This is a genomic window from Rhodomicrobium sp. R_RK_3 (assembly GCF_002198715.1).
In the GTDB taxonomy this organism is placed as follows: Bacteria; Pseudomonadota; Alphaproteobacteria; order Rhizobiales; family Rhodomicrobiaceae; genus R-RK-3.
Map to the genome: position 1 here is coordinate 227211 of NZ_MWLK01000008.1, position 56881 is coordinate 284091.

Annotated in this window: 48 protein-coding genes (2 of these 48 only partly in view); 19 read left to right on the forward strand and 29 right to left on the reverse strand. The window is 66.2% G+C overall.

Going from position 1 to position 56881, the window contains the following annotated elements; all coding sequences use genetic code 11:
• The 5 genes in view from casA to cas6e are tightly spaced (each overlapping or abutting the next) and all read left to right on the forward strand, a layout consistent with a single transcriptional unit that may run on beyond the window.
• Positions 1 to 1561 carry the 3' portion of a type I-E CRISPR-associated protein Cse1/CasA gene (casA, locus tag BLEFHOIH_RS04755; RefSeq protein ID WP_088343359.1) on the forward strand. 92 nt of this gene lie to the left of the window's left edge, so only the last 1561 of its 1653 coding nucleotides appear in the window; its start codon lies off the left edge, out of view; it ends in the stop codon at positions 1559 to 1561.
• Positions 1558 to 2136, forward strand: coding sequence for a type I-E CRISPR-associated protein Cse2/CasB (casB, locus tag BLEFHOIH_RS04760; protein ID WP_088343360.1), 579 nt, complete (start codon positions 1558 to 1560; stop codon positions 2134 to 2136). Before casA ends, casB begins: the two co-directional genes overlap by 4 nt.
• Positions 2133 to 3215, forward strand: coding sequence for a type I-E CRISPR-associated protein Cas7/Cse4/CasC (cas7e, locus tag BLEFHOIH_RS04765; RefSeq protein ID WP_088343361.1), 1083 nt, complete (start codon positions 2133 to 2135; stop codon positions 3213 to 3215). The genes casB and cas7e overlap by 4 nt, the downstream gene beginning before the upstream one ends.
• Positions 3212 to 3997 (forward strand): type I-E CRISPR-associated protein Cas5/CasD, encoded by a 786-nt coding sequence (gene cas5e / locus BLEFHOIH_RS04770; protein WP_088343362.1) that lies wholly within the window; start codon positions 3212 to 3214, stop codon positions 3995 to 3997. Before cas7e ends, cas5e begins: the two co-directional genes overlap by 4 nt.
• Positions 3994 to 4701 carry a type I-E CRISPR-associated protein Cas6/Cse3/CasE gene (gene cas6e / locus BLEFHOIH_RS04775; protein ID WP_088343363.1) on the forward strand — a complete coding sequence of 236 codons (708 nt, stop codon included), beginning with the start codon at positions 3994 to 3996 and terminating at the stop codon, positions 4699 to 4701. The genes cas5e and cas6e overlap by 4 nt, the downstream gene beginning before the upstream one ends.
• Positions 4702 to 5297: 596 nt before the next feature.
• On the opposite strand, the gene BLEFHOIH_RS04780 is transcribed toward cas6e, so the two are convergent.
• The 4 genes from BLEFHOIH_RS04780 to BLEFHOIH_RS04795 all read right to left on the reverse strand — a co-directional run bounded on the left by BLEFHOIH_RS04780 (position 5298) and on the right by BLEFHOIH_RS04795 (position 10189).
• Positions 5298 to 6020 carry an ABC transporter ATP-binding protein gene (locus BLEFHOIH_RS04780; protein WP_088343364.1) on the reverse strand — a complete coding sequence of 241 codons (723 nt, stop codon included), beginning with the start codon at positions 6018 to 6020 and terminating at the stop codon, positions 5298 to 5300.
• An 11-nt stretch (positions 6021 to 6031) separates the two neighbouring features.
• A complete protein-coding gene (locus tag BLEFHOIH_RS04785) occupies positions 6032 to 8014 on the reverse strand; it encodes a branched-chain amino acid ABC transporter ATP-binding protein/permease (RefSeq protein ID WP_088343365.1) in 1983 nt (660 codons plus the stop codon).
• A 7-nt stretch (positions 8015 to 8021) separates the two neighbouring features.
• Complete coding sequence (locus tag BLEFHOIH_RS04790) at positions 8022 to 8897, reverse strand: branched-chain amino acid ABC transporter permease (RefSeq protein WP_088343366.1); 876 nt, start codon at positions 8895 to 8897, stop codon at positions 8022 to 8024.
• Positions 8898 to 8983: 86 nt separating this feature from the next.
• Complete coding sequence (locus BLEFHOIH_RS04795) at positions 8984 to 10189, reverse strand: ABC transporter substrate-binding protein (RefSeq protein ID WP_088343367.1); 1206 nt, start codon at positions 10187 to 10189, stop codon at positions 8984 to 8986.
• A gap of 450 nt (positions 10190 to 10639) precedes the next feature.
• Here BLEFHOIH_RS04795 and BLEFHOIH_RS04800 point away from each other — a divergent pair, with 450 nt between their 5' ends.
• On the forward strand, positions 10640 to 11755 hold the full coding sequence (locus BLEFHOIH_RS04800) for a polysaccharide deacetylase family protein (protein WP_088343368.1): 1116 nt from the start codon (positions 10640 to 10642) through the stop codon (positions 11753 to 11755).
• A 71-nt stretch (positions 11756 to 11826) separates the two neighbouring features.
• Entirely contained in the window at positions 11827 to 12264 is a 438-nt protein-coding gene (locus tag BLEFHOIH_RS04805; RefSeq protein ID WP_170937004.1) for a GNAT family N-acetyltransferase, read from the forward strand.
• A gap of 294 nt (positions 12265 to 12558) precedes the next feature.
• On the opposite strand, the gene BLEFHOIH_RS04810 is transcribed toward BLEFHOIH_RS04805, so the two are convergent.
• The 9 genes from BLEFHOIH_RS04810 to BLEFHOIH_RS04850 all read right to left on the reverse strand — a co-directional run bounded on the left by BLEFHOIH_RS04810 (position 12559) and on the right by BLEFHOIH_RS04850 (position 23424).
• Complete coding sequence (locus tag BLEFHOIH_RS04810; RefSeq protein WP_125461582.1) at positions 12559 to 14391, reverse strand: hypothetical protein; 1833 nt, start codon at positions 14389 to 14391, stop codon at positions 12559 to 12561.
• A gap of 345 nt (positions 14392 to 14736) precedes the next feature.
• Positions 14737 to 15726, reverse strand: coding sequence for an ABC transporter ATP-binding protein (locus BLEFHOIH_RS04815; protein WP_088343371.1), 990 nt, complete (start codon positions 15724 to 15726; stop codon positions 14737 to 14739).
• Complete coding sequence (locus BLEFHOIH_RS04820; RefSeq protein ID WP_088343372.1) at positions 15723 to 17132, reverse strand: amidase; 1410 nt, start codon at positions 17130 to 17132, stop codon at positions 15723 to 15725. The genes BLEFHOIH_RS04815 and BLEFHOIH_RS04820 overlap by 4 nt, the downstream gene beginning before the upstream one ends.
• Position 17133: 1 nt before the next feature.
• The gene (locus tag BLEFHOIH_RS04825) at positions 17134 to 17337 is read right to left on the reverse strand and encodes a hypothetical protein (RefSeq protein ID WP_088343373.1); all 204 of its coding nucleotides are present in this window, start codon (positions 17335 to 17337) and stop codon (positions 17134 to 17136) included.
• Positions 17330 to 18394 (reverse strand): oligopeptide/dipeptide ABC transporter ATP-binding protein, encoded by a 1065-nt coding sequence (locus BLEFHOIH_RS04830; RefSeq protein WP_088343374.1) that lies wholly within the window; start codon positions 18392 to 18394, stop codon positions 17330 to 17332. The genes BLEFHOIH_RS04825 and BLEFHOIH_RS04830 overlap by 8 nt, the downstream gene beginning before the upstream one ends.
• Entirely contained in the window at positions 18381 to 19268 is an 888-nt protein-coding gene (locus tag BLEFHOIH_RS04835; protein WP_088343375.1) for an ABC transporter permease, read from the reverse strand. Before BLEFHOIH_RS04835 ends, BLEFHOIH_RS04830 begins: the two co-directional genes overlap by 14 nt.
• 3 nt (positions 19269 to 19271) lie before the next feature.
• Complete coding sequence (locus BLEFHOIH_RS04840) at positions 19272 to 20216, reverse strand: ABC transporter permease (protein WP_088343376.1); 945 nt, start codon at positions 20214 to 20216, stop codon at positions 19272 to 19274.
• A 646-nt stretch (positions 20217 to 20862) separates the two neighbouring features.
• Positions 20863 to 22470 carry an ABC transporter substrate-binding protein gene (locus BLEFHOIH_RS04845; RefSeq protein ID WP_245296870.1) on the reverse strand — a complete coding sequence of 536 codons (1608 nt, stop codon included), beginning with the start codon at positions 22468 to 22470 and terminating at the stop codon, positions 20863 to 20865.
• Between the two features lie 216 nt (positions 22471 to 22686).
• Positions 22687 to 23424: an aspartate/glutamate racemase family protein gene (locus tag BLEFHOIH_RS04850; protein ID WP_088343421.1), complete on the reverse strand. Its 738-nt coding sequence runs from the start codon at positions 23422 to 23424 to the stop codon at positions 22687 to 22689.
• 107 nt (positions 23425 to 23531) lie between these two features.
• Between BLEFHOIH_RS04850 and BLEFHOIH_RS04855 the strand changes: the two genes are divergently transcribed.
• Complete coding sequence (locus BLEFHOIH_RS04855; RefSeq protein WP_088343378.1) at positions 23532 to 24011, forward strand: ureidoglycolate lyase; 480 nt, start codon at positions 23532 to 23534, stop codon at positions 24009 to 24011.
• Between the two features lie 156 nt (positions 24012 to 24167).
• Here BLEFHOIH_RS04855 and hydA read toward each other — a convergent pair whose 3' ends face one another.
• From hydA to BLEFHOIH_RS04890, 7 genes are all read right to left on the reverse strand, one after another.
• On the reverse strand, positions 24168 to 25595 hold the full coding sequence (hydA, locus tag BLEFHOIH_RS04860; protein ID WP_088343379.1) for a dihydropyrimidinase: 1428 nt from the start codon (positions 25593 to 25595) through the stop codon (positions 24168 to 24170).
• Positions 25596 to 26117: 522 nt separating this feature from the next.
• On the reverse strand, positions 26118 to 27371 hold the full coding sequence (locus tag BLEFHOIH_RS04865; protein ID WP_088343380.1) for a M20/M25/M40 family metallo-hydrolase: 1254 nt from the start codon (positions 27369 to 27371) through the stop codon (positions 26118 to 26120).
• Entirely contained in the window at positions 27368 to 28624 is a 1257-nt protein-coding gene (locus tag BLEFHOIH_RS04870; RefSeq protein ID WP_088343381.1) for an allantoate amidohydrolase, read from the reverse strand. Before BLEFHOIH_RS04870 ends, BLEFHOIH_RS04865 begins: the two co-directional genes overlap by 4 nt.
• A gap of 224 nt (positions 28625 to 28848) precedes the next feature.
• The gene (locus BLEFHOIH_RS04875; protein ID WP_088343382.1) at positions 28849 to 29577 is read right to left on the reverse strand and encodes an amino acid ABC transporter ATP-binding protein; all 729 of its coding nucleotides are present in this window, start codon (positions 29575 to 29577) and stop codon (positions 28849 to 28851) included.
• Positions 29564 to 30214 carry an amino acid ABC transporter permease gene (locus BLEFHOIH_RS04880; protein ID WP_088343383.1) on the reverse strand — a complete coding sequence of 217 codons (651 nt, stop codon included), beginning with the start codon at positions 30212 to 30214 and terminating at the stop codon, positions 29564 to 29566. Before BLEFHOIH_RS04880 ends, BLEFHOIH_RS04875 begins: the two co-directional genes overlap by 14 nt.
• 3 nt (positions 30215 to 30217) lie before the next feature.
• Entirely contained in the window at positions 30218 to 30880 is a 663-nt protein-coding gene (locus tag BLEFHOIH_RS04885) for an amino acid ABC transporter permease (protein ID WP_088343384.1), read from the reverse strand.
• A gap of 358 nt (positions 30881 to 31238) precedes the next feature.
• Positions 31239 to 31991: a transporter substrate-binding domain-containing protein gene (locus BLEFHOIH_RS04890; protein WP_245296871.1), complete on the reverse strand. Its 753-nt coding sequence runs from the start codon at positions 31989 to 31991 to the stop codon at positions 31239 to 31241.
• A 200-nt stretch (positions 31992 to 32191) separates the two neighbouring features.
• Here BLEFHOIH_RS04890 and BLEFHOIH_RS04895 point away from each other — a divergent pair, with 200 nt between their 5' ends.
• Positions 32192 to 33091: a LysR substrate-binding domain-containing protein gene (locus tag BLEFHOIH_RS04895; protein ID WP_088343386.1), complete on the forward strand. Its 900-nt coding sequence runs from the start codon at positions 32192 to 32194 to the stop codon at positions 33089 to 33091.
• A 266-nt stretch (positions 33092 to 33357) separates the two neighbouring features.
• Here BLEFHOIH_RS04895 and BLEFHOIH_RS04900 read toward each other — a convergent pair whose 3' ends face one another.
• Together BLEFHOIH_RS04900 and BLEFHOIH_RS04905 are read right to left on the reverse strand one after the other, a co-directional pair.
• Complete coding sequence (locus tag BLEFHOIH_RS04900) at positions 33358 to 34422, reverse strand: tartrate dehydrogenase (RefSeq protein ID WP_088343387.1); 1065 nt, start codon at positions 34420 to 34422, stop codon at positions 33358 to 33360.
• 229 nt (positions 34423 to 34651) lie between these two features.
• Positions 34652 to 35278 carry an NYN domain-containing protein gene (locus tag BLEFHOIH_RS04905; protein WP_088343422.1) on the reverse strand — a complete coding sequence of 209 codons (627 nt, stop codon included), beginning with the start codon at positions 35276 to 35278 and terminating at the stop codon, positions 34652 to 34654.
• A gap of 770 nt (positions 35279 to 36048) precedes the next feature.
• Between BLEFHOIH_RS04905 and rpoZ the strand changes: the two genes are divergently transcribed.
• The 3 genes from rpoZ (at position 36049) to BLEFHOIH_RS04925 (ending at position 40010) form a co-directional block, all read left to right on the forward strand.
• Positions 36049 to 36459 carry a DNA-directed RNA polymerase subunit omega gene (rpoZ, locus tag BLEFHOIH_RS04915; protein WP_088343389.1) on the forward strand — a complete coding sequence of 137 codons (411 nt, stop codon included), beginning with the start codon at positions 36049 to 36051 and terminating at the stop codon, positions 36457 to 36459.
• Positions 36460 to 36514: 55 nt separating this feature from the next.
• Complete coding sequence (locus BLEFHOIH_RS04920) at positions 36515 to 38746, forward strand: bifunctional (p)ppGpp synthetase/guanosine-3',5'-bis(diphosphate) 3'-pyrophosphohydrolase (protein ID WP_088343390.1); 2232 nt, start codon at positions 36515 to 36517, stop codon at positions 38744 to 38746.
• Positions 38747 to 38918: 172 nt separating this feature from the next.
• Positions 38919 to 40010 (forward strand): hypothetical protein, encoded by a 1092-nt coding sequence (locus BLEFHOIH_RS04925; RefSeq protein WP_125461583.1) that lies wholly within the window; start codon positions 38919 to 38921, stop codon positions 40008 to 40010.
• Between the two features lie 24 nt (positions 40011 to 40034).
• Here the strand turns inward: BLEFHOIH_RS04925 and pyrE are convergent, their stop codons facing one another.
• Positions 40035 to 40619 carry an orotate phosphoribosyltransferase gene (pyrE, locus tag BLEFHOIH_RS04930; RefSeq protein WP_088343392.1) on the reverse strand — a complete coding sequence of 195 codons (585 nt, stop codon included), beginning with the start codon at positions 40617 to 40619 and terminating at the stop codon, positions 40035 to 40037.
• A 192-nt stretch (positions 40620 to 40811) separates the two neighbouring features.
• Between pyrE and BLEFHOIH_RS04935 the strand changes: the two genes are divergently transcribed.
• The gene (locus tag BLEFHOIH_RS04935; protein WP_088343393.1) at positions 40812 to 41816 is read left to right on the forward strand and encodes a hypothetical protein; all 1005 of its coding nucleotides are present in this window, start codon (positions 40812 to 40814) and stop codon (positions 41814 to 41816) included.
• A gap of 287 nt (positions 41817 to 42103) precedes the next feature.
• Here BLEFHOIH_RS04935 and BLEFHOIH_RS04940 read toward each other — a convergent pair whose 3' ends face one another.
• The 6 genes from BLEFHOIH_RS04940 to BLEFHOIH_RS04965 all read right to left on the reverse strand — a co-directional run bounded on the left by BLEFHOIH_RS04940 (position 42104) and on the right by BLEFHOIH_RS04965 (position 48329).
• Positions 42104 to 43318 carry an ABC transporter substrate-binding protein gene (locus BLEFHOIH_RS04940; RefSeq protein WP_088343394.1) on the reverse strand — a complete coding sequence of 405 codons (1215 nt, stop codon included), beginning with the start codon at positions 43316 to 43318 and terminating at the stop codon, positions 42104 to 42106.
• Between the two features lie 2 nt (positions 43319 to 43320).
• Positions 43321 to 44355, reverse strand: coding sequence for a branched-chain amino acid ABC transporter permease (locus BLEFHOIH_RS04945; protein ID WP_088343395.1), 1035 nt, complete (start codon positions 44353 to 44355; stop codon positions 43321 to 43323).
• A gap of 2 nt (positions 44356 to 44357) precedes the next feature.
• Positions 44358 to 45236, reverse strand: a complete 879-nt coding sequence (locus BLEFHOIH_RS04950) for a branched-chain amino acid ABC transporter permease (protein ID WP_088343396.1) — start codon at positions 45234 to 45236, stop codon at positions 44358 to 44360.
• A gap of 386 nt (positions 45237 to 45622) precedes the next feature.
• The gene (locus tag BLEFHOIH_RS04955; RefSeq protein ID WP_088343397.1) at positions 45623 to 46336 is read right to left on the reverse strand and encodes an ABC transporter ATP-binding protein; all 714 of its coding nucleotides are present in this window, start codon (positions 46334 to 46336) and stop codon (positions 45623 to 45625) included.
• Positions 46333 to 47124, reverse strand: coding sequence for an ABC transporter ATP-binding protein (locus BLEFHOIH_RS04960; RefSeq protein WP_088343398.1), 792 nt, complete (start codon positions 47122 to 47124; stop codon positions 46333 to 46335). Before BLEFHOIH_RS04960 ends, BLEFHOIH_RS04955 begins: the two co-directional genes overlap by 4 nt.
• A 233-nt stretch (positions 47125 to 47357) precedes the next feature.
• A complete protein-coding gene (locus tag BLEFHOIH_RS04965; protein WP_210191696.1) occupies positions 47358 to 48329 on the reverse strand; it encodes an IclR family transcriptional regulator in 972 nt (323 codons plus the stop codon).
• A 166-nt stretch (positions 48330 to 48495) separates the two neighbouring features.
• Here BLEFHOIH_RS04965 and BLEFHOIH_RS04970 point away from each other — a divergent pair, with 166 nt between their 5' ends.
• The 6 genes from BLEFHOIH_RS04970 to BLEFHOIH_RS04995 form a co-directional block, all read left to right on the forward strand.
• Complete coding sequence (locus BLEFHOIH_RS04970) at positions 48496 to 50577, forward strand: 3-hydroxyacyl-CoA dehydrogenase NAD-binding domain-containing protein (RefSeq protein ID WP_088343399.1); 2082 nt, start codon at positions 48496 to 48498, stop codon at positions 50575 to 50577.
• A gap of 2 nt (positions 50578 to 50579) precedes the next feature.
• A complete protein-coding gene (gene pimA / locus BLEFHOIH_RS04975) occupies positions 50580 to 52313 on the forward strand; it encodes a dicarboxylate--CoA ligase PimA (RefSeq protein WP_088343400.1) in 1734 nt (577 codons plus the stop codon).
• Positions 52306 to 53487, forward strand: a complete 1182-nt coding sequence (locus BLEFHOIH_RS04980) for an acetyl-CoA C-acyltransferase (protein WP_088343401.1) — start codon at positions 52306 to 52308, stop codon at positions 53485 to 53487. The genes pimA and BLEFHOIH_RS04980 overlap by 8 nt, the downstream gene beginning before the upstream one ends.
• 236 nt (positions 53488 to 53723) lie before the next feature.
• Positions 53724 to 54953: an acyl-CoA dehydrogenase family protein gene (locus BLEFHOIH_RS04985; protein ID WP_088343402.1), complete on the forward strand. Its 1230-nt coding sequence runs from the start codon at positions 53724 to 53726 to the stop codon at positions 54951 to 54953.
• Positions 54946 to 56019 carry a phosphotransferase gene (locus tag BLEFHOIH_RS04990; RefSeq protein ID WP_245296868.1) on the forward strand — a complete coding sequence of 358 codons (1074 nt, stop codon included), beginning with the start codon at positions 54946 to 54948 and terminating at the stop codon, positions 56017 to 56019. The genes BLEFHOIH_RS04985 and BLEFHOIH_RS04990 overlap by 8 nt, the downstream gene beginning before the upstream one ends.
• 195 nt (positions 56020 to 56214) lie before the next feature.
• On the forward strand, positions 56215 to 56881 hold the 5' portion of the coding sequence (locus BLEFHOIH_RS04995; RefSeq protein WP_088343425.1) for an SDR family oxidoreductase. Its footprint extends 101 nt past the window's final position; only the first 667 of its 768 coding nucleotides appear in the window; the start codon lies at positions 56215 to 56217; its stop codon lies beyond the right edge, outside the window.

The following is a 56881-nucleotide window of genomic DNA, read 5'->3' on the forward strand; positions in this document are numbered from 1 at the left end:
CTCCGAGATCGACGGCAAGCGGATCATCCGTATCGCTTCGGGACGGCCGGATTGCGACGTCTGCCTGACCGAATTCCTGATCGGCCTGCTGGCGGTGGCGCTGCCGCCCGCCGATGCCGCCGACTGGCATCGCCGCTATCGCGAGCCGCCCCGGAACGCCGAATTGCAGGCCAGTTTCGCCGCCTTCTCGAACGCGCTGGAACTCGACCGCGAGGGCCAGCAATTCTTCCAGGAGAGCGAAGCGCTGGCGGGAACGCCGCGGCCGGTCGCCAGCCTGCTGATCGATGCGCCGGGCGAAAAGACCATCCGCGACAACGCCGATCATTTCGTCAAGCGGGGCCGGGTGCGGGCGCTCTCCCGCGCCGGGGCGGCCATGGCGCTGGCGACCTTGCAGACCAGCGCGCCCTCCGGCGGGGCCGGCCATCGCACCTCGCTGCGCGGCGGCGGGCCGCTCTCGACGCTGGTGGTGCCCGGCACGTCCGGCCTCGGCGAGCCCTCGCTCTGGCAGCGGCTCTGGGCGAATGTCCCCTCCGGCTTCGGCGGCCTCGCCAAGGACGCCCCGCGCATCTTCCCGTGGCTCGCGGGCGCGCCCGTGGCGGCCACCCCGGCGGACGCCCACCCGGCGCAAGCCTTCTTCGCCATGCCGCGCCGCATCCGGCTCGTCTTCGAGCCCAATCCCGGCGGCCTCCCCTGCGACCTGCTCGGCATCGTCGACGACGTCATCGTCACCGGCTATGTCACCCAGCCCTGGGGGCGCGACTATTCGGGCTGGAGCGGCGCGCATCCGCTCAGCCCCTATTACCGGCCGAAGGGCGAGGGCGCCGGCCTCCGCCCGCTGCATTCGAAGGGCTCGCGGCCCGGCTACCGGCAATGGCTCGGCGCGACCTTGAAGAGCGGCGACGGCAGGGTTCAGCCCGCCCGCTGCGTGGAGGAATTCTTCGAGCGCGCCGGGCAGTTTCCGGCGGCGGAGCGCCATGTCCTCGACCGGGCGCGGCTGCTGTTCGCGGGCTACGCCATGGACAAGATGAAGCCGCTCGATTTCAGCGAGGCGCTGCTTCCCCTCATCATCACCGGCGACCGGGCCGGCGACGAGGCCATCCGCCGCCTCGCCGAGCGCTGGGTCTCCGCCGCCGACAGCGTCTCGCTGCAATTGCTGTCCTGCGTGCGGCTCGGCCTGTTCAGCGGCCGGGTCGAGCCGGGCAGCGCCGTGCTGGAGGCGGTGCAGACCTGCTTCTGGGGCGAGACCGAGCATGGCTTCTACGCCGGCCTGCACCAGGTGGCGGAGGCGATCACGGCGCGCCAGGACGAGGCCGAATTGGCCCGCGTCGAGGCCAATGCCGGGGCGGCGTGGCTGCGCTGCCTGCGGCGCGCGGCGCTCACCCTTTATGACGACGCCGTGCCCGTCGGGCGCGCCATCGGCCGCATCAAGAATGTCATCGACGGCCGGCGCATCCTCGGCCTTGCCCTCAGCGGCTACGGCCGGGGCGGCGAGGCACTGTTCGGAATGCTCGACCAGCCGCTGCCCCGCCACGCGGAAGAAGCCGAGAGGCAGGCGTCATGAGGATGCATGTGCTCGACAATGAGGCTGAGATCGCCCGGGCCTGGTGGTCCAGGATGCAGCCGCATCATGGCCGCGACGGGCGCAGCGCCGCTAGCCGGCGCGCCTCCATCGCCAGGCTGCGCCACGCCTCCTCGTTGATGAAGGCCGCCTGCGAGCCCGCCACCGCCGATCTCTATGACGGCCTCGCCTGCAGCTTCCCCGCGAGCGACCTGCCGCGCGTGGCGCTGGTCGCCGGCGTGCTCGCCCATATCCGACGCGACAGCCACCTCTCGATCGCCGAGGCGCTCGGCCGGCCGCATGGCAGGCTGCCCGGGCCGCTGCTCAGCCCCTTGCGCTTCCGCCGCCTCGTCGCCGCCAGCGAGCCGGAGAGTCTGCTGGTCGCCTTCCGCCGGGTCGCCGAGATGCTGCGCGGCGAGATGAACGTCAAGGACGCCGCTGGCCTGCTGATGGCCTGGACCGACCCGCGCTACGCCGAGACCGCCCGCACCGCCTTCGCCTTCGACTATCACGGCGCCGGGTTCAAATTGCCGCCCGCCGCCGCTGCTCTCCATGCCGAGATCGCCGAGGCCCAATGACGCGCTTCATCCAACTCCACGCGCTGACCGTCTACCCGCCGTCGAACCCCAACCGGGACGATATCGGCCGCCCGAAGACCGCCAGCTTCGGCGGCGTCGAGCGGCTGCGCATCTCGTCCCAGGCGATGAAGCGGGCGATCCGCACCAGCCGCGCCTTCAAGGACCGCGTCGGCGCCCATCGCGGCGACCGCACCCAGCGGCTGGGTCAGATGATCGCCGACTATCTGACCTCCGCCGGGCTGGAGCCGCCCCAGGCGGTGGAAGGCGCGCGCTCGATCTGCGAGGTGTTCGGCAAGCCGAAGGACGCCCGCGACAAGCACCCGGTCTATATCGAGCAGCTTGCCTTCATCTCGCCGGAGGAGCGCGAGGCGGCCTTCCGCATGGCGGACCGAATCGTCGCCGGAGAGGGATTGCCCGACAAGGGCGTGCTCGTCGCCGAGGTGCTGCGCAAGACGGACACCGCGACCGACATCGCCATGTTCGGCCGCATGATGGCCGACAATCCGGACTTCAACCGCGAGGCCGCCGTGCAGGTGGCCCATGCGATCACCACCCACCGCGTCGACATCGAGGAGGATTTCTTCACCGCCGTCGACGACCTGAAGCGCCCCTCCGAGGATGCCGGGGCGGGCTTCATCGGCGAGCTGGGCTTCGGCTCCGGCGTCTTCTATGTCTATTGCTGCATCGATCAGGGCCTGCTGGTCGCCAATCTCGGCGGCGACGAGGGCCTCGCCCGCGCCGCCATCGCCGGGCTGATCGAAGGGCTCGCCACCGCCGCCCCGACCGGCAAGCAGGCCAGTTTCGCGAGCCGCGTCCATGCCAGCTTTCTGCGCATCGAAAAGGGGCCGCAGCAGCCGAGGAGCCTCGCCGCGGCCTTCCTGAAGCCCATCCGGGCCGACGATCTGCTCGGCGCATCCATCGCCGCCATCGAGGGCGACGGCACGGATCGCCTGCCCGGACTTGCCGCCGCGATGAACCGCGCCTACGGCTCCTGCTTCGACACGCATTACGTGATGAATGTCACCGCAGGCGCGGGATCGCTCGCCGACGCCATCGCCTTTGCCGGGGATGAGCGATGATGCATTTCCTCCTCTTCACCCTGGCGGCCCCGTTCGCCTCGTTCGGCGCCGTCGCCGTCGGCGGACGCCGGCCGAGCTGGGACCGCCCCGCCAAAAGCCAGGTGATCGGCCTGCTCGCCGCCGCGCTCGGCATTCCGCGCATCGACGAGGAACGCCAGCTCTCCCTCGCCGGCGATCTCGAATTCGCGGTCCGGGTGGATGACCCCGGCCGCGCCGCCACCGACTTCCAGACCGCCCAGGCGCCGAGCGAAGTCTCGATGCGGCGGCGCGCCAAGACCGCCGGACCGATCCGCACGCGCGGCGATGAACTGGACTGCGACGAGTTGAAGACCATCCTGTCGCGGCGCGAGTACCGCCTAGGCAGCCATCACACCATCGCCATCTGGCGGCGCGCGGGCGAGGAGCCGTCGCTGACCGCGCTCGCCGCCGCGCTGCGGCGTCCCGCTTTCACGCCCTATGCGGGCCGCAAGGCGCACCCGCTGATGTGGCCGATGGCGCCCGCCCTGATCGAGGCGGAGGGCCTGCGCGAAGCCTTCGCCGCCTTCGATGCCGCCTCGCCGGAACGGCTGGCGCTATGGCGCGATTTCGGCGTGCGGCATGACGCGCAACGCCCGATCTTTACCGACCTGTCCGCCCTCCCGGCGGCGGACCAGCGAACGGCCATCGCCCGGCTCGATGAGCGCCGCGACGAGCCGGAAAACCGTGCGCAATGGCGGTTCGGTCTGCGGACCGAGGCCATGCTGCAACCGATACAGCCGCAGCAGCGGGATGACATGCCATGACCCAGCTTTTCCTATCCAAGGCCCGCCTTAAATCCGCCCAGGGCGAAGCTCTATCGGCGATCGCGCCGCTGCTCCTGCCGCAGGGCCGCGACCGGCAGGTCGGCCACGCGCACCGCATCCTCTGGCTGCTGTTCCAGAACGACGCCGACACCACGCGCGACTTTCTCTGGCGCGACGAGGGCCGCGGCATCTACCTGATCCTGTCGCGGCGCCAGCCGACCGACCCGCACGGGCTGTTCGAGCTGGAAACCTCCAGTTTCGAGCCCAATCTGGCCGTCGGCGACACGCTCCGCTTCGTGCTGCGCGCCAATGCCATCGTCGCCAGCAAAAGCGCGCTCGGCGAAGATGAGGAGGCTGCCCGGCGGCGCGGCAAGCGCGTCGACATCGTCATGCATGTGCTCTACGACATGCCGCGCTCCGAACGCGCCGTGCAGCGCGAGCGGGTGGTGGTCGAGGAGGGGCGGAAATGGCTGGCCGGGCAGGGCAGCCGCGCCGGCTTCGAGGTCTGCCGCCCGGCGGGCGTCAGCGGCTACCGGCAGGTCGCCATCGAACGCCGCAACGGGCGCCCGGCCGGCTTTTCGGTGCTCGATTTCGAAGGCGAGATCCGCTTGACCGACCCGGCCGCCTTCATGGCCCGGCTGGCGATCGGCTTCGGCTCGGCCAAGGCTTTCGGCAACGGCCTGATGCTGATCCGGCGGCTCTGAGCCATCCGCGAACAGCCTTGACCAATTGAATTCACGCTCCATACTTACAAGGATCCCGGCACCGGCCGGGCTGAACCGGCGGATCGCGAATTGCCGTTCCCCGTAACTGCTGGTCTCCGCATTTGCGGAGCTCTTTCGCCGCGGAATTGCCGCTCCATCGGAGAGCATGGCGCGCAAAACGTGCCGATCATTCTCCTCCGTCGTCCCGGGCGGCCGTCAGGCCGGACCGGGACCAATCATATATCCGCGAATGCTGCGGCAAGAGGTGAGGCGAGTGGGCCCCGGCTCTGCCGGCCGGGGCGACGGAATTTGAAAGGTTTGCCGTGGGAGAGGGGCGGCTGCGGCAAGGGGGCAGCGCCGATTTCCGTACTAAGCCCAGGATTACGAAAACGTGTCTGCGCGCGGGCGATTCGCGCGCTAATTTGTGTCTGGCGCCGCGGGGCTGAACCGGCAGACAGACTGGCATCCAGGCTGACCGCAAAGGCGTTCCCCGCGATGCGCCGAGGACGCTCCCGCCCGCCGTCGCCTTGCAGAAAATGGTCCCCGCGAATGCCGGGATCTCGGGGCGGCGGCGGGCCGCGCCGCGCGCCCCTAACTCAGTGGCCGCCGCCGAGATAGGCCGCGCGCACCGCCGCATTGTTCTTCAATTGCTGCGCCGGGCCTTCATGGCGGATGCTGCCGTTCTCCATCACATAGGCGTAGTCGGCGACCTCGAGCGCTGCGGCGGCGAATTGCTCGACCAGCAGCATGGTGATGCTCGCCGCCTTCAGATTGCCGATGGTGGCGAACACCTCCGCGACGAGGCGCGGCGCCAGGCCCATCGAGGGTTCGTCAAGCAGCAGCACTTCCGGCTCCAGCATCAGGGCGCGGCCCATGGCCAGCATCTGCTGCTCGCCGCCCGAGAGCGTCCCGGCATATTGGAAGGCCCGCTCGCGCAGCCGGGGGAACATCTCGAACACCCGCTCCATGTCGGCCGACACATCGCCCTTGGCGCGGTGGCCGGTCAGGCGCGGGAAGGCGCCGAGCCGCAGATTGTCGGTCACCGACAGGCTGGCGAACACCCGGCGTCCCTCCGGCGAATGGGCGATGCCGCGCCGGGCGATGTGGTGGCAGTCGATGCCGGCGATGTTCTCGCCGGCCAGCTCGATGCGCCCGCCCGTCGGCTTCACGATGCCGGAGATGGCGCGCATGGTGGTGGTCTTGCCGGCGCCGTTCGAGCCGATCAGCGTCACGAGCTGCCCCTTGGGCACGCTGAAGCTGATGCCCTTCAGCACCTCGACCTTGCCGTAGCCGGCATGAAGATCCGTCACGGTGAGCATGGCGTTCTCCTTCAGGCTGCGGCGTCGGCGGGGGCGCCGAGATAGGCTTCGATGACGCGCGGATCGCTCTGCACGCGGGAGGGCACGTCCTCGGCGATCTTCTGGCCGAAATCGAGCACCGTCACCGTGTCGCAGATCTTCATCACCACATCCATGTGGTGCTCGATCAGGATCAGCGTGATGCCCTCCGAGCGGATGCGCTCGATGATGCGCATCAGTTCCTTGATGTCGGGCGCGGTGAGGCCGGCGGCGGGCTCGTCGAGCAGCAGCAGCACCGGATCGAGCGCCAGCGCGCGGGCGATTTCCAGGAGGCGCTGCTGGCCATAGGCGAGGTTGCGCGCCTGCTCGTCGGCGACTTTGGCGAGGCCGACGAAATCGAGGATCGAGAGCGCGCGCTTGCGCGCTTCCTGTTCCTCGTGGCGCGAGGCGGCGGTGTTCAGCATCACGCCGGCCATCGAGGTTTCATAGGTGTGATGCAGGCCGACCAGCACGTTTTCCAGCGCGGTCATCTCGCCGAAAAGCTGGACGTTCTGGAAGGTGCGGGCGATGCCGAGGCTGGCGATGGCGGAGGGCGTGCGCCCGGCGATCTCCTCGCCGAGAAGCTGGACCGAGCCGGCGGTCGGCTGATAGACGCCGGAGAGCACGTTCATCATCGTGCTCTTGCCGGAGCCGTTCGGGCCGATCAGCCCATGCACCGTCGCCCGCTTGACGAGGATATCGACGTTGTTCAGCGCCTTCAGGCCGCCGAACTGCATCAGGATGCCCTTGACGTTGAGCAGCACCCCGTCCGGCGCCTCGAATTCGCGCGGCTTCCAGACGGTCGAGGCATCGACGACCACCTCGCCGGTGTCGGCGGCCTCGCGCTTGGGACGCAGGGCGGCGAAGGTCTTGGTCAGGTAGCCGATGATGCCGTCGGGCAGGTAGTAGACGACGAACAGGATCATCAGGCCGAAGATCGTCAGCCGGTAGTCGGTGACCGATTCCAGCGTCATGGCGAAGGGGAAGAACGCCACGCACAGCGCGCCGGGGATGAGGCGGTTATACTTGTCCGGCGCGTTGCGGATGAAGGCCGACGCCACGATGACGATGGCGAGCGCCGCGATGAAAGCCGTGAGCACCCGGAACAGGAAGATGTCGCTGAGCAGGTTCGGCAGATAGACGATGATCGCCGCGCCGACGATCGGCCCGAGCCGCGATTTGCGCCCGCCGAGGATGACGCCGAGCAGGAACAGGATGGTCAGCTCGAAGGAATAGGTGTTCGGCGAGATATACTGCTCCGAATAGGTATAGAGCGCGCCGGCGAGACCGGCGAGGGCCGCGCTCACCACCACGGCATAGACCTTGTATCGGTAGACGTTGACGGCCATGCAGTCCGAGGCGATCGGGCTGTCGCGCAGGGCTTCGAAGGCGCGGCCGAAATGGCTGCGCACGATGCGGTTGATGACCAGCACCGACAAAGCCGCGCAGATCAGCACGACATAGTAGAACTGCACGTCGCGCGTCGCGTCGACCAGCCCCTTGGCGCCGAACATGGCGAGGAAATCCGGCTTCCGGAGCGCGATGCCGAGCGGTCCGTTGGTGAGGAAATCCATTTCGTTGATGAGGATCTGCACGATGGTGCCGAAGGCGAGCGTCACCATGGCGAGATACGGGCCGGTCACCTGCAGGGCGGGCAAGGCGAGCAGCAGCCCGAACAGCGCCGTCACCGCGATGGCCATCGGCACGAGCAGGAAAAAGCCCCAGCTCTTGATCCAGGGCGCGGCGTCGCCGAACTGGAAGATCATCACGCCCGCCGTGTAGCAGCCGATGCCGAACAGCGCCGCATGGCCGAGCGACACCTCGCCGACATAGCCGACGACGATGTCGAGGCCGAGCAGCACGATGGCATAGATGCCGATGACGATCAGCAGATGCAGGTAATAGGGGTTCTTGATGACGAGGGGAAAGGCGGCGAGCGCGGCTAAGACTACGATGGCTCCGATGGCATTGCGCATGATCGTCTCAGACCTTCTTGATCGCGGTTTTGCCGAACAGCCCTGCGGGCTTGAGGGCCAGGACGATGAGCAGCAGCACGAGGCCCGGCACATCCTTATAGCCGGTGGCGATATAAAAACCGGTGAGCGTTTCGATGACGCCCAGCAGCAATCCGCCGACGATGGCGCCGAGCGCGCTGTCCAGCCCGCCGATGATGGCGACGGCGAAAGCCTTTAGCGCCAGTACCGAGCCCATCGTCGCGCCGGTCAGCGTAACGGGGGCGACGAGGATGCCGGCGAAGGCGGCGGTCATCGACGACATCGCGTAGGACAGCGAGATCATCAGATTGGTGTTGATGCCCATCAGGCCGGCGGCGTCGCGGTCGTTCGAGGTAGCGATCACGGCCTTGCCGTAGATGGACTTGCGGTTGAAGAACTCGACGGCGGCCATCATCGCCAGCGCGCCGATGACGACGAAGATCTCCATCGGCAGCACGCGGACGGCGCCGAATTGCAGCGGCACTTCGCTCACCGGCGAGGGAAATTTCAGATCGTCGCGGCCCCAGATGTTCTCCGCCATGTTGCGGAAGATGATGCCGAGCGCGATGGTCGCCATGATCCAGCCGAATTCCGACTTGATGCGCATGGCGGGGCGCACCGCCAGCCGCTCGACCACGAGGCCCTGCGCGAGGCCGAACAGCAGCACGAAGGGGATCATCAAGAGATAGGGCACGCCCATCAAGACCAGCGTCAGCCCGACCATGGCGCCGAGCATCAGCGCCTCGCCCTGGCCGAAATTGAGCGTGCGCGAGGTGGCGAAGGTGAGCTGGTAGCCGAAGGCGATGGTCGCGTAGATCATGCCGAGGGCGACGCCGCTGACGACGAGTTGCAGGAAAATTTCCATCGGAAAGCCTTTTGGCGGAAATGGCGGTTCGGCGGCGCGCCCGGCAAAATCTGCCGCCGGGCGCGCCGCCTTCTCCGTTCGGAAACTTACTGCTTCAGCTTGGACGGCAGCTTCGAGGACGCCGTCTTGTCGTCGTCATAGGCGTAGACGACGCGGCCGCCCTTGACTTCGCCGAACACCGGAATGTTCGAGGTCACCGCCTCATGGTCGGTGGCGGAGAAGGGCTTGTCGTAGAGCTGCACGACGCCTTCGAGCTTCTCGTTCAGGTTCTCCAGCGCGAGGCGGATCTTGTCGCCATCGGTCGAGCCGGCCTGCTTGATGGCGGCGGCGAGCAGGAACACCGAGTCGTAGCCCTGCGCGGCCGAGACCGGCGACAGCATACGGTCGATATTGTACTTCTTCTGATAGGCGGCGATGAACGCCTTGCGCTTATCGGTGCTCGGGGACTGGATGAAGGTCTGCGGCATGCGCGCGCCTTCCGAGTTCGGCCCGGCATTGTCGATGAAGCTGGCCATCGACAGCGTCCAGCTTCCGATCAGCGGCACCTTCCAGCCGAGCTTCGACATGCCATTGGCGATCTGGGCCAGTTCCGGCCCGATGCCATAGGTGAGGATCGCTTCGGCTCCGGCTTCCTTGGCCTTGAGGAGCTGCGCGGTCATGTCGACGTCTTTGATGTTGAACTTCTCGACGGCGACCGGGGTGATGCCCTTCGCCTTCAGGGCGGCTTCCAGGTCGGCGCGGCCGAGCTGGCCGTAATTGGTCGAGTCGGCGAGGATGGCGACCTTCTTGAAGCCGCGCTTATCGACGGCCTCGTCGGTGATCATCTTGGCCTGGATCGAATCGGGCGCCGAGATGCGGAACACGAAATTGGCGTCGTAATCGGGCGCCTTGAATTGCTGCGTGATCGCGGTGCCGGTCGCGACATTGGTGATGACCGGAATCTTGGCGTCCTGGAAGAAGCGCTGCGCGGCCAGCGCCACGCCGGTATTGATATAGCCGAGCTGGGCGACGACGCCTTCCTTGTTGATCATTTCCTGCGCGATCTGCACGCCGAGTTCGTTCTTGGCCTCGTCATCGCGCTCGATCAGCACGAGCTTCTTGCCGTCGACGCCGCCGGCCGCGTTGATCTCCTCGACCGCCAGGCGCGCGCCGTCGCGCATGCTGACGCCCATCGAGGACGAACCGCCGGTATAAGGGCCGGACAGGCCGATCTTGATGTCCTCGGCTTTGGCCGCGAGCGTGGTTGCCAGCACCGCTGCTGTGGCGATTGCCACAAATCTTGAGCTCTTCATGAGACTCCTCCGCTGATTTATTGTTTTAGCTGGGGCTTATAATCATCTGAAATTACCACAAAATACCAAATTCTGCGATAATCCCGTGCGGAGCCCGCCTGGCCCATTATGGCAAGCGGGCCTGCGAGGAAGGATTGTCGCAACAGCTCCGGTGCGAAAGGCATACTTTCGCTGGGGGCGTTCAGGGAGTTCTTCACCAATATCCGCATCCAAGGCGGAAGAATGCGCGCTGCCGGGCCATGATGGAGGCGATGCTGACACAAGGCGGGCAGGCAGAAGAGCCGGCCAGGGCGTGTCGCAAGCGGGCCTTCCACGCGCCGATCAATTTTCGGTGAGCGCCCGCGACGGGTGTCCCGAGGCAGGCGCGGAAGGCCCCCGAATGTGGCCGCTGCCTTGGATAAAACGAGATTCGGTGGCCAGGCTGACGCCGGGCGATTGAGGGAAGGGACGATGACGCAGCCGGTTGATTTCGCCGCGCGCCGATATCCGGTCGGGGCCTTGCTGTTTGCCTTGGCGGTCTTCGGCCCGGCCGGCGCGAATGCCGCGGGCGGGGAGGCGGCGCAATGCTGGTCCGATGCCGCGCTGCACCACCGCGCCGGCGACGAGCGCATCCAGCATAATGTCGCGGCTGCCGTGATCGCGCCGCCAAAGGGTCAGATCACGCCGCGCCCCGCCGCCGGCGATGCTGGTCTCGGCGCGGTGCGCCGGGTCGAGCTGCCGCCGGGATCGAAGAAGATCGCGATCACCTTCGATCTCTGCGAGCAGCCGCACGAAATCGCGGGCTACCAGGGCGCGCTGGTCGATCTGCTGCGCGAGCAGAACGTCAAGGCGACCTTCTTTGCCGGCGGCAAATGGATGCTCAGCCATTCCGAGCGCGCCCAGCAATTGATGTCCGATCCCCTGTTCGAACTCGGCAATCACTCCTGGGAGCACCGCAATCTGCGCGTCACCCCGGCCGATGTGATGGCGAACGAGATCACCGCGCCGCAGCTCGCCTATCGCGCGGTGCGCGCCGATCTGGCCGCCAAGCGCTGCACCCGGCCCGGCGACGATGTGCTCGCCGACAAGCGCGCGCCGAAGGAGATCAAGCTGTTCCGCTTCCCCTATGGCGCCTGCAATCCGGCCTCGCTGAACGCCGTCGCCGAGCGCGGGCTGACCGCGATCCAGTGGGACGTCTCGGCCGGCGATCCCTGGCCGAAGATGATGGCGCCGATGATGGTGAAAGCGGTGGTGGCGGGCGTCCGGCCCGGCTCGATCGTGATCTTCCACGCCAATGGCCGCGGCTGGCACACGCAGGAAGCGCTGCCCGAAATCATCGCCAAGCTGAAGGCCAAAGGCTTTGAATTCGTGACGGTTTCGGAATTGCTTGCCGCCGGCAAGCCGGTGGTCGACGCGCGCTGCTACAATGCCAAGCCCGGCGACACGGACCGCTACGACATGGTTGGCCTCAATCTGGGCAAGCGCGGCGGCAAACGCCCTGCCACCGCCGACCCGTTCGGCCTCGATCCGGACGCAGCGCCGGCCAACCCGCAGACGGGCTGGAAAGCCCGCGCCGAGCCTTATTGATGGCTGCCGGTCCGGCTTATGGCCGCGCGCAATATCGACTCGAGGACCGGCCCGAGCTGGAGCTGCGGCTGATGCAGCCGGCCGCCGCCGAAAGCCTCGGCGGCGACCTCGCCGCGATGGTGCCCTGGGCGCGCCTCGGCACCAGCCGCGATCAACTGACCGGCTTCCTCTCCGCTTCGGACGACAACAAGCGCAGCTTTTCCATCATCGCGGACGGCGGCCTCGCGGGGGTGATCGTGGTGCGTTTCCCCTGGCTGTCGGGGCCGTATCTCAATTTGCTCGCCGTGCTCGACGGCCAACGGTCCAAGGGCGTTGGACGCGCCGCGCTCGGGTGGTTCGAAGCCGAAGCGCGGGCCGCGGGGGCGCGGAACGCCTTCCTGTGCGTTTCGGCGTTTAACGCGCCGGCTATCGCCTTCTACCGCCGCAACGGCTACAGCCAGGCCACAGTACTGGAAGACCTCATAAAAGATGGCGAGGATGAGTTTTTGATGCGGAAAAGGTTGCGGTAAGGAGAGGTTGAGGAAGCAACGCTTAAAAAGGCGAGCCGGCGCAACAGCCTAGCGAGCCCACATGATTTTTTCCGCGAAGGTGGCTTTCAACATTGCGGCTAGCGGCAGGATTCCCCACATTCAACGCTCATTCAGCTTTAAAATGCAGTATTGTTTCATTCGAGGAGATTGCCATGCGCTTCATTATAGCCACCTTGATGACGAATCTGATCCTTGCGCTGCTGATTGCCGATGCAATTGCGGGCGACAAACTGGTTTCGCCTCCATGATCGGCGCATCGCTCCATTGATATGGTCATAGCCAGCACTGAAGATTGAAATCGTTCAATTGCTTTTCGATGCTGTCCTGACGCAACCTGAGCTGGTCCATCCGCGCGTTCCAGCTCGCCTCGTCATAATCCTGGTCTTTGCGGGTTTCGCCGTGTTTCGCGAGCGCTTCGTCGATGCGCGATTGAGCTTTGCAGAGATGGGGCTTCTTTTTCAGTCTGTCTCGCTTCAAGGATGCGAGGCGGATCTCGATGGCCGCTCCGGTATCGAGAAAGATAATCCGAGACTTGTTTAGCGCCTCGGCCGTGATGGGCGACTCGGAGTCCGGGGCCGACGGGTGCTCGAGGCAGTTATATCTTACGCCTGATAAAAGATTCCCCCATTTCTCGAGCTGCTTGGCGAGCTTTTCGCGTCCGACATAGTCCAAATGCTCGGTGAGCTTGAATGCCATGCCATTCATCGTCTCCAGGTAAACGATCATGAAACGCTTGAAATGAAAGCTCATTTGGCTGCCGCAACTGCTTTCGCCAAATTCCAGATCCCACATCGATCGCGGCAGGATGATGGCTTTGCGCTGCTGCTGCCAGGACTCAGATCCGCCGAGACGGTATTGGCTCTCTAGAAGCTGGTTTCCCAGATCGATCGCGCCGCGATAACCGGCAATCAGTTCGAACACCGACGACCCGCCTTGACCTGCCTGCGCAAGGATAAAGTTCCTCAGCCATTTGACCCTGTAAATGGCAACCTTGAGAAACGGGCTGGGATTGGTGCCCTGTTCTTTTTCCCAGCTGTTCAAATCCTTCAATGCTGCGGTGGTTTGACCGGAGGCATACAGCAGGAGCGTTGAGAGTAATGTACCGTAGGGTAGGTGACGGTCGAAACGAGGGCCGGCAGGGTCCGATTCGCTGGGCAGATTAAAATAAGACAGCGCATCCTCTTGCTCTTGCTCGCAGCTTTTTTTATCCTTTTCAGATTTTATACTGTGGATTTGATCGAGTAACCGTTCCGCATCGCAAATGCGCGTCCAAATATTTATCAAATGGTCGCGAGCGCTTCCCATGACGGTTCCAGTTAAAGCCGTGCTGCGTTCCGCGGGCAGTTGCACCATTGACCGGAAGATATCGACAAACTTCAGGTCGGCAATAAATTCAATGGTCTCGTAACTCCGGTATTCGTGCAGTTTTAACAGACGTTTTCCAAGCGGAGTCGCTAGGCTCTTGGCAAATTGCAGGTCATTGGCGAGATGTTCTGCCGTGGCGGCATCGGGGCTGGCGCCGATTTCATCGGCATAACGCTTGTCTCGCTCGATCATTTTGTCCCAAGTGGACATCAGCCTCACCAAAAAGGTCACACGGTCTGTGCCGGAGCCTGAGGACGTCAACTGGAAAGCTGCATCTGCGACGTCAGGCGACTTAGGGAGGGCGGGCGGTGCAGGAGGGGCAAACTCCAAGCCGCCGCCGCCGAAAGAGATTTTCTGCAGTCTTGCGAACCAGCCGTAACGTTCTTCCGTCACGGTGAGGGTTACGGCAAGGATGCCGACGCCAACGCCTATCAGGGCTTGCGTGGTTGAAATCGGTGCCGGATGAGGAGGCGGAGCGGCTGCGGCGGGGCGCGGCGGCGCCATCGGCTCGATGAGGATGTAGTAAATCCAGAAGCCGAAGCCGATCCCGGCGACCCAGGGTAATATTATTGTCTTCAACACGCCTACCAGGCCCGGACCACCGTCGCCGAGGTCCGAACCCAGCGGAATCAATAAGCAAACGAAAATTGCCGCAGACAAAAGCAGAAAGATGGCTCGCCGCCACCAAAAGGTTGTTTCCGGTTGATATTTCAAGGATAGCGCCACCAGCAGCGCCAGCATTATGCCGATCCACAAATGGAACATCGATCAGCTCGCCAGAGTTAATCTACAATTTTGCTAAACGTAATTAATCCAAAGCTCATTCCATCAACGAACAGTCCGGAAGACGCACGAATCATCCGGTCGGGGCGAATATGCCCCGTCGATACGCCGGCGCGCAGCGTAGATGGCAATTTCTGAATTGCGAGCGGCCTTAAGCTTGTCGAAGTCTTCTCAACTGCTCGAATGGCAAGATAATATTTTTTGAGATCCTAATCAATATTTACGCAGTTCTCAAGCTGGATAAATGGGCAGGCGAGCGAAATGCCGCCGACCGCACGGCGCATAACTTCAAGCTCGCGTTATTTAAGCCGCGCCGGCCCGCGCATGGGCCGGATTGCCCAGCTTCAAGCATCGCGCGCTGTGCTGCGGCGTCACGAAGACGGGCGCGATGTCGCCTTGCACGCAGCTCGTATCCGCCAGCGCGCAGCGCGGGGCGAAGGGGCAGCCCGGCGGTAGGCGGTCGAGGCGGGGCGGGGCGCCGGGGATGGCGTCGAGGCGTTCGCCGCGCCGGGCGCCGTGGATGGTCGAATGCAGCAGGCCGCGCGTATAGGGGTGCGAGGGGTTTTTGACCACGTCGCGCAAGCTTCCAGTTTCGACAATGCGGCCGGCATACATCACCGCGATGCGGTCGGAGATCTCAACCGCCACGCCAATGTCGTGCGTGACGAAGATCACCGCCATGCCCATCTCGCGCTGCAACTCGCGCAGCAGCAGGAGGATCTGGATCTGCACGGTCGCGTCGAGCGCCGTGGTCGGCTCATCCGCGAGCAGCACTTTCGGTCCGCAGGACAAGGCCAGCGCGATCATCGCGCGCTGCCGCATTCCGCCCGACATTTCATGCGGATAGGCTTCCAGCCGCCGCTTGGCCGAGCGGATGCGCACGCCCTCCAGCATCTCCAGCGCGCGCTTGCGGCCATCGGCCCAGCTCACGCCGCGATGGCGCACCACCGCCTCCGCGATCTGGTCGCCGATGGTGTAGACGGGATCGAGCGCCAGCATCGGCTCTTGGAAGATCATCGAGACGAGGCCGCCGCGATAATCCTCCAGCGCCGCCTCGTCCAGCGCCATCACATCGCGGCCCGCCACATGGATCGAGCCGGTCATCCGCGTCCGGCGCGGCGGCAGGAGGCGCAAGAGCGCCTTCAGCGTCACGCTCTTGCCCGAGCCGGACTCGCCGATCAGACCAAGCACCTCGCCTTCGGCCAGGCTGATGTCGACGCCGTTGAGCGCGTTCACATTGCGCTCGCCGGTGAAGCAGACGGTCAGGTCGCGGATGGCGATGATGGGGGTCATGGCAGGGACGGCACCCGCTTGTGGTGGTCGGTGACGGATTGGAAGGCCGTGCCGAGCGCGGTCAGCGTCTCGTCGCCGAAGGGGCGGCCGATCAGTTGCAGGCCGATGGGCATGCCCGTCTCGCCTTGCCCGGCCGGAACCACCAAGCCCGGCAAGCCGAGGAAGTTCACCGGCCGCATGAAGCGCGTGATGGCGATGATCGTCGCCTCGGCATTGGGGCCGCCGACATCGGTCGCAGCGATGGTCGGCGCCACTTCGCGCGAGGCGGGGGCGATGACCGCATCGACGCCCTCGATGGCGGCCAGATGCGCGGCGAGCGCCGGGCCGCGCCAGCGCAGCGCGTCGAGATATTCGATGGCGCTGTAGGCAAGGCCGTTTTCGAGCCGCGCCCGCACCCAGTCGCCATAGACCTCGGGGCGCTCGCGCAGGCCGGCGATATGCGTGCTCGTCGCCTCGACCGCCAGGATGATAAGCCCTGCTGAGGCGACCAGCGTCTGGTCGGGCAGGTCCACCTTGACGATGTTGACGCCGAGTTCGGCAAAGGTCTCCAGCGCCCGGTCGAGCGCGGCCGCGACTTCGGGTTCGAGGTCATCGACGTAATAGCTCGATGGCAGGCCGATGGTCATGCCTTGCGGCGAGCGGGTGGCCTTGGCGGCGTTCCAGGCCGGCATGCCGTCCGTGGCAGGGTCGAGCGGATCGGAGCCGGACATCGCTGCCATGATCAGCGCGCAATCCTCCGCCGTGCGCGCGAGCGGGCCGACGGTGTCGAGCGTGAAGGAGAGCGGCAGCGCATTGGCGCGGCTGACGCGGCCGAAGGTGGTTTTCAGCCCGGTGACGCCGCAGAAATGCGCGGGCAGCCGGATCGAGCCGCCGGTGTCCGAGCCAAGCGCCGCCGGGGTCAGCCGCGCCGCCACCGCCGCACCGGAGCCCGAGGACGAGCCGCCGGTGATGCGGGTCCCGTCCCAGGGATTATGGGCATGGCCGAGATAGGGATTGTGGCCGGTCGGGTTGTAGGCGCATTCCGACATATGCAGCGCGCCGAGCCGGAACGCGCCCGCCGCTTCCAGCCGGGCGATGGCCGTCGAAGTGGTGGAGGCGATCCAGCCTTCGCGCAGCTTGGTGCCGCAGCCGACCGGCTTGCCGGCGCTGTAGAACATATCCTTATGGGCGAGCGGCACGCCATGCAGCGGCCCCTTCGTCTCGCCGCGCGCCAGCGCTTCGTCGGCGGCGCGCGCGAGGGCCAGCGCCTCCTCGGCCTCGATACGGACGAAGGCATTGGTCGCGGGCTGCCAGGCGGCGATGCGCTCGAGCAGCGCCTCGGTAATCTCGACGGAGGAGACCTGCTTGGCGCGGATTGCCGCAGCCAGCTCGGTCAGCGTCAGGAGGGCCGGATCCGATGTCGTCATCTCACTCACCGCCCCGCTCGCCGCGCTGCACCACGAGGAAGGTCGACGGCTCGACCTCCAGCGGCAAGGCCAGCTTTTCCGCCGTGAAGCGCGTAAACACCGGCGCGACGGCGCGGGCGATGCGGGCGGGCACATCGGCCCCAAGCGCGACGCGCGCGGCTTCGGCGTTCAGCCGGATGCGTTCGGGGGTGATTTCGTCAGCCATTCACTGTCTCCTTGACCTTCGGGGCCACGGCCTTGCTGTGCCCGGAGCCCGGATCGACCATAAAGCAAGCGGCCAGATGGCGCTCGCCTCCTGTCGCCATGAGCCGGGGCGCGCGGGCGCTGCAAATTGCCTCGGCATGGGCGCAGCGCGTGTGGAAGCGGCATCCGGGCGGCGGGTCGATCGGGTTGGGCGGGTCGCCGGAAATCGGCGCTTCCTGGGTGCGATTATCCGGATCGAGCGAGGGCATCGCCGCCAGCAGCGCGCGCGTATAGGGGTGGCGGGCGTCGGTCCAAAGCGCTTCGACCGGGCCGGATTCCACGATCTCGCCGAGATACATCACGATGACGCGGTCGCTGATGAAGCGGACCACGTTGAGGTCGTGCGAGATGAAGAGGTAGGTGAGGCCGAATTCTTCCTTCAGGTCGATCAGCAGATTGAGCACCTGCGCCTCGACGGATTTGTCGAGCGCGGATACGGCCTCATCGAGGATGACGAGGCGCGGCGCCAAAGCCAGCGCGCGGGCGATGTTGATGCGCTGCCTCTGCCCGCCGGACAGCTCATGCGGATAGCGGTCGGCGAACAGCGCCGGGTCTAGGCCGACCTTGCGCAAGAGATCATGCGCGCGGGCGCGGGCCTGCGGCGGAGCGACGCCATGCACCTTCGGGCCGAAGGCGATGGTGTCCTCGATGGTCAGGCGCGGGTTCAGCGAGGCATAGCTGTCCTGGAACACCATCTGCACGCGCTGGCGCAATTCGCTCAGCGACAGCACCGGCCCGACCGGCTCGCCGTCGAACAGGATTTTTCCGGCGTCCGACGGCATCAGCCCGATGATGAGCCGCGCCGTCGTCGACTTGCCGCAGCCGGACTCGCCGACGATGCCGAGCACTTCCCCCTTGGCCACCGAAAAGCTGACATCGTCCACGGCGCGCACCACGCTCGCCTTGCCGAACAGGCTGGCGTTCAAGGCGAAGTGCTTGCTGAGCCCTTCGACCGTCAGCAGCGGCTGGCACGGCCCGCCGATATCGGCGGCCGGTTTCAGGGCGTCAATTTCGGACATCCATCGCGCTCCGCATACCGTCGCTGAGAAGGTTGAAACAGATCGACACGGTGAAGATCATCACGCCCGGCAGCGCCGCCACCCAGGGATTGACGTAGATCGCCGTGCGCAGCGTGTTGAGCATCAAACCCCATTCTGGCTCCGGCGGCTTGGTGCCGAGGCCGAGGAAGGAGAGGCCCGCCGCGAGGATCATGCAGACGCTGATGAGGCTGGTCGCATAGACGAAGATCGGCCCCAGCACATTACCAAGGATGTGGACGCGCATGATGGTCAGCGCGCCCGCGCCCGAGGCCCGCGCGGCATCGACGAAATCGAGCGACCGCACGCCGGTCGTCACGCTCTCGGCGACGCGGACGATGGGCGGGATGAAGACGATGGTCAGCGACAGCAGCGAGTTGAGAAGGCCGCCGCCCAGCGCGCCGGAGATGGCGATCGCCAAAAGCACCGAGGGGAAGGCGTAGAAGACGTCGACGGTGCGCATGATGAGCTGGTTGACGACGCCGCCGAGATATCCGGCGATGATTCCGAGCGTCGTGCCGATGAAGAAGGCGAAGACGACCGGCAGCAGCCCGATCAGCAGCGACAGCCGTCCGCCATGGACCAGCCGGGTGAGCATGTCGCGGCCGAGCTCGTCCGTGCCGAGCGGGTAGCCCGCCGTGCCGATGGGACGCAGGCGCCGGATCATCGAGCCCAGATACGGGTCGGCGAGACCGAGATAGGGGGCGAAGACCGCCGCCAGCGCGATCAGCAAGAGGATCGCGGCGCAGATCATGCTGACCGGATCGCGCAGCAGGCGGCGGCCGACATTGCCCCAATAGCCGCGCGATTTCCGTGTCGCGGCGAGGTCGATGAGATCGTCGGCGAGCACGCTCATGGGTCAGCTTCGCTTGATGCGCGGGTCGATGGCGGCTTGCAGCACGTCGACCATGAGGTTGAGGAAGACGAAGAACAGCGCCAGCACCAGGATGGTGCCTTGCAAGAGCGGCAGGTCGCGCTGGAAGATGGCGGCGTTCAGCAGGAAGCCGGTGCCGGGCCAGGAAAACACCGTCTCGATCAGGATCGAGCCGCCGAGCAGGTAGCCGAGCTGCAAACCCATCACGGCGACGGCGGTCGGCGTGGCGTTCTTGGCGACATGGGCGAAGACGCGCCCCTCGCCGAGGCCCTTGGCGCGCAGGGCGAGCACGAATTCCTGCGAGAGGATGTCGCCGACGAGGGCGCGCACGGTGCGCGTGACGATGCCCATCGGGATGACCGACATGGTGATTGCGGGCAGGATCAGGAATTGCAGATGCTCCCAGTCCCAGGCCCAGCCGCCCGGTCCCGCGCCGACCGCCGGCAGCCAGCCGAGCTGCACGGAGAAGATGATCACCAGCACCATGCCGAGCCAGTAATGCGGCGTGGAAACGCCCGCGATGGAGATGGTGGTGACGAGGCGGTCGACCCAGGTGTCGCGGAAATAGCCGGCGAGGAAGCCGAACAGCAGCCCGAAGCTGAAGCCGAGCACCGAGGCGACGGCGGCGAGCCGCAGCGTGTTGCCGACGGCACGCGCGACTTCGTCGGCGACGGCGCGGCCGGTGGCGATGGAGGTGCCGAGGTCGCCGTGCAGAGCCTTCCAGAGCCAGATGCCGAACTGGACGGGCAGCGGCCGGTCGAAGCCGTAGGCGCGGCGCATCTGCTCGGCGAGTTCGGCCGAGGCGTCGGGCGGCAGGACGGAGATGAGCGGATCGCCCGGCGCGATGTAGACGAGCAGGAAGCAGACCAGCGACACCGCGAGGACGACGGGCAGGACGAGGAGGAGGCGTTTGAGGATGAATGCGAGCATGGAGGCGCTTCGTTAGCTCCACAGATTGGGGAGGCCGCGTTGCGAAGGGGTGTTGATGAGCGGGGGCGGATTGACCGATGGTTCGTGACCGCTCACCCCGGCCCGCCGCCAATGGAGACTTTTGCGTAACGCGGGGCCTATCCCCCCGTCGTCCCGGGCGGCCGTCAGGCCGGACCGGGATCCATTTGCGGAACAGCCGGCACCATGCTTGCGGAGAGGCGAGTAGGCCCCGGCTCTTACGGCCGGGGCGACGGCATAAATTGTCGCGTTTAGCAAAGCCCGCCAATGGGCGAGGGGACGATCGTGCCGCTTGGCGATCGCTGTGCTCATTGCGTCGGCTCCTTTTCCTCTCTCCCAGGGGGAGAGGGTGGCGCGTCAGCGCCGGGTGAGGGGGTGAGGACTATCGGTGGTCCGCAGCCTCTCCTCCGTTCCGCTTGGTCTCCCACTGTGCCGGCGGCTCCCCCTCACCCACCCGCCTGACGGCGGGAGCCCTCTCCCTCAAGGGGAGAGGGCAATGGCGCAAGCGGCGAGGTGCCGCCTCTCATCTGGCTCGGGTCAGCCCTCTCCCCTCGAGGGAGAGGGCGGGCGCGAAGCGACCGGGTGAGGGGGCTTTGCAGCCCTGCCGCACGCGGGCGGTCGCGGCCCGTTACTCCAGCGTCATCGTCGAAAAATCCACGAACCAGCTTTTGGGCTGCACGAAGCCCTTGATCTTCGGGCTCATCGCGCGCGGGCCGACGTCATGCGCCACCCACAGGAACGCCGCCTCGTCCACCGAGCGCTCGTGCAGTGCGGCCAGCGCCTTGTCGCGCGCGGCCGGCTCGAACGCCACCCGCACATCCGCCGCCAGCTTGTCGTATTCCGGCTCGTTGATGAAACCCCAATTGTTCGACACCGGCGGCGCCATCTTGGAATCCAGGAAGCGGATCATGGCGAAGAACGGGTCCATCGCCGCATAGGTCACGTTGGTCGCATTGGCGCCGCGTGCCGAATCGTCCTTGGCGCCCTTGCGCCAGTTGGTGAACAGCGTGTTCCACTCGATCACGTCCAGCTCGACGTCGAAGAAACATTCCGCAAGGCTCTGCTGGATGAACTCGTTCATCGGGATCGGCAGCATTTGGCCCGAGCCCGAGGCCGAAGTCTGCGTCTTCACCTTCAGCTTCTTGTCGGCCGAAAAGCCCGCTTCCTGCATCAGCTTGCGCGCCGCATCCGGATCGTACTTGATCGCGAATTTCGGATTGCCGCGCCAGGGATGCCCCGGCTCGAACGTGCCGGTCGCGGGGACCATCAGGCCGCCGAGCAGGCCGTCCTTCATGCCGTCGCGGTCGATGCAGAGATTGGCGGCCTTGCGGACGCGGATGTCGTTCCAGGGCGAGCCCTCGATGCGGCTGAACTGCCAGGGCCAGACATGCGGCTGCTCATTGGCCTGGATCACGAAGCCGCGCTGCTTGATCTGCGGCAGCGCGTCGGGCGCCGGGTTCTCGATCCACTCGACCTGGCCCGAGAGCAGCGCCGCCGTGCGGGCGTTGGCTTCGGGCATCGGCAGCAGCACCAGCCGGTCGACCTTGGGCACGCGCTTGGCGTCCCAGTAGCCGGCATTCTTGACCAGCTCCAGCCGCTCGCGCGGCACGAACTTGTCCATCTTCCAGGCCCCGGTGCCCGAGGCGCTACCGGCAAAGGCCGCCCAGGCCTGCTTGGCGCGCTCCTTCGGGTCGGTGACGCTGGCGGGAACAGCCGCTTCGAGCTTCTTCCACTGGGCGGGACTGGCCATGAAGAGATTGGCGAGGTTGATCGGGAGCAGGGCGTCGGGAGCCGCCGTCGTCAGCTCGACCGTCATCTTGTCGATGGCCTTGGTGCTGCGCAGGCTCGGCATGCGCGAGGCCGTCACGCCGACCTGGCTCGGATCGAAATGCGGAGCGTCCTGCTTCAAGACCTTCTCGACGTTCCAGACGACGGCGTCGGCGTCGAAATCGGAGCCGTCATGGAATTTGACGCCGGGGCGAAGCTTGAACACCCATTTGGTCTTGTCGGCGGCGTCCGGTGCCCATTCGGTCGCGAGGCCGGGGATGATGACGCTGGGCTTGTCCGCCGAGGACAGGTCCCACAGCGTCAGGCCCTCATACATGGTGTTGCCGGTGAAGCGGTTGCCTTCGAAGCCCTGGTCGGGCTGGCCGAGCGTGCGCGGGATGTCGGCGGCGGTCATGCCGATGCGGACGACGGACTCGGCCCGGGCGGCGGGCATCGGGCCGGCCAGCATCCCGGCTAGGAACAGCGCGCCACCGAGGCGCGCCAAATCGGGCTGTCGCATATGTCCCTCCAGTTGATCTGCCGACCCACCTTTCAAGGACCGTGCCAGTCAAGCGCCGCCGCTCAGCCGAGCAGCGGCGGGAATGCCGCGCTAGGCGGCACGCTTGTATGCAATCCATGCTCAGATTATAGGCAGAATCCCGGGCTGGCACGCGAAACCAGTGGCTTAGCCCTTGGGCGAAAAGGGCGCGAACAGCCCGGAATAGGGTTTTGCCAGCGGCGAGGCGTAAGCGCGCCGCTTCGAGGTGGCGAGCCCTTGCGCGGCGAGCGCTTCGGCCAGCGTCACCGCCGCCGCGACGCCGTCGACGACCGGCACGCCGAATTCCGCAGACAGCGAGGCGGCAAGATCGGCCATGCCGGCGCAGCCCAGCACGATGGCCTCCGCGCCGTCGTCGCCGAGCGCGCGCTCGATCTCGGCGCCGATGCGGGCGCGGGCGTTCGAGGCCGGGTTCTCCAATTCGAGCACCGGCACATCGGCGGCGCGGACGCGGGCGCAGCGGCGGTCGAGGCCGTAGCGCAGAAGGTTGGTTTCGATGACGGGGATGGAGCGCGCAAGCGTCGTCACCACGGTGAAGCGATGGGCGATCAGGCTCGCCATGTGGAAGGCCGCTTCGCCGATGCCGACGACGGGCGCCTCGGCCAGGGCGCGCGCCGCGTCGAGGCCGGTATCGTCGAAGCAAGCGATGACGTGGGCATCGGCGCCGTCCGCCTCGCCCTCGGCGATGCGCGCCAGCAGGCCCGGCACGGCGAAGGCGTCGTCATAGGCGCCCTCGATGGAGGCCGGGCCGAAGGCGGATTCCACCGCGCGGATGCTGGTGCCGGGACGGGCGACGCGCGCGGCGGCTTCGGCGACCGTCCGAGTCATGGCGGCGGTGGTGTTGGGATTGACGATGTTGAGATGCATGGCGCTTGCCCCGATGCTCCGGTTGCGATCCAAGACCTTGATCGCGCGTTTCAAATCGATCATGGTCCGCCTCTGATTTTTCCGCACGCTCTTTCGGGACCCAGCCGATGCGCACCATCCTCGCCGAGCCGATCTCAGCCGAAGCCTTCGCCCCCTTCGGCGAGCTGCTGGTGCCGCCCGCCGCTCCGGGGCGCGACTATTTCGACGCCAGTCTGAGCAACGCCCGGCCGGGCGCGCGGCCAAGCGTGTCGCTGGCTGTGGCCGAGCCGGTCGCGGTGCCGCTCGACGCCGTGGTGATGGAACGGCACCAATTCTCCTCGCAAAGCTTCGTGCCGGTGGACGCTGACGGCTACCTCGCCATCGTCGCCCCCCACGCCGCCGATGGCGGCCCGGATGTCGAGCGGGGCCGGGCTTTCCTGGTCCCCGGCGGCCAGGGCATCACCTTCCGCGCCGATGTCTGGCATCACCCGATGGCCTGCCTCAACCGCCCCTCCACCTTCGCCATCGTCATGTGGCTCGACGGCTCCTCGGCGGATACGGAGCTGGTGTCGCTGGCGACGCCGTTCCGGGTTGCGCTGGCGGACTGAGATCGAGAGGGATTTCGGGCCCACCCCCTATTCCGTCGCCCCGGCCGTCAGAGCCGGGGCCCACTCGCTTCACCTCTTGACGCAGCACTTGTGGTTCGATGATTGGGTCCCGGCTCACCGCTTCGCGGCGTCCGGGACGACGAACGCGGGCGATATTCACTGCGGGACACCCACCGCCGCCGCGAACGGCGACTTATCGCGCGCGACATGCTCGCCGTGGCCCAGCTTGCCGACCAGCTCGCCGTCCCGCGTGACCACACGCCCGCGCACCATGGTCGTCACCGGCCAGCCCTTCACGGCGATGCCCTCATAGGGCGTGTAGTCCGAGCCGTGATGCAGCAAGTCCTGGCTGATCGTCACCTCGCGCTCCGGGTCCCAGATGGCGATGTCGGCGTCGCTGCCGATGGCGATGGCGCCTTTGCGCGGCAGGAGGCCGTACATGCGCGCGTGGTTGGTCGAACTCAGCGCGACGAACTGGTTCAGCGTGATGCGGCCCCTGCCGACGCCCTCGGAGAAAAGGATCGGCAGCCGCGTCTCAACGCCGGGGATGCCGTTCGGCACCCAGCGGAAGCTGGTGCGGCCCTTCGGCGTCAGCTTGCCCTGCGGGTCGTCATAGCGGAACGGGCAGTGGTCGGAGGAGAAGGTCTGAAAGACGCCGGTTTCGAGGCCCAGCCAGCAGGCTTTCTGGCTCGCCTCGTCGCGCGGCGGCGGGCTGCAGACGAGCTTGGCACCCTCCATGTTTAGGCCGTCGAGATCCTTCGCCGTGAGGACGAGATATTGCGGACAGGTCTCGCCGAACACCTTTAGCCCCCGGCTCTGCGCCCAGCGGATCTGCTCCATCGCCTCGCCATTGGAGACATGCACGATCATCACGGGCACATCCGCGATCTCGGCGAGGCTGATGGCGCGGTGCGTCGCCTCGCGCTCGACGGCGATGGGGCGCGAGGTGGCATGAAATTTCGGTGCGGTCTGCCCGGCGCGCTCGAGCTTTTCCGTGAGGAAGCGGATGGCGTCGTCATTCTCGGCGTGGACCATCACCAGCGCGCCGGTCTCGCGGGCGACCGAGAAGACCTCGAGCATCTGGAAGTCGGTTAGCGCCAGGTCGGCATAGGTCATGAACACCTTGAACGAGGTGTAGCCCTCGCCGACGAGGGCCGGCAATTCCTGGCCGAGCACTTGCGGCGTCGGGTCTGAGATGACGAGGTGGAAGCTGACGTCGATGTGGCAGCGGCCTTCGGCCTTGGCGTGGTAGTCCTTCAGCGACTGACGCAGGCCGGTGCCGCGCTCCTGCATACAGAACGGCATGACGAGCGTGTTGCCGCCGAAGGCCGCCGCGCAGGTGCCGCTTTCGAAGTCGTCAGCCATGACGATGCCGGGGCCACTCGGCTGGGCAAAGTGGACGTGGCTGTCGATGCCGCCGGGCAGGACGAGCTTGCCGCGCGCGTCGATGACGTCGTCGGCCGCGCCGAGGTCGTCGCCGAGCGCCGCGATGCGCCCCGCGCGGATGCCGACATCGGCGGCAAAGGTCTCGCTGGCGGTCGCGACGGTGCCGCCGCGGATGATGGTGTCGAATTTGGCGGCCATGGCGTGTTCTCCCGACTTGTCGCTCAGTAGGTCAAGCTGCGGCTTGTGGCTCCCCCTCACCCGGTCGCCTGACGGCGCCCGCCCTCTCCCTCAAGGGGAGAGGGCAAAAACAGGGGCGTCTCGTTCTTCGCCCTCTCCCCTCGAGGGAGAGGGCTCCCGCCGTCAGGCGGGTGGGTGAGGGGGCTTTTTCAGCCCCAAGGCTCGACAATGTGTTCACCCCGCCCGACCGCGGTGCTCGCGGCCGCGCGAAGACTCTTAGTGTTGGCCAGCGCCTCCGCGCTGGCCGTGTGCCCACTTGGCCGTGGGCCCCGGGGGGGCCTACGCAAATGCTTCGCCAGCGGCTTTGGGCACAATCATTCCCAAGAAACGTCCTGATCCCATGCAGTGCACACGGCCGCGAGTCCTGCGTCTCCGTTGACCCGCCGGGGCCCACGGCCAAGTGGGCACACCATCGGCGCGGATGCGCCGATGCAGCTAAGACTCTTGCCGCCAGCACCACGCCCCCGCTGACCCCATCCGGGTTCACTCAGCCAGCTGCGGCGACAGCAAATCGAGCACCGCGAGCGCCACGACCTCCGTCGCCTTATACAGATCATCCAGCTTCAGCTTCTCGTCCGCGCGATGCCCATTCGCCTCGAGCAGCGTGCGCGGCCCCGCGCCGTAAAGCACCGTCGGGATGCCCTGCGCCGAGTAGAGCCGCGCATCGGTATAAATCGGCACACCCTTCGTCGCGACGGCCTCGCCGAGCACCTCCTCCGCGCGGCCCTGGATCGCCGCGATCAACCGCTCCTGCCCCGGCATCGGCACGAAGGGCGCGGCGATCAGGATGCGCCGCATCTGCACGGAAATCCCCGGATAACGCCCGGCCGCCGTCTCGATCAGCGCGCGCAGCGCCGCCTCGGCCTCCTCCGCGCCCTCCTCGGGCGTGATGCGGCGGTCGATGCGCATCGTCACCTTGTCCGGCACCACATTCGTATTGATGCCGCCCGAAATCAGCCCGACCGTCAGCCCCGGCGCGCCGATGCCGGGCACGGGCGACACCCGCTCGCGCAGGGCATGGCGCAGCTCGTAGAGCGCGGCCAAAACACCCGTTGCGGCTTCCAGCGCATCGGCCCCGGTCTCCGGCATGGCGGCGTGCGCGGAGCGGCCGACGATCTCCGCCTCCAGATGCAGGCAGCCATTATGGGCGGTGACGATGTCGTAGGAAAATCCGGCCGAGATGGCGTAATCCGGCTTGGAAATGCCGCGCTCCAGCAAAAAGCCAGGCCCGATCAGGCCGCCCGCCTCCTCGTCATAGGTCAGATGCAGCTCGACGGTGCCGCCGATGCGCGCGCCGCGCGCCGCCGCATGTTTCAGCGCTAGCAGCGCGAAGCCATAGGTGGCGAAATCGGATTTCGACACCGCGACGCCCCGCCCATACATGACCCCGTCCGCGATCTCCGCGCCGTAGGGGTCATGCGTCCAGCCGAGGCCGGGCGGCACCACGTCGCCATGCGCGTTCAGCGCGACCACCGGCCCGTCGCCGAACCGCTCGCGGATGACGAGGTTCGTCGCCGAGATCATGCCGTTCCGCGCGGCAAGCTCCTCAGGCACATCATGCCGCTCCACGGTGAAGCCGAGCGCTTCCAGCAGGGCGGCGGCCCGCTCGGCATGGGGACGGCAATCGCCCGGCGGATTGTCCGATGGCACCTTGACCAGCGCGGCCAGGAACGCCGTCTGGTTGTCGCGGGACCATTCCAGGAATTCGCGGATGGCGGCGGTGTCGTCGGAACTCATAGGCTGGCCTTCGCTTGCGGTCGGAAATTTTCGATGAAACTCAGAAGGATGCGCGCGCCGGACGCGACATCTTCGTCGGGGACATGCTCGTCCGGATGGTGGCTGACGCCGCCGCGGCAGCGCACGAACAGCATGGCGATGTCGGTGATGTCGATCATGGCCATGCCATCATGACCGGCCCCGCTCGGCAATTCCAGCACCCGGTGGCCATCCGCCGCGATCGCCTCGCCGAGCTGCGCCCTCAGCCAGGGCGCGCAAAGGGCGGTCCCGTTCTCATGGGTCTTGGCGATGCGCGCCTTCAGGCGTCGGCGCGAGGCGGTCTCGTCAATAGCGTCGATCACCGCCGAGACGGCTTTCTTGCGCACGCTGTCGTCGGCGGCGCGGATGTCGGCGGTGAAGCGGACACGGCCGGGGATAACGTTGGTCGCGCCCGGCTCGGCGGCGATCTGGCCGACCGTGCCGACGAGGCGCGGATCGCCGCCGCAGAGTTTTTCGATGGCCAGCACGCATTCGGCGGCCCCGGCCAGCGCGTCGCGGCGCAGGCGCATCGGCACGGTGCCGGCGTGCCCGGCCATGCCGTCGAGGGTGATGAGGAAGCGGCTCGCGCCGCTGATGGCCGTCACCACCCCGGCGGGCAGGTTTTCCGCTTCCAGCACCGGCCCCTGCTCAATGTGCAATTCGACATAGGCCAGGATGTCGCCGCGCCGCCGGGCGGCCTTCTTGATGGCATCGGGGCTGAGGCCGAACGCGGCCATGGCCTCGCGCAGGCTCAAGCCGTCATCCCCCCTGGCTTCCAGCGCGCCTTCGTCAAAACTGCCCGCGATGGCGCGGCTGCCGAGCAGCGTCGAGGAAAACCGCACCCCCTCCTCGTCCGCGAAGCCGACGACTTCCAGCGCGAAGGGCAGGCGCAGCCCGCGCCGGGCGATGTCGGCGACGCATTCGAGCGCCGTCAGCACGCCGAGCGGCCCGTCCCATTTGCCTGCGTTCCGAACGGTGTCGTAATGCGAGCCGAGCATCAGGCAGGGCAGGCCGGGTGTCCCGCCTTCGTAGCGGCCGACGACATTGCCGATTTCGTCCATGCGCGCGGAGAGTCCGGCCTCGCCCATCCAGCCGAGGATGAGCTCGGCGGCGCGCCGGTGCTCGTCGGAGAAGCAGATGCGGGTCAGCCCGTCGGGGCTGGCCGAGATGGCGGCCAGTTCACCGATACGCCGGACGATCCGCCCGGCCATGCCGGCATCCTGTGTCATGGTCATTGCTTTCGCTGCTAACGGTCAGTCGGGTTGGGGCTGGCGGATAGGTCTGAACGTCCGCGCCCCCTCACCCGGCCGCTTCGCGCCCGCCCTCTCCCACGAGGGGAGAGGGCCATGCTGAGCCAGATGAAAGGAGTCACCTCGCCGGTCGCGCCTCTTTGCCCTCTCCCCTTGAGGGAGAGGGCTCCCGCCGTCAGGCGGGTGGGTGAGGGGGCTTTGCCACATCGTCAATTCAGCCCGCTGACGAACTGCGCCAGCTCCGGCGTCTGCGGATTGGCGAAAAGCTCCCTCGGCGGCCCCTCCTCATGCACCCGCCCCGCATGCATGAACACCAGCTTCGTCCCGACATCGCGCGCAAACCGCATCTCATGCGTGACCAGCATCAAGGTCATGCCCTCGCTCGCCAGTTGCTCGACGACGCGCAAAACCTCATTCACCAGCTCCGGATCGAGCGCCGAGGTGATCTCGTCGCAGAGCAGCACCGTCGGCCGCATGGCGAGCGCCCGCGCAATCGCGACGCGCTGCTGCTGCCCGCCCGAAAGCTGCGACGGATAGGCGTCGAACTTCCCTTCCAGCCCGACCTTGGCGAGCAATTGCTCGGCGACATGGCGGGCCTCGCCCTTCAAGGTCTTGGCAACGACGGTCGGCGCCAGCATGATGTTCTCGCCCGCCGTCAGATGCGGGAACAGATTGAACTGCTGGAACACCATGCCGACATAGCGGCGCAGCGTGCGCAAATCGGTCTTGCCGTTGCCGACCTCGAGCCCATCGACCGAGATGCTGCCCGACTGAAAGCTCTCCAGCCCGTTGATGCAGCGCAGAAGCGTGCTCTTGCCGCTGCCGGAGCGGCCGATGATGGCGACCACGTCGCCACGCTTCACCTGCATGGAGACGCCCTTCAGCACCTCGACCGGCCCAAAGCTCTTGCGGACGTCGGTGATGCTAACGAGCGACATTCAGGCGGCCCTCCAATCGTTTGGCGTACCAGGACAGCGGGAAGCACAGGCAGAAATAGATCAGCGCCACCAGCGAATAGACCAGGAACGGCCGGAAGGTGGCGTTGTTGAGCATGGTGCCGGCCTTGGTCAGCTCGACGAAGCCGATGATCGAGGCGAGCGCCGTGCCCTTGATGACCTGCACTGAGAAGCCGACGGTCGGGGCGACGGCAATGCGGGCGGCCTGCGGCAGGATCACGTAGCGCATCTGCTCGAAATAGCTCATGGCGAGGGTCGATGACGCCTCCCATTGCCCGCGCGGGACAGCCTCGACGCAGCCGCGCCAGATTTCCGACAGGAAGGCGCTGGTCCAGAAGGTGAGGGCGAGCCAGGCGGCAACCCACGGGCTGACCTCGATGCCGAACAGGGCGACGCCGAAGAAGAACAGGAAGAGCTGCATCAGCAGCGGCGTGCCCTGGAAGAACTCGATATATCCGGCGGTCAGGAGCCGTAGCGCCCAATGGTCGGAGACGCGGCCGAACAGCACGATCAGCCCGACGATGCCGCCGCTGACGAAGGCGATCAGCGACAGCAGCACCGTCCACCGCGCCGCCCAGAGCAGGTTGTTGAGGATGACGGAGAAGGTGAAATCGGCCATGGCTCAAACCTTCGGGAAGACGAGGCGGCCGATGCCGCGCAGTACGGCGCGCATGGCGATGGCCAGCAGCAGATAGAGCAGCGCGACGGCGAAATAGGCTTCGAAGGCGCGGAAATTGCGCGACTGGATAAAATTGGCCGCGTAGGTCAGGTCCTCCGCCGAGATCTGCGAGACCACCGCCGAGCCGAGCATGACGATGATGATCTGCGAGGACAGCGCCGGGTAGACCTTCATGAAGGCCTGCTTCAGCACGACGTAGCGAAAGATTTCCCAACGCGACATGGCGAGGCTGAGGCCCGCTTCGATATGGCCCTTCGGCACCGCCTCGATGCCGGCGCGGATGATTTCGGTGGAGTAGGCGCCGAGATTGATGACCATGGCGAGGAAGGCCGCCTGCGCTTCGGTCAGTTTGACGCCGAGCGCGGGCAGGCCGAAGAAGACGAAGAAGAGCTGCACGATGAAAGGCGTGTTGCGGATCAGCTCGACATAGACGCCGACCGCGTAGCCCGCCCATTTCGGCCCGAAGGTCCGCGCCCCCGCCCCCGCCGTGCCGAGGCCGATGCCGGCGACGGTCGAGACGGCGGTGAGGATGATGGTGAAGGCAAGGCCCCGCGCCAGCACGTCCCAGTAGGGCAGAAGATCGCCGAAGCTGAGCTGGTAGATCATGGCGAGGCCCCCGGGCTGGTGCTGGTCGGCTCAATTTTTTCGAAATCCCCGCGCAGGCGGGGATCCAGTAATCACAAACTCAGATCCACTCTGCCTAACCGCCCATGCTGCGGAGTACTGGGTCCCCGCCTGCGCGGGGATTTCGTCTGAGAGTGAGGCGGGCCGTTCCGATAACGATCTCGCCCCGAGCAGGCCGACCGCTAAGCTGCGCCCCCGCGGCTACCCCTCACCCGGTCGCTGCGCGCCCGCCCTCTCCCTCAAGGGGGGAGGGCTAAAAACGAGAGGCGCCCACTTGCTCTCTCCCCTTGAGGGAGAGGGCTCCCGCCGCAAGGCGGGTGGGTGAGGGGGGCTCTTGCCCTCAAAACCCCGCCGGCAGCGGCGCCTTCAGCCAGGTCTCCGATAGCTTGGTCAGCGCGCCGGTTTCCTTGGCCTTGGCGATGATCGCGTTGACCTTGGCCAGCAATTCCGGCTCGCCCTTGTTCAAACCGACGAAGCAGGGGCTGTTCTTGATGACGAATTTCAGCTCGGGCTTGCGCGCCGCGCTCTTGTCCGCGATCGAGGCGGCAACCGTGTTGCCGGTGGCGATCAGATCGACCTGGCCGGAGATGAATGCCGATATCGTCGCGTTGTTGTCTTCATAGCGCTTGATCGTCGCCGAGGCAGGAGCTGTCTTGGTCAGTTCCTGCTCCTCGATGGCGCCGCGCGTCGCGCCGACGGTCTTACCGTCCAGGTCCTCGACCTTGGCGACGGCGACGTCCTTGATGCCGTAGACGCCCGAGAAGAACGGGGCATAGGCGCTCGAGAAATCGATGACCTTTTCGCGCTCGGCATTCTTGCCCAGGCTCGAGATGACGAGATCGACCTTCTTGGTCTGCAAGTACGGGATGCGGTTGGCGCTGGTGACCGGCACGATCTCGGCCTTAACGCCCAATTCGGCGGCGATGTAATTGCCCATGTCGATGTCATAGCCGGCGGGCTTCATGTCGGTGCCGACCGAGCCGAAGGGGGCAAAATCCTGCGGCACCGCGATCTTGATGACCTTGGCCTTCATGATGTCGTCGAGCGCGTTGGCGGAGGCGTTTTGTGCGCCGGACAGCGCCAGCAGCGCCATGCAGCCGAGCGCGCCAGCCGCCCCTCGGATTTTTTGCAGCGAAGTCATCAATATCCCTTTCACTCGCCAGTTGCAGACCCTGGCTCCCCTCGGAAGGAGCAAGAACGATGCCAGCCCCGCGCGGCCGACTGAATGCAATGTTGCGGTGCGGGATGCGTTGCGTCCAATATATGGTTTGGATCGATTGATATGATTGCGCTATGGATCTGCGCCAGCTTCGCTATTTCCTCGTCGTCGCGGACGAGCTGTCCTTCACCCGGGCGGCGCGGCGCCTCAACATATCGCAGCCGCCGCTTTCGCAGCAGATTCAGCAGCTGGAGGCGCAGCTCGGCACCAAGCTGCTAAACCGCACCAGCCGCCGCGTCGAGCTGACGGCGGCGGGCGCGGAGCTTCAGACCCAGGCGCGGGCAATCCTGGCGCAGACCGAACAGGCGCGCCAGCAGGTGCGGTTCATCGGGGCGGGACGGTCGGGCAAGATCGACATCGGCGCGACGGGGGCGATCCTGCGCGGCGGGCTGGCGGAGCTGCTCGCCGATTACCGGCGGGGGATGCCCGACGTCCGCACCACCATCCACGAGCAGGCCCCGGCCCTGCAGGTCAAGGCGGTGATCGAATATCGCACTGATATCAGCTTCAATCGCAGCGTCGCCTCGCAGGAGGAACTGGCGAGCGCGCTGGCCTGGCGCGAGGAGGTCTGGGTGATCCTGCCGAAGGGCCACCGGCTGGCGCGGCGGTCCGTGGTGCCGCTCGCCGAACTGCGCGACGACGACCATGTGATGCTGCATCCGGACTCCTCCGAATTCGCGCGGGGCCTGCAGACGGCCTGCGTCGATGCGGGGTTCCTGCCGCGGATTTCCCAGCAGGTGGTGGATTCGCAATCCATCCCGAGCCTGATCGCGGCGGGGTTCGGCGTGTCCCTGGTTCCTGCCTCGACGGCGAAGTTCACCAGCAATGACGTGATCTTCCGCCCGGTGAAGCCGGTGATCGTCGCCGATGTCTATATGGTCTACCGGCGCAACGAGCCCTCGCAGGCCGTGCTGGAATTCGTTCGTTGGGCGCAGGCGGAGATGGCAAAACGCGTAGGTGGTCCGGGCGGATGAGCGGAGCGACCGGGACAGTGCTCAGCCTTTAACCCAAGCCGCAGCCGAACTCCCTCTCCCATGGGCTGGGGTGAGGGGGTAATGCCTATCGGTAGGACGGCGCTTTGCCACACGGAGAGGCATTACCCCCTCACCCGGCACGCTTTCAGCGTGCCACCCTCTCCCCATGGGAGAGGGGAAGAAGCTGCGGCTTGTGAGGAACGTTGCGGCGGACTTGGGCTGAGAGAAGATCGCCCCCTCCGCCGCCTGCAAACTTGCCCCCGCCTTCAGCCCAGCGCGGCGATCACGGCCCTTGCGCATTCGATCGTCGAGGCCTTGCCGCCGAGATCCCGGGTGCGGCTCGCCGGATCGCGCAGCACTTGCTCGATGGCGGCGTCGATGGCGCGGGCGGCTTCGGTTTCGCCGAGATGGTCGAGCATCATCGAGCCGCACCAGATCTGCGCGATCGGGTTGGCGATGCCCTTGCCGGCAATGTCCGGCGCCGAGCCGTGCACCGGCTCGAACATCGAGGGAAACTCGCGCTCCGGATTGAGGTTGGCGGACGGCGCGATGCCGATGCCGCCGACGACCGCCGGGCCGAGATCGGAGAGGATGTCGCCGAACAGATTGCTCGCCACCACGACGTCGAACCAGTCCGGATGCTGCACGAAATGCGCAGCCAGGATGTCGATGTGGAACTGGTCGGTCTTTACATTCGGATGGTGCTTGGCATTGGCCGCGAAGCGCTCGTCCCAGAACGGCATGGTGTGGATGATGCCGTTGGACTTGGTCGCCGAAGTCAGATGCCCGCGCCGCTTCTCGGCCAGCTTGAAGGCGTAGCTCATGATGCGGTCGACGCCGCGCCGGGTGAACACCGCCTCCTGGATGGCGAATTCGTCCTCCGTCCCGGCATAGAGCCGGCCGCCCGCCGCCGAATATTCGCCCTCATTGTTTTCGCGCACGATGATGAAGTCGATCTCGCCGGGCTTGCGGTCACGCAAGGGCGAGGGGACGCCCTCGAACAGCTTGATCGGCCGGACATTGGCATATTGGCGCAATTGGCGGCGCAGCGGGATGAGCAGGCCCCAGAGCGAGACATGGTCCGGCACGCCGGGATAGCCGACCGCGCCGAGCAGGATCGCGTCGAACGCCTTGGTCTGTTCCACGCCGTCCTCCGGCATCATGCGTCCGGTCTTGCTGTAGAGCTCGCAGCTCCAGGGGAATTCGGTGAACGCGAAGGAGATGCCGAAGCGGCGTCCGGCGGCCTCCAGCACTTCGACGGCCGCCGGCACCACTTCCTTGCCGATGCCGTCGCCGGGAATGAGTGCGATCTTGTGCTGGCGGTCCGTCATGCCCTGTTCCTCTGATTGGCGCGCGGGACTGTTTGACGCCATTCTCGGCGCAAATCAAGCGCAGGTCGAGCAGGGAGCGGCGCGAAGCCGTCATAGCCCTGTCATATGAATCGGGATGAATGCTGGCAACATGGCGGGGATGTGCATCGGCGCCTGCAAACGCCGAATCCCGGATAACGCGAAGCGCGTTTCCGGGATATCAGGTCCAGTACGGCCGAGGCGCGGCGCTTTAGGCGTCGGCGAAATCGTCCGTGTCGGCCGGGCTGTAGCGCGAGCCCGAGGACGACGAACCGCCGCCGCCACCGCCTCGCTCGCGCGAGGAGTCGCTGCTCATGCGGCAGATCGCCTCTTCCATGTCCGACAGATCGACAAATTGGTCGGCCTGGCGGCGCAGTTCGTCCGAGACCATCGGCGGCTGCGTGTTCATGGTGGAGACGACGCTGACGCGCTTGCCCTTGTGCTGAAGCGCTTCCACCAGAGTGCGGAAGTCGCCGTCGCCGGAGAACAGCACGATGTGATCGAGATGCTGGGCCAGTTCCATGGCATCGACGGTAAGTTCGATATCCATGTTGCCCTTGATCTTCCGGCGGCCAGAGGCGTCGGTAAACTCCTTCGTCGGCTTGGTCACCATGGTGTAGCCATTGTAATCGAGCCAATCGATGAGCGGACGGATCGAGGAATATTCCTGATCCTCGGCCAGAGCGGTATAGTAAAGGGCGCGCAACAGGCGTCCTTTAGATCGGAACAGAACCAGGAGACGCTTGTAATCGATATCGAATCCCAACGCCTTGGCTGTGGCGTAGAGATTGGCGCCGTCGATAAAAAGCGCTATCCGTTCCGAGGGATAAAAATTCATTTGCATATGACCCTTTCTGAGAAGCGAACAGGCCTGTGGTAAATGCCACAAGCCGATCCGATCTTCCAGCAGCTACCCCGAACCCCCGGGGTTCATTCACGATGTGAAAACTTGCACGCTAGCACGAAGTTCAAAATGATTATCATAGGTATGGGGTCTAATGTAACCAGTCGGTGGGGCGATTCCTATAGAACCATAGCCGAAGGGCTTAACCAGCTTGAGGGGGCTGGCATACCCATTTTGCGGCATTCGCGCTTCTATCGAACCTCTCCACTCGGGCCGGCCGACCAGCCTGACTATTTCAATGCGGCGGCCATCATAGGTACATCACTCCCAGCGATCGCGCTCCTATCATTGCTCAAAAAAATCGAGACTGCCGCAGGCCGGAGATCCTCTGTGCGTTGGGGGCCACGGGCGCTGGACATCGATATCCTTGATTACAACCGGCAAATCCTAAATTGGCAAAACCGGCGCTGCCAACGCTTTAAATGTAATGAATTCAGACTGATTCTGCCACATCCGGGAATAGAGTCACGCCCCTTTGTGCTTCAGCCGCTCCAGGATATTGCGCCTTATTGGCACCATCCGGTATACGGGCTGAACCCGGCTCAGTTTCTGGCAAGGCTGCGCGGGGTCAAAATGGGCCGAATCATCGACACCGTGAGTGATACTTATCCCCTCATACAAAACCTCCAAAGCTTGCACGAGCCCGAAAAAATCGCTACTTAAAGACTAGCGTTTTTCCGGACAAACAAAAGGATACCTCCGCCATGGCCCGCGTGACGGTTGAAGATTGCGTCGACAAGGTTCCGAACAGGTTCGAGCTCGTTCTGCTCGCGGCGCACCGCGCCCGCGCGGTTTCGGCCGGCTCGCCTATTACCATCGAACGGGAAAACGACAAGAATCCGGTCGTGGCATTGCGCGAGATCGCGGAAAAGACAATTTCCCCGGAAGACATGAAAGAGGATCTGATCCACTCCATGCAGCGCTATGTGGAAGTGGACGAACCGGAGCCGGATGCAGTGCCGCTGCTCTCCTCCGGGTCATCGGACCGCCCGATCCTGGGCCGCGACGACGTCAATTCCGACCTCGTCATCGACCGCATGACCGAGGAAGAGCTTCTGCGCGGCATGGAGCGCAGCATCCCGTCCGATCAGCACCAGAGCAACCGGTCGCGCTAATTCGGGGGCCTCATGTCTCCGTTTCCGGCGAAAGGCGGGTTGAGGGCATCCCGTCATGATGCGGCAATATGAGCTTGTCGAAAAAGTTCTCAGCTACGATCCCAACGCGGACGAGGCGCTGCTGAACCGTGCCTATGTCTATGCGATGAAGGCGCATGGGCATCAGAAGCGAGCATCGGGCGATCCCTATTTCTCGCATCCGCTCGAAGTCGCGGCGATCCTGACCGAGTTCGAGCTGGACGACGCCACGATCGCGACCGCGCTGCTGCACGACACGATCGAAGACACCGGCACCACCAAGGCCGAGATCGACGATCTGTTCGGCGCCGAGATCGGCACGCTGGTCGACGGGCTGACCAAGATCGACAAGCTGAATCTGGTCAGCAAGCGCGCCGAGCAGGCCGAGAATTTCCGTAAGCTGCTGATCGCCATTTCCAGCGACATCCGCGTGCTGCTGGTGAAGCTCGCCGACCGCCTGCACAATATGCGCACGCTCGAGCATAAGAGCCCCGAGAGCCGCCGGCGCAACGCGCAGGAGACCATGGACATCTATGCGCCGCTCGCCGGGCGCATGGGTATCCAGGAAATGAAGGACGAGCTTGAGGAGCTGGCCTTCCGCTGGCTGCACACCCAGGCTTACGACACGCTGGTCGGCCAGCTCGCCGTACTGCGCCAGCGCAACAAGAACATCATCCAGACCATCGAGCAGGAATTGCGGGCCAAGCTCGTCGATGCGGGCGTCACCGGCAAGGTTTCCAGCCGCGAGAAGAAGCCCTACTCCATCTGGCGCAAGATGGAGAACAAGCAGATCTCGCTCGAACAGCTCTCCGACATCTACGGTTTCCGCGTCGTCGTCGACAAGCTCGAGGATTGCTACCGCGTCCTGGGCGCCGTGCACACCACCTGGCGGACGGTTCCGGGGCGCTTCAAGGACTACATCTCGACGCCGAAATACAACAATTACCAGTCCATCCACACCACCATCGTCGGCCCCGGCCATCAGCGCGTCGAGCTGCAGATCCGCACCAAGATGATGGAGGAGATCGCCGAATTCGGCGTCGCCGCGCATTCGCTCTACAAGGACGGCGTGATTTCCTCGAACGGCAATCTCAAGGTCGCCGGCACCGAGGATTCGACGCCCTATCAATGGCTGCGCAAGCTGGTCGCCAATCTGCTCGAAGGCGACAATCCGGAAGAGTTCCTGGAGCACACCAAGCTCGAGCTGTTCCAGGATCAGGTTTTTTGCTTCACGCCGAAGGGCCGCCTGATCGCCCTGCCGCGCGGCTCGACGCCGATCGACTTCGCCTATGCGGTGCACACCAAGATCGGCCATAGCTGCGTCGGCGCCAAGGTCAACGGCCGCCACATGCCGCTGATCAGCGAATTGAAGAACGGCGACGAGGTCTCGATCATCACCTCGGACGCGCAAACGCCGCCGCCGGCCTGGGAGAATATCGTGCGCACCGGCAAGGCCCGCTCGGCCATCCGCCGCGCGACGCGCGAAGCCGTGCGCAAGCAATATGGCAATCTCGGCCGCGACATCCTTAAGGCGACCTTCCAGCAGCACGACAAAAGCTATTCCGACGAGGCCGTCGCCATCGCGCTCGGCCGGCTGCCGCAGAAAACGCTCGACGATGTGCTGGCCGAAGTCGGCCGCGGCGAGATGAACTCCATCGAGGTCTACCGGGCGGTGTTCCCGAAGGAAGTGCTGCCGGAGGTGCCCAAGCGCAAGGCGATCAAGCGCTCGGACGAGGGCTGGTTCAACCTGCGCCGCGTGACCAACCTGCGCTTCCGCTGGCCGGGCAGCGTGCCGGAGGAGCATTCGGTGAACGGCGCCAACGGCGTGCCGATCCGGGGCGCGCGCGGCGACCTGCCGATCAAGTTCGCGCCCGGCGGCGCCATTCCCGGCGAGCGCATCGTCGGCATCCTGGAGCCGGGCGCCGGCATCACCATCTACCCGATCCATTCGCCGCTCTTGCGCGACCATTTCGACCACAATGACCGCTGGATCGACGTCACCTGGGACATCGACGAGGCTTCGCAGGAGCGCTTTCCGGTCAAGATCAAGGTGACGGCGGTGAACGAGCCGGGGTCGCTCGCCAAAATCGCCGCCATCATCGGCGACAAGAACGGCAATATCGACAAGCTGCAGATGACCGGCCGCCGCGAGGACTACACCGACATGCTGATCGACGTCGAAGTGTGGGACGTGAAGAATCTGCGCGACATCATGGGTGGGCTGAAGGGGCTTTCGGCGGTCAGTTCGGTCGAGCGGATCATGGCTTGAGGGCCTGATCCCGTGGCGGACGGCGCCGAGGCCGATCAAATTTACCTCAAACTGTATAAAAACGGGCGCCGTTCACCCGAGCGGTTGTAAGAACGCCTCTGCCGCATCGGCGGCACCGCGACGGATGGCGCGCGCCTGATCGCGGCTGTCCGGGTTTGGGGAGGCGTTCAAAATGCGATTTCTGTCCTTGTTGATTGCCGTCTGCCTGTTGGCCATCGGCGCATTCGTGCTGCCGGGCGCCTGGGGTGCCGGCCAATATCTGCTGGCCAAGGACGATCCGGCCGCGCTGACCAATCTCGGCCTGCGCGCCAAACTCACGCCCGAGCTGCTGAACGCCGAAATGACGGCGGCGCTCGACACGCGGAGCCAATATCTGGCCGACAGTTTCATCGTGCTGGCGGAGCAGGAGCGCATCGCGATCCCGGCCGATCTGCGCAAGCGCCATGACGACCAGTCGGCGAGCTACCTCTTGCCGGTCGAGCTGTTCGCGCAAGGCATCCTGGACGGGCGCTGCACCAGCAATGCCGGTTTCGCCGGCGCGCGCATCAGCGACATGCTGATCGTCGGCGATCTGCGCGACCTCTACGGCCAGGCCGACAATTATCGCGGCGGCAGGCCGATCGACGAGATGGTGGTCGGGCTGGCGGCGGTCGGGCTGGTCTCGACGGCGGCGGTTCCCGCGCATACGGCGATCTCGGCGATCAAGGGCGCGGCCAAGGCCGGGCGGCTGTCGCAGCCCCTGCGCGGCGAGCTGACTGGCATTCTGGCGCGCGCGGTCGATCCGAAAGCCGTGCTCGCGGCGGTCTCGGAAATCGGCATCTGGGACTGGATTCCGACGCTGAGCTGGCAGGAGACCATCCCGTCGCTGCGCGTGCCGCTGCTGACCAAGCTGACGGCCGCCGTCGGCGCGCTGGTGCATTACGACGCGCTGACCTCCTTCACCGACCTGACCGGCGACCTGGTCATCCTCGCCTCCGGCGATACCGGCATTTGCGGCGCCCAGGACGCGCTCGCCGTGATCCACAATGGCGGCGAGCTGAAGCGCGTGCTGCGTCTCGCCGAGGCGCGCAAAGGCGCGACGCCGGCGGTGCTGAAGCTGCTCGGCCGCGATGCGCTGGTGCTGCCGGAGCAGCAGCGCTCGGCCATGCTGGGCTGGGTCGGCGGCGGCGCAGGTTATGTGCTGTTCGGCATCGCGGCGCTCTGGCGGGGGGCGCGCAACGCTAGGCGCGGCCAGGCTCACGATGTCTCGAGCGGAGCCGCCTAAGCCGCTCGCGCCGCGCCGCCGCTGCTATTTCAGCGTGCGGCTGCCCGGCTTGGTGGCGGGGATCGCGGCCAGTTCGGGCGGCAGGGCGTCGGGCGGATAATTGCCGATGTCGAGCGTCATCAGCGCCGTCAGCGGCACGCCGAGATCGGCCTTGCCGCCGGAGCGGTTGACGAGACAGGCCGCCGCCACCGTCACGCCGCCCTCGCGGGCGATGGCGTCGATGGTCTCGCGCGAGGAGAGGCCGGTCGTCACCACATCCTCCATCATCAGCACGCGCGCGCCGGGCTCGATGGTGAAACCGCGCCGGAGCTGGAAAATGCCCTCGACACGCTCGAAGAAGATCGACGGCAAGCCGAGCTGCCGCCCCATCTCGTAGCCCGCGACCACGCCGCCCATGGCGGGCGATGCCACCAGATCGAACGGCCCGGCCCCCGAGGCGAGCAGCTTTTCGGCCAGCGCCGCGCAGAGCCGGCTCGCCCGCGCCGGGTCCATCAGCACCCGCGCGCATTGCAGATAGGCGCCGCTATGCAGCCCGGAGGTCAGGATGAAATGGCCGGTGAGCAGCGCCCCGGCGTCGCGGAATTCCTGGAGGACATCATCATCGGTCATAAAGACGGTTTATGCCCCCGGCAGAGCCGGAGCGCAAGCCGGGCGGTTGCCGGGCCGCCGCAAATCCTCGCCCGGCATTCACCCGCCGCCACGGCGGGCCCCGACACATCAACGGCATTGTCATCGCCGCCGATCCATCGTATCCCCTGGCCTCATTCGCCTGGTTTCTCCATGCTATGTCAGGAGTTCTCGATGCGCTTTGCTTCGGCGCTGTCCGCCTGCCTCCTCGCGCTGGCCCTCAGCGTAACCCCCGCCCTCGCCGCCTCGCTCGACGGCCTCGCGGTCGAGGTGAAGAATGAGAGCGAGCCGGTGCTCTGCGCCGAAAAAGACAATGTCTCCCTCTCCTTCGCCAACAAGGACGTGCGCAGCTTCCGCATCGAGGCGGCGCATCCGGTCTACCTGTCCAGCAGCATGCGCGACAATTTCGAGGCCGACTGGACCGCCTGCGACATGGCGCCGGAGCCCGGCTACAAGGCTCCCGCCCCGCCCCGCAAGGTCACCCTCTACGACGACAACGACCTCTGGGTGGTCGGCTACACCTTTCCGACCTTCTGGCGTCCGGCCCCGGCCACCGTCCGCATCGGCGACCGCGTCGAGACCGGCATCCACATGCTGCAGATCTGGGTGCTGCGCACGGACGGCTCGGAGGAGGTGCTGGTGTTCTATCCGCAGGACGGCTATTGGCGGCCGCGCCCGATGGCGCCGAAAGGGTTTCGCAACACCGCCTACGGCTCGTCCTTCCTGGTCGGCCCGGTCGAGTTCCAGGGCCGTCCGGTGGTGAACATCAAGGAGGTCGCCTTCGACCCCAAGACCCGCACCTTCAAGCTCGACTTCGCCAAGGGCGGCTCGGGCACGGTGAAGATCGTGCAAATCGACGCGACCAAGATGGCCCTCGACATCGCCTTCGACCGCGCCATCGAGGGCGGCCCCTTCGCCATGATGCGCTCGATGTACATCACCGAGTTCAACAATGACGTGGCGCGCATCGCGGTCCGGGAGAAGGGCGCCAAATCCTGGCGCGAGGAAAACATCATGTCCTTCGGCGGCGGCACCGCCACCGACATCTGGGCCGGACGCCTGAGCCCGTCGCAGCACAACACGACCTCGGCGGACCTGGTGTTCAACAGCTTCTCCGAGACGCAGGCGCCGAAGCGCCCCAAGAGCGAGCCGCCGCCCCCCGCGCAGCCGGTAAATTGAGGGATCGAGCTTAAAGCCGGACCCCTTGGGTTGGAGCAACGCGCTTCCCTTGCCGCAGCCCAACCCTCTCCGAGGGGAGAGGGTGGCACGCGTCAGCGTGCCGGGTGAGGGGTTGCGGACTCTCAATTGACTCACGAACCCCCCACCCCCGCCCTCTCCCAAGGGAGAGGGAGTCCGGCTGCGGGGCGCGGGGGGCTCATCCCTATCCGCCTTATCGAGAGCAATCCCACCGTCAAAAAGGCGGGACGCCCGGGTGTCCCGCCTTCGGCGTGTCGGGCCGTTCGTGCTCAGCTCGACTCGCCGCTCATCACCGGGCCGAAGCGGTGCCAGCGCTCGCCGTCGAATTTCTGCATCTGCAATTGCTCGATCGGGGCGAAATCGCTCGGGCTGGTATTGACCTTGATGCCGTCGACCAGCACGCCGATCTCGAAATTCTTCAGATTGGCGGCTTCCTTCATGATGTTGGCGCGGCTGAGATCCTTGCCGGCCTGTTTCAGCACCTGCACCATGGTCTGCGCGGCGGCATAGCCGAAGACGGTCGAGCCGTCGAGCTTGTTGCCGTCGGGATAGTATTTGTCCATGAAGGCCTCCCATTCCTTGAAGGCGGGGCTTTCCTTGTCGGCCGGGTCGGTCGCGTCCTTCAGATAGGCGGTGGAAAGGATGTCCTTGGCGTTTTCGGGCCCCGCGGGCTTGATGACCGCGCCGACCGAGATGGCGACATTGTTGAGGAAATGCGTCGGCTTCCAGCCGAGTTCGGCGACCTTGCGGATGACTTGCGCGGCAAATTTCGGCGTCGCGATGGTGACGAGGATGTCGGCCCCGGAGCCCTTGAGCTGCACGATCTGGCTGTCGATGGTCGGCACCGAGACCTCATAGGGCACCTCGGCGATAATCATCGAAGCCGCCTTCGCGCCGAGCCCGTCCTTCAGGCCCTTTAAGAGATCCTTGCCGTAATCGTCATTCTGGAAGATCACCCCGACCTTGCCGTTCGGCAGGTTGTCGGCGATGTATTTGCCGTAGATCTTGCCCTCGGTCTGGTAGTTGGGCTGCCAGCCCATGGTCCAGGGGAAATTCTTCGGGTCGTTCCACTTGGTGGCGCCGGTGGCGACGAAGAGCTGCGGCACCTGCTTGGAATTCATATATTTCTGGATCGCCGAATTGGACGGCGTGCCGAGCGGCTGGAAGACGATGGCCACCTCGTCGCTCTCGACGAGCTTGCGGGCCTGCTCCACCGCCTTGGGCGGGCTGTAGCCGTCGTCGTAGCTGATATAGTTGATCTTGCGCCCGTTGACGCCGCCCTCGGCGTTGATCTTGGCGAAATAGGCGCCGATGGTCTTGCCGATCACGCCATAGGCCGAGGCGGGGCCGCTATAGGGATTGATGTTGCCGATCTTGATCTCGGTATCGGTAACGCCGGGCGCGGTCTGCGCCATCGCCGGTGCCGCGGCGAGCGCAGAGGCGCCGACCGCCATTGCCAGCAGGGTGCATGTCCTCAAGGCCATGTTCATTTCCTCCTTCTTGCAAAATAGTCCGCTGTCTTGTGCAGCAGTCCTCCCACGCCCGAGGGCGCGATATAGATAATGAGCAGCAGGATGATGCCGTAGACCGCGCCGGACAGGCCCTTCGAAACCCCCTCGGCGATGTTCGGCACGAACAGGATGAAAGCCCCGCCGATCAGCGAGCCCGGCAGCCAGCCGACGCCGCCGATCACCATGCCGACCAGGAAGGCGACGGCGAGCACCAGCGTGTAGCTGTCCGGTGCGACGAATTGCACGACGATGGCCGAGAGCGCCCCGGCGACGCCGGTGTAGAAGGCGCTGACGCCGAAGGTCAGTGTTTTGTAGAGCGACAGGTTAATGCCCATGGCGCGCGCGGCGATGGGGTTGTCGCGGATGGCCTGGATGGCGCGGCCGGTGCGGCTGGCGATGATGTTGCGCGCGGCCAGATAAAGGCCGAAGCCGACGCCGAGCGTGAACAGATACAGCCATTGGTCCTGGCTGAGCGGCAAGCCGAACGGTGCGTCGGGCTTCAGGATGACGATGCCTTGGACACCGCCGGTCCAATGTTCGAAGGGCGTCAGCTTGAGGAATTGCGGCATGGCGACGGCCAGCGCGAAGGTCGCCAAGGCGAGGTAGATCGGCTCCAGCCTGAGCGCGGGCAGGCCGAACAGGAACCCCGCGACGAAGGCGGTGAGCCCCGCCGCCGGCAGCGTCCAGACATAGGAGACGCCAAAACTCTCCATCAGGATCGCCGCCGTATAGGCGCCGATGGCGAAGAAGGCGCTGTGGCCGAGCGAGAACTGGCCGTTGAAGCCGGTCAGGATGTTGAGCCCCATGATGGCGATGCCGTAGACCATCACCATGGTGAGCTGGAAGACGACGAAGCCCTGGGCCACGAAGGGCAGCACAACCGCCACGGCCAGCAGGCAGAGCGTCACCACCGAGCCGAGGCTGCGGCTCTTGCCGGTGCCGGCGCCGGTCGCGGCATCGAGGATGCCGTCGAGCTTGGCGTCGTATTTGATGTCTTCATTGACCGACATGATTACACCCGCTGCACGGTTCTGCGGCCGAGCAGGCCACTCGGTTTCACCACAAGCACGGCGACGATGAGCACGAGCGCAATGGGCAGCTTCAGCTCCGGCCCGACGACGGGGATGTAGGTTCCGGCGAGATTTTCGACGACGCCGACGATGAAGCCGCCGAGCACCGCCCCCGCCGGGCTGGTCAGCCCGCCGAGCACCGCGCCGGCGAAGCCGTAGAGCAGGATGGTGAGCATCATGTTCGGCTCGAGGAAGACCACGGGCGCGATCAGCATCCCCGCGACCGAGCCGATGGCCGAGGCCATGCCCCAGCCGAGCGCCGTCGTCCAGCCGACGCGGATGCCGACGAGGCGGGCCGACGCCGGGTTCGCCGCCGCCGCCCGCATGGCGAGGCCGGTATTGGTGTAGCGGAAGAAGAGATAGAGCAGGACCAGCATCACCAGCACCACCGCGATCATGCCGGCCTGATGCGCGCTGAGCAGGCCGTTGCCGAGCACCGGCGCGGTGCCGAACGGCGTCGGGAAGGGTTTGATGGTGAAGTCCCAGATGAAGCCGGCGGCCGAGTTGAGGATGGTGAACAGCGCGATGAAGACGACGACATGCGTCAGCACCGGCGCGTGCTCGATCGGCTTCATGACGATGCGCTCGATAGCGACGCCACCGGCGAAGGACAATGCCACCGTCACCGGCAGCGCGGCCCAGAACGGCATCCCCCATTGCATGAGCTGCCAGGCGATGAAGGTGGAGAACATCGCCATTTCGCCCTGGGCGAAGTTCAGATGGTGGATGGCCTGATAGATCATGACGATGGCGAGCGCCACCGAGGCATAGATCGCGCCATTGGCAACGCCCGACAGGACCTGCTGAAGGAAAAGCTCCATGCCGACGCTCCCTATGGCCTGATCGTTCGAGGTAAACGAAGTGTCCGAAATCCCAGCAGAGGCGGGGATCCAGTCATCACAAAGCCGGAGCCGGCCTCCTCCCCCGAGCGGTAGAGCCTTGGCTGGATACACCAAGCCAACCACGCGCCGCAGCCAAACTCCCTCTCCCATGGGGAGAGGGGTGGGGTGAGGGGGTAATGCCTCTCGGTGATTTGAGGCCCGTCCAAGATCACCCGGATGAGGGAGTGTGCCCTACCGACCGTTTGTAACCCCTCACCCGGCACGCTTCGCGCGCCACCCTCTCCCACTGGGAGAGGGAAAGAAGAGCAAAGCCGCAGCGGTACGTCCGAGGGCAGCAGTTGGCGTGCGCGCATCCGATCCCTCCCCTAATAGCCGAGATAGGATTGGCGGACGCTCTCGTCAGCGCTGATGGCCTTGGCGGGGCCGGACAGCACGATGTTGCCGGTCTCCAGCAGATAGGCTTCGTCCGCCAGTTCCAGCGCCAGCGAGGCATTCTGCTCCACGATCAGCATCGAGACTTTCTCGGCGCGGTTGATGGCGGCGAGGATCTGGAACAGCTCGCGCACCACCAGCGGCGCGAGGCCGAAGGAGGGCTCGTCCAGCAGCATCATGCGGGGACGCAGCATCAGCGCGCGGGCGACGGCCAGCATCTGCTGCTCGCCACCCGACAGCAATCCGGCCTGCTGCTGCAGCCGCCGCTTCAGGATCGGGAAATAGGAGAAGCACCGCTCGATATCGCCGGCGACGGCGCGCCTGTCCTTGCGGGTGATGGCCCCGAGCCGGAGATTTTCCTCGACCGTCAGCGAGGTGAAGGTGCCGCGCCCTTCCGGCACATGCGCCACGCCCAGCCGGGCGATCTCCTCGGTCGAGCGGCCGCCAATGGCGCGGCCCTCGAAGACGATGTCGCCCGAGGCGCGGACCATGCCGCAAAGTGCCCTGAGCGTCGTGGTCTTGCCCGCGCCGTTGGCGCCGAGCAGCGTCGCGACGCCCCCGACCGGCAGCTTGAAGTCGATGCCGTGCAGAACCTCGATGGCGCCGTAATAGGCTTTGAGGCGCTTCACCTCCAGAACCGCGCTCATGCCGGTGCTCCGAGATAGGCCTGGATGACCTGCGGGTTCGCCTGCACCTCGGCGGGCGAGCCTTCCGCGATCTTCTCGCCGAAATTCAAGACCACCACCGTGTCGGAGATCGACATGACGAGGCTCATATGATGCTCGACCAGCAGCACGGTGACGCCGCGCTCGTCGCGGATGTGGCGGATGAGGCGGGCGAGGTCGCCGAGTTCGTCGTGATTGAGGCCCCCGGCCGGCTCGTCGAGCAGGATCAGCTTCGGGCGCCCCATCAGCGCGCGGGCGAGTTCGACGCGCTTGCGCGTGCCGAAGGGGAAGCCGTCGACCGGCAGATGGGTTTCCGCCGCAAGGCCGAGATCGGCGAGCAGCTTGATGGCGTCCTGCCGGAGCTCCGCATCCCTGGCCGTCACCGACGGCAGCCCGAGCGCATCGCTGAGATAGTCGCTGCGGCCGCGCGCATGGGCGCCGATCATGACGTTCTGCAAGACGGTCAGCCGGTCGAACAGTGCCACGTTCTGGAAGGTGCGGCCGATGCCGATCTCGGCGATCCGGTGCGCCGGGCGCGCCAGGATGGATGCGCCCTCGAACAGGATGTCGCCCGCGCTCGGCTGGTAGAGCCGCGACAGGCAGTTGAAGAGCGTGGTCTTGCCCGCGCCGTTCGGGCCGATCAGGCCGAGGATCTGACCGCGCGGCAAATCGAAGGAGACGCCCGCCAGCGCGACGATGCCGCCGAAGCGCACGGCGACGCTCTTCACCTCCAGCAGAGGCGGATGCGCGGCGCCGTTAGCGCGTCCCATGGATGGCGCTCCTGTCGCTCGATGTGCATTCCGCCTTGCTCAGGCGGGCGGGGCGAACCGGATGGGCTGAGCCTGCGGCCTCCCTCACCCGGTCGCTGCGCGCCCGCCCTCTCCCACGAGGGGAGAGGGCAAAAACGAGAGGCGCCTCACTTGCCCTCTCCCCTCGTGGGAGAGGGCTCCGGCCGTCAGGCCGGTGGGTGAGGGGGCTTGTTTCGCGCACGCCCTCCGGCTGCTCAGCTTCCGTTCGGCCGCTCCCGCCGCCCGGCGGTTTTGGGACGTTGTCCCTTCCGCTCCCCATCCTCACGCTCTCCTCCCAGGTCCCCGCCGGCGAAAACGGGGTTTTTATATCGTCTGACGCCGAAATCATCGTCGCCGCCCGCGAGCCGCGTCTCGACCGAGCGCACCATGTCGACCATATGCGGCCCGATCTCATGCTGCAGCCGGGCGGGGGCGAGCATGAAGGCCGGCGCACCGCAATTGAAGGCGAGCACGCCCGATCCGTCCTGCGGAACGAAGGGCACGCCGACGCCGTTAATGTCGTCCTGCCACTCGCCGACCGATATGGTGAAGCCCCAGCGCGCGATCTGTTCCCGGCCGCGCTCGATGCCGTCCCGGACACGCGGCCAGTCCTCGCCGCTCCGGGCCTCGATCAGCTCGCAGATCGGCGCCCGTTCCGCATCGGGCAGCGCGGCCAGATAGGCGCGCCCCATGGCGCTCGTCGCCATCGGAATGCGCGAGCCGACTTCCAGCCGCACGCCGACGCGGGAACTGGAGCGGAGATGGCTGATATAGACCATGCTCAGCCGGTCCGGCCCGCCGAGCGCGACCGACGCCTTGGCCTCGTCGGCCATGGCTTGCATCAACGGGCGCGCCACCTCGCGGATGCGGAAATTCGCCATCGCGGCATAGCCGATGGAAAGCGCGCCGGGCGCCAGCTTGTAGCGGCCGAGCCGTTCCAGATAGGTGAGATAGCCGAGCTTCGTCAGCGTGTAGGTGAGGCGGGTGACGGTCGGGCGGGGCAGATTGGTGCGCTCGGAGATTTCCAGATTGCCGAGCACGCCGTCATTCGGCTTGAAGGCGCGCAGCACTTCCAGCCCGCGCGCCAAGGCTTCGACAAACTGGCGGTCGCCAGGACGCCGCGCCCAACCCGACAGGTCGGGGCCGTTGCCCTGGGCCGCGACAGCTTTGGAACGGCTGCGGGCCAAACTGTCCTCCCATTCGTTGACAAGAACCTCACCACATCCTAATCTTCGTGTCAAATATGCAGAATTCAATTTCGCTATGCGGAACTAGGTGCGGCTTGCAATTAGCTGACGCGAACGTCAAACTCGCTATCAAGGCGACGCCAAATTGGGCCAGGGAGGAACTTGCTTGACCACGCTCGTGGAACTCACCCGCGACGGCGAAGTGGCCGTCATTCTCGTCGATAACCCGCCGGTCAACGCACTCAGCCACGCCGTCCGCTCCGGACTTTTGCAGAATTTGAAGGCGGCTCAAGAGGATGCCGGCATCGAGGCCGTGGTCATCGCCTGCAAGGGCCGCACCTTCATCGCGGGCGCCGACATCACCGAATTCGGCAAGCCGTTCCAGCCGCCTGGCCTCCTCGAAGTCATTGCTTTCATGGATGAAATGTCCAAGCCCATCGTCGCCGCCATTCACGGCACGGCGCTCGGCGGCGGGCTCGAAGTCGCACTCGGGGCACATTGGCGCGTCGCGGCGGAGAGCGCCCGGCTCGGCCTGCCGGAGGTCAAGCTCGGCATCCTGCCCGGCGCCGGCGGCACGCAGCGGCTGCCGCGTCTCGTCGGTGCGGAAGAGGCGCTGAAGATGATCGTCAGCGGCGATCCGATCGCGGCGCCGAAGGCTTTGCAACTCGGCCTCGTCGATGAGATCTCCAAGGGCGACATCGTCGCCGACGGCGTTGCTTTCGCGCGGAAAATCCTAGCCGAGGGGCGTCCGATCCAGCGCGTCCGCGACCGCGCCGACAAGCTCGCATTCGACGAGAAGGCGTTCAAGGAAGCGGCCGGCAATCTGACCAAGCGGGCGCGCGGCCTCGAAGCGCCGATGGCCTGCGTCACCTCCGTCCACAATGCGCTGACCATGCCCTTCGATGAGGGCATCGGCGCCGAGCGCGATCTGTTCATGAAGCTCGTCGCCGGCGACCAGTCCAAGGCGCAGCGGCACGTCTTCTTCGCCGAGCGCGAGGCTCTGAAGGTCCCCGACATGCCCGCGACCACCAAGGCGCGCGACGTCGCCAAGGCGGCGGTGATCGGCGGCGGCACCATGGGCGGCGGCATAGCGATGTGCTTCGCCAATGTCGGCGTGCCGGTGACGCTGATTGAGACCAATGACGAGGCGCTGCAGCGCGGCCTCGGCATCATCGCCGGCAATTACCGCGCCACGGCCGCGAAAGGCGGCTTGGCGCCTGAGCAGGCGGAAAAGCGCATCGGCCTGATCAAGGGCGCGGTCGGCCTGGACGCCGCCGCCGACGCCGATCTGGTCATCGAAGCCGTGTTCGAGAACATGGACCTGAAGAAGCAGATTTTTGCCGATCTCGACCGCATCGCGAAACCCGGCGCGGTGCTTGCCACCAACACCTCGACGCTCGACGTGGACGAGATCGCCCGCGCCACCAGCCGCCCCGCCGATGTCGTGGGCATGCATTTCTTCTCTCCCGCCAATGTGATGAAGCTCTTGGAGACCGTGCGCGGCAGGGCGACCTCGCATGAGGCGCTGAAGACCGCGGTCGAGACCGGGCGGCGCATCGGCAAGACCGGCGTCATCAGCGGCGTCTGCTTCGGCTTCATCGGAAACCGGATGCTCGGCCGGCGCACGGTCGAGGCGGAACGGGTGATCCTCGAAGGCGCGCTGCCGCAGGAGGTGGATCAGGCCATCGTCGAATTCGGCTTCCCCATGGGCCCCTTCGCAATGGGCGACCTCGCCGGCCTCGACGTCGGCTGGCGCGTCCGCCAGGGCACCGGCGCCAAGGCCGAGATCGCCGACCAGTTGTACGAGCTCGGACGTCACGGCCAGAAGACCGGCAAGGGCTATTTCCTCTACGAGGACGGCTCGCGCGTGCCGCGTCCCGACCCGGAGGTCGAGGCGATGATCCTCGCCTCGTCGAAGCGCCTCGGCATCGAGCGGCGGGCGATCTCCAAACAGGAGATCATCGAGCGCATGGTCTATCCGATGATCAACGAGGGCGCGCGCATCCTCGATGAGGGCATCGCCATGCGCCCCGGCGACATCGATATCACCTGGGTCTATGGCTATGGCTGGCCGGTCTGGCGCGGCGGCCCGATGTTCTACGCCGATCAGGTCGGCTTGACGCAGATCGCGGACCGGCTCGCCCATTATGCGGAGACGGTCGGCGACGAAACGCTGACGCCCGCACCTTTGCTGGTGCGGCTCGCCAATGAAGGCAAAGGGTTTGGGTCACTCGCCGCCAGGGGGTAGTCATGAGCGCGCGTCCGTTTGCCTGGGAATTGTCCTATCCGCCAGGGCTGCGCTGGGATGTGCCGATCGAGATCAGCACCATCCCCGCGCTTTTCGACCGGGCCGTTGCCGAATATGGCGAGCGCCCCTTCCTCGAATTTCGCGGCCGCAAGATCAGCTATGGCGAACTCGGGGCGCGGGCCGGCCGCGCGGCGGCGGGCTTCATCGGCATCGGCCATGACCGGACGCGGCCCATCGCGCTCTATCTGCCCAACACGCCCTGCCATCCGATCGCCTTCTTCGGCGGCCTGAAGGCGGGCGCGACCCTGGTGCATCTCAGCCCGCTCGACGCCGAGCGCGAGCTGGCGCATAAGCTCACCGACAGCGGCGCGCGCACCATCGTCACTACCAATTTCCCGGCCATGCTGCCGCTGGCGCTGAAAATGCTGGATCAGGGGCTGGCCGACCGGGTGATCGTCGACGACGACGCGGATTGGGGGCAATCCTCGATCGCCCTGCTGCCGATCCCGGAGCGTCCGGACGTCATCCGCTTCAGTGCCTTCTGCGAGGCGGCGCCGCCCGCGCCGGCGCTCTGGCCGGAGACGACGCCGGACGATATCGCCCTGCTGCAATATACCGGCGGCACCACCGGCAAGCCCAAGGGCGCCATGCTCAGCCACGCCAATCTGACGGCGGCGCTCTCCATTTACGACCGCTATGACGAGGGGCAGGAGGGGCTGCGGGAGAATTTCACGCGGCGCGGCGAGGAGATCGCCATCTGCGTGCTGCCGCTGTTCCATATCTATGCGCTGACCACGGTCCTGTTGCGCGCCATGAATCGCGGCAGCCTGATCCTGCTGCGCGTGCGCTTCGACGTCGAGCAGACGTTGCATGACATCGAAAAGCTCCGCGCGACGGCGTTTCCGGGCGTCCCGACCATGTGGATCGCTCTGGCGAACCGCCCCGACATTGCAGAGCGCGACCTGTCCTCGCTGACCTTTTGCGGCTCGGGCGGCGCCTCGCTGCCGGTCGAGGTGAAACGGCGCTTCGAGCAATTGACCGGCCACCGGCTGGCCGGCGGCTGGGGCATGACTGAGACCTCGCCGGCGGGAACCTCGGTGCCTTCAGCCTTCGGCACGCCGCCGCCGGCCAGCATCGGCCTGCCGCTGCCGGGCATCGAAATGGGCATCGTGGCGATCGAGGATCCGAGCCATGAGCTGGGCCCGCACGAGGTCGGTGAGATCCGCATCAAGGGGCCGAACGTCACGCGCGGCTATTGGCGGCGGCCCGAGGAGACCGCCAGCGCCTTCGTCGGCGGCTATCTGCTCACCGGCGACATCGGCTACATGGACGAGATGGGCTATTTCTTCATCATCGACCGCAAGAAGGACATGATCATTTGCGGCGGCTTCAACGTCTATCCGCAGATGGTCGAGCAGGCGATCTATGAGCACCCCGCCGTCGAGGAGGTGCTGGTGGTCGGCGTGCCGGACAGCTATCGCGGCGAGTCGGCAAAAGCCTTCGTCAAGCTGAAGGCGGGCGCGTCCGAATTCACGCTCGATGAGCTGCACGGCTTCCTCGGCGACAAGGTCGGGCGCTATGAGATGCCGAGCCAGCTTGAATTCCGCGAGGCGCTGCCGCGCACGGCGGTCGGCAAGCTGTCCAAGGTCGCCCTAAAGCAGGAAGAGCAGGCAAAAGCGCGCGCCGCCGAAGAAGCGGAACTCAGCGACAATCCCGAGGAAGTGTCCAATGGTTGATGCCGTCATCGTCTCCACCGCCCGCACGCCGATCGGCAAAGCGGTCCGCGGCTCCTTCAACATCACGCATGGCGCGGACCTGGGCGGGCATGTCATCGCCCATGCGGTGAAGCGCGCCGGCATCGAGCCGGGCGATGTCGAGGACGTCACGCTCGGCTGCGGCACGCCGGAAGGCGCGACCGGCGGCAATATCGCGAGGCAGGCGGCCTTGCGCGCCGGCCTGCCGGTGACGGCCGCCGCGCAGACGGTGAACCGTTTCTGCTCCTCGGGATTGCAGGCCATCGCGATCGCCGCGCGCAGCATCATCGTCGATGGCGTGCCGGTCGCCATCGGGGGCGGCTTAGAATCGATCAGCCTCGCGCAGATGACGATGAACCGCTCGCACTACACCAACGATTGGCTGCTGGAGCACAAGCCCGCCGTCTACATGCCGATGATCGAGACGGCGGACATCGTGGCGCGCCGCTACAACATCTCCCGCGAGGCGCAGGACGAATATGCGCTGTCCAGCCAGCAGAAGACGGCGCGCGCCCAGCAGGACGGTTTGCTCGCCGACGAGATCGTGCCGATGACGACGATCATGGCGGTCGAGAACAAGGAAACCAAGGAGATCGGCCAGCGGCAGGTCACCGTCGAGCGCGACGAGGGCAACCGGCCGACCACGACGCTCGAGGGCCTCGCCGCGCTGAAGCCGGTGCGGGGCGACGATCAGTTCATCACGGCGGGCAATGCCAGCCAGCTTTCGGACGGGGCAAGCGCTTCGGTGCTGATGTCGGACCGCGAGGCGGCGCGGCGCGGCATCACGCCGATGGGCATTTATCGCGGCTTCGTGGTCGCCGGCTGCGAGCCTGACGAGATGGGCATCGGCCCGGTCTTCGCCGTGCCGCGTCTGTTGCAGCGGGCCGGGCTCAAGATGGACGACATCGATTTGTGGGAGCTGAACGAGGCCTTCGCCAGCCAGGTGCTCTATTGCCGCGACCGGCTCGGCATCCCGCCGGAGAAGCTGAACGTCAATGGCGGCTCGATCTCCATCGGCCATCCCTACGGCATGTCCGGCGCCCGCATGACCGGCCACGCGCTGATCGAGGGCAAGCGGCGCGGCGCAAAATACGTGGTGGTGACGATGTGCGTCGGCGGCGGCCAGGGTGCGGCCGGGCTGTTCGAGGTGGTATAAATGGCCTGGCTGCCTCTCCCATTGGAGACCTATGCAAGATTGGAAATCTCTCATCCGTCGCCCCGGCCGTCAGAGCCGGGGCCTACTCGCCTCTCCGCTGGCACGGTGCCGGCTGATCCGCGAGTGGATCCCGGTTCGGCCTGACGGCCGCCCGGGACGACGGGAGGGCGAGGTTCGGGCGATGCGCAAGGGTTCCTAAGGGCAAGCCGAAGAAAATGAGTGACAGGAGACGCGCCATGCAGCCGCAGACCACGCCACGAGCCGACGCGCTGAAGCGCCAGATCATCGACTTCATGAACGAGCACGTCTATCCGGCGGAAGCGGTCTATGCGGAGCAACTCGATGCGGCCCCGACCCGCTGGTCGATCCCGCCGGTCATGGAGGCGCTGAAGGCCAAGGCGCGCGTGGCGGGGCTGTGGAACCTGTTCATGCCGCGCCACGAAATGCCCGACGGGCTGACCAACCTCGAATATGCCGTGCTCTGCGAGGAGATGGGCCGCTCGCCGATCGCGCCGGAAGTGTTCAACTGCGCCGCGCCCGACACCGGCAATATGGAGACCATCGCCCGCTACGGCACCCAGGCGCAGAAGGACAAGTGGCTGAAGCCGCTGATGGAGGGCGAGATCCGCTCCTGCTTCGCCATGACCGAGCCGGCGGTCGCCTCGTCGGACGCCACCAACATCCAGACCGCCATCGTCCGCGACGGCGACCATTACGTCATCAACGGCCGCAAATGGTGGTCGTCGGGTGCGATGGACCCGCGCTGCAAAATTTTCGTCGTCATGGGGCTGACCAATCCGGACGGGCCAAAACACCAGCGCCAGTCGATGATCCTCGTCCCCGCCGACACGCCCGGCGTCACCGTGATGCGTCCGCTGACGGTGTTCGGCTATGACGATGCCCCGCACGGCCATGCCGAGGTCGATTTCAAGGATGTGCGCGTGCCGGCCAGCAACATTCTGCTCGGCGAGGGGCGCGGCTTCGAGATCGCGCAGGGCCGGCTCGGACCGGGCCGCATCCACCATTGCATGCGGTGCATCGGGGTCGCCGAGCGGGCGCTGGAGGACATGTGCAAGCGGGCCCTGTCGCGCGTCGCCTTCGGCCAGCCGATCGCCGATCACGGCGTCTCCCGGCACTGGATCGCGGAGTCGCGCATGGACATCGATCAGGCGCGGCTGCTGACCCTGCACGCCGCCCTGGCCATGGACACGGTCGGCAACAAGGAAGCCCGCGCGGAGATCGCCATGATCAAGGTGGTCGCGCCGAACGTGGCCCAGCGCGTGGTGGACCGCGCCATCCAGATGCATGGCGGCGGCGGCGTCAGCCAGGATTTCCACCTCGCCAAGGCCTGGGCCGGGACGCGCACCCTGCGCCTTGCCGATGGCCCGGACGAGGTGCATCGCGAGACGGTCGCCAAGATCGAGCTGGCCAAGCACCGCAACCGGGGACCGGAGCGCAATGGCTGAGCAGCCGGACGGCAAACCCGCAGGTTTGGACGCACTGCCTGAAACGGTCGAGATCCGCCCCGCGCACCGCTTCGACACCGCAGCGCTCGAAGCGATGCTGGCGGAAAAGCTCGGCGCGCGCATGACCGGCATCAAGCAGATGCGCGGCGGCCAGTCCAACCCGACCTTCGTCCTCGATACTGACCAGGGCGAGTTCGTGCTGCGCAAGCAGCCGCCCGGCAAGCTGCTGCCCTCGGCCCATGCGGTGGACCGGGAATACCGGGTGCTGTCGGCGCTCGGCGCGACGGATGTGCCGGTGCCGAAGATGTATTTCTTCTGCGCCGAGCCGGAGGTCGTCGGCACGCCGTTCTATGTGATGGAGCGGATGCGCGGCCGCGTCTTCTGGTCGCCGACGCTGCCGAACGTCCCGAAAGAGGAACGGCGGGCGATTTATTTCGGCCTGATGGAGGCGCTGGCCAAGCTGGATCTGGTCGACTACCGGGCGGCGGGCCTCGCCGATCACGGCAAGCCGGGCAGCTATTTCACCCGCCAGATCGTGCGCTGGACGCGGCAATGGGAAGGCTCGCAGACGGACGGGCGCACCAATCCGTCGATCGACAAGCTGGCGGAGTGGCTGCCGAAGAACGTGCCCGATGGCGACGACGAGACCGTCATCGTGCATGGCGATTTCCGCTTCGACAACATGATGTTCCACCAGACGGAGCCGCGCGTCATCGGCATTTTCGACTGGGAGCTGTCGACCCTGGGGCACCCGATGGCGGATTTGGCCTATGCCTGCATCCGCCACAACATGCCGTCCGAGGCCTATGACGGGCTGGTCGGACTGGATTTGGCGGCACTGGGGATTCCGGAGCAGCGGGAACTGGTCGATCTCTACAATGCGCGCACGGGGCGCTCGGCCGACATCACGCCGTTTCATGTGGCGTTCTGCCTGTTCCGGCTGGCGGTGATCCTGGAAGGCGTGCTGGCGCGGGCGCGGGCGGGCAATGCGTCGAACAGTTCGGCGGGCAGCATGGGTCCGGTCGCGACGCTGCTGGCGGATCGGGCCTGGGAGCTGGTGGGCTGAGGGCTGGGCAAGCGGCTCCCCCTCACCCGGTCACCTGACGGCGCCCGCCCTCCCTCAAGGGGAGACGGCAAAAAGAAGACACGTGCCGCAGTTCAGCCCTCTCCCCTCGTGGGAGAGGGCGGACGCGAAGCGGCCGGGTGAGGGGGCTTTACAGCCTCCAAATCCATGCAAGCGACAAAAATCAAGGGAGGCCCCATCATGCAAGACCCGTTCCGCCTGGACGGCAAGGTCGCGATCATCACCGGCTCCAGCCGCGGCATCGGACGCGCCAGCGCCGAAGCCATGGCCCGGCTCGGCGCGAAAGTCGTCATCTCCAGCCGCAAGGCCGAGCCCTGCGATGAGGCCGCCGCCGCCATCAAGACGGAACGCGGCGAGGCCATCGCCATCCCCTGCAACATCTCCCGCCGCGACGAGGTCGAAGCGCTGGTCGCCGGGACCAGGGCGCATTGGGGCCGGATCGACATCCTGGTCTGCAACGCCGCCGTCAACCCCGCCTATGGCCCGACCGTCGACCTCACCGACGAAGCCTTCGACAAGATCATGGGCTCGAACGTGAAGAGCACCCTGTGGCTCTGCAATCTGGTGATGCCGGAGATGGCCAGGCAAGGCGGCGGCACCGTGGTGATCGTGTCGTCCATCGCGGGGCTGCGCGCCTCGCCGATGATCGGCGCCTACGGCATCTCCAAGGCCGCCGATTTCGCGCTCTGCCGCAATCTGGCCGCCGAATGGGGGCCGCATAATGTGCGCATCAACTGCCTCGCGCCGGGGCTGATCAAGACCGATTTCGCCAAGGCGCTGTGGGAGGACGAGAAGACCGTCGCCCGCCGCAATGCCGCGACGCCCCTGCGCCGCATCGGCTTGC

Coding starts and splice junctions, on each gene's coding strand:
- BLEFHOIH_RS04985 (WP_088343402.1), top strand. CDS start 53,724: ATGCAGCCGCAGACCACGCCACGAGCCGACGCGCTGAAGCGCCAGATC.
- BLEFHOIH_RS04870 (WP_088343381.1), bottom strand. CDS start 28,624: ATGACCATGACACAGGATGCCGGCATGGCCGGGCGGATCGTCCGGCGT.
- BLEFHOIH_RS04900 (WP_088343387.1), bottom strand. CDS start 34,422: ATGACGGACCGCCAGCACAAGATCGCACTCATTCCCGGCGACGGCATC.
- BLEFHOIH_RS04850 (WP_088343421.1), bottom strand. CDS start 23,424: ATGCATCTCAACATCGTCAATCCCAACACCACCGCCGCCATGACTCGG.
- BLEFHOIH_RS04825 (WP_088343373.1), bottom strand. CDS start 17,337: ATGGCTGACGAAATCACCCCCGAACGCATCCGGCTGAACGCCGAAGCC.
- BLEFHOIH_RS04890 (WP_245296871.1), bottom strand. CDS start 31,991: ATGGCGCTGCTGGCGCTGTCCGGCGCACAAAACGCCTCCGCCAACGCG.
- BLEFHOIH_RS04950 (WP_088343396.1), bottom strand. CDS start 45,236: ATGGAGCTTTTCCTTCAGCAGGTCCTGTCGGGCGTTGCCAATGGCGCG.
- BLEFHOIH_RS04935 (WP_088343393.1), top strand. CDS start 40,812: ATGCGCTTTGCTTCGGCGCTGTCCGCCTGCCTCCTCGCGCTGGCCCTC.
- BLEFHOIH_RS04845 (WP_245296870.1), bottom strand. CDS start 22,470: ATGCTGGCCGGCCCGATGCCCGCCGCCCGGGCCGAGTCCGTCGTCCGC.
- BLEFHOIH_RS04830 (WP_088343374.1), bottom strand. CDS start 18,394: ATGTCCGAAATTGACGCCCTGAAACCGGCCGCCGATATCGGCGGGCCG.
- BLEFHOIH_RS04835 (WP_088343375.1), bottom strand. CDS start 19,268: ATGAGCGTGCTCGCCGACGATCTCATCGACCTCGCCGCGACACGGAAA.
- BLEFHOIH_RS04780 (WP_088343364.1), bottom strand. CDS start 6,020: ATGCTCACCGTGACGGATCTTCATGCCGGCTACGGCAAGGTCGAGGTG.
- BLEFHOIH_RS04955 (WP_088343397.1), bottom strand. CDS start 46,336: ATGAGCGCGGTTCTGGAGGTGAAGCGCCTCAAAGCCTATTACGGCGCC.
- BLEFHOIH_RS04800 (WP_088343368.1), top strand. CDS start 10,640: ATGACGCAGCCGGTTGATTTCGCCGCGCGCCGATATCCGGTCGGGGCC.
- BLEFHOIH_RS04940 (WP_088343394.1), bottom strand. CDS start 43,318: ATGGCCTTGAGGACATGCACCCTGCTGGCAATGGCGGTCGGCGCCTCT.
- hydA (WP_088343379.1), bottom strand. CDS start 25,595: ATGGCCGCCAAATTCGACACCATCATCCGCGGCGGCACCGTCGCGACC.
- BLEFHOIH_RS04855 (WP_088343378.1), top strand. CDS start 23,532: ATGCGCACCATCCTCGCCGAGCCGATCTCAGCCGAAGCCTTCGCCCCC.
- BLEFHOIH_RS04980 (WP_088343401.1), top strand. CDS start 52,306: ATGGTTGATGCCGTCATCGTCTCCACCGCCCGCACGCCGATCGGCAAA.
- cas5e (WP_088343362.1), top strand. CDS start 3,212: ATGATGCATTTCCTCCTCTTCACCCTGGCGGCCCCGTTCGCCTCGTTC.
- BLEFHOIH_RS04990 (WP_245296868.1), top strand. CDS start 54,946: ATGGCTGAGCAGCCGGACGGCAAACCCGCAGGTTTGGACGCACTGCCT.
- rpoZ (WP_088343389.1), top strand. CDS start 36,049: ATGGCCCGCGTGACGGTTGAAGATTGCGTCGACAAGGTTCCGAACAGG.
- cas6e (WP_088343363.1), top strand. CDS start 3,994: ATGACCCAGCTTTTCCTATCCAAGGCCCGCCTTAAATCCGCCCAGGGC.
- BLEFHOIH_RS04840 (WP_088343376.1), bottom strand. CDS start 20,216: ATGCTCGCATTCATCCTCAAACGCCTCCTCCTCGTCCTGCCCGTCGTC.
- BLEFHOIH_RS04810 (WP_125461582.1), bottom strand. CDS start 14,391: ATGCTGGCGCTGCTGGTGGCGCTATCCTTGAAATATCAACCGGAAACA.
- BLEFHOIH_RS04960 (WP_088343398.1), bottom strand. CDS start 47,124: ATGGGACGCGCTAACGGCGCCGCGCATCCGCCTCTGCTGGAGGTGAAG.
- BLEFHOIH_RS04875 (WP_088343382.1), bottom strand. CDS start 29,577: ATGTCGCTCGTTAGCATCACCGACGTCCGCAAGAGCTTTGGGCCGGTC.
- BLEFHOIH_RS04785 (WP_088343365.1), bottom strand. CDS start 8,014: ATGCGCAATGCCATCGGAGCCATCGTAGTCTTAGCCGCGCTCGCCGCC.
- BLEFHOIH_RS04805 (WP_170937004.1), top strand. CDS start 11,827: ATGCAGCCGGCCGCCGCCGAAAGCCTCGGCGGCGACCTCGCCGCGATG.
- casB (WP_088343360.1), top strand. CDS start 1,558: ATGAGGATGCATGTGCTCGACAATGAGGCTGAGATCGCCCGGGCCTGG.
- BLEFHOIH_RS04790 (WP_088343366.1), bottom strand. CDS start 8,897: ATGGAAATTTTCCTGCAACTCGTCGTCAGCGGCGTCGCCCTCGGCATG.
- pyrE (WP_088343392.1), bottom strand. CDS start 40,619: ATGACCGATGATGATGTCCTCCAGGAATTCCGCGACGCCGGGGCGCTG.
- pimA (WP_088343400.1), top strand. CDS start 50,580: ATGAGCGCGCGTCCGTTTGCCTGGGAATTGTCCTATCCGCCAGGGCTG.
- BLEFHOIH_RS04925 (WP_125461583.1), top strand. CDS start 38,919: ATGCGATTTCTGTCCTTGTTGATTGCCGTCTGCCTGTTGGCCATCGGC.
- BLEFHOIH_RS04880 (WP_088343383.1), bottom strand. CDS start 30,214: ATGGCCGATTTCACCTTCTCCGTCATCCTCAACAACCTGCTCTGGGCG.
- BLEFHOIH_RS04905 (WP_088343422.1), bottom strand. CDS start 35,278: ATGAATTTTTATCCCTCGGAACGGATAGCGCTTTTTATCGACGGCGCC.
- BLEFHOIH_RS04820 (WP_088343372.1), bottom strand. CDS start 17,132: ATGACGACATCGGATCCGGCCCTCCTGACGCTGACCGAGCTGGCTGCG.
- BLEFHOIH_RS04885 (WP_088343384.1), bottom strand. CDS start 30,880: ATGATCTACCAGCTCAGCTTCGGCGATCTTCTGCCCTACTGGGACGTG.
- BLEFHOIH_RS04815 (WP_088343371.1), bottom strand. CDS start 15,726: ATGACCCCCATCATCGCCATCCGCGACCTGACCGTCTGCTTCACCGGC.
- cas7e (WP_088343361.1), top strand. CDS start 2,133: ATGACGCGCTTCATCCAACTCCACGCGCTGACCGTCTACCCGCCGTCG.
- BLEFHOIH_RS04795 (WP_088343367.1), bottom strand. CDS start 10,189: ATGAAGAGCTCAAGATTTGTGGCAATCGCCACAGCAGCGGTGCTGGCA.
- BLEFHOIH_RS04865 (WP_088343380.1), bottom strand. CDS start 27,371: ATGAGTTCCGACGACACCGCCGCCATCCGCGAATTCCTGGAATGGTCC.
- BLEFHOIH_RS04920 (WP_088343390.1), top strand. CDS start 36,515: ATGATGCGGCAATATGAGCTTGTCGAAAAAGTTCTCAGCTACGATCCC.
- BLEFHOIH_RS04895 (WP_088343386.1), top strand. CDS start 32,192: ATGGATCTGCGCCAGCTTCGCTATTTCCTCGTCGTCGCGGACGAGCTG.
- BLEFHOIH_RS04945 (WP_088343395.1), bottom strand. CDS start 44,355: ATGTCGGTCAATGAAGACATCAAATACGACGCCAAGCTCGACGGCATC.